Origin of the sequence: Terribacillus jepli, from assembly GCF_047228925.1 — a bacterium.
Classification (GTDB): domain Bacteria; phylum Bacillota; class Bacilli; order Bacillales; family Amphibacillaceae; genus Terribacillus.
In genome coordinates this window covers 57,672-115,342 of sequence record NZ_JBFEGH010000006.1, presented here as the reverse complement: position 1 = coordinate 115,342, position 57,671 = coordinate 57,672, and the positions used below count along the sequence as shown (strand labels likewise).

Here is a 57,671-nt window from a genome sequence, read left to right as displayed (position 1 = left end):
AAATCCCTATAAAATCTCCATGCGCTATTCACACTTGCAGAATATCCTGTAAGGTATGGTCAAGTGTTTTATAACGAAACATATAACCTTCACGCTCTAACCGATCAGGTATAACCCACCGGCTCTTCAATACCAATTCCGTTTCGGTCCGGATGAAAATGGCCCCCATCTCCAGCATCCATTTAGGTGCAGGCAATCCGAAAGGAGCCTTCATTTCGCTTCTCAGTATTTGCATCAATTCACGATTTGTCACAGGGTTCGGTGCCGAGCAATTAAAAACGCCGCGCAGCTCTTTTCTTTCTATCAAGAAGAACGTGATTTGAAACAAGTCTTCCATATGTATCCAGCTAAACATTTGCTCACCAGTGCCTTGTACACCACCAAGTCCGAACTTCACTAAATTTCGATAAGGTGTCATGACCCCTCCGTCTTTCCCCAAAACAATTGCAATTCGCAATGCGATTTGTCTTGTTTCTGGCAGTTTGAATGAGAAGAATGTATCCTCCCATTTCGTGGCAACATCCACGGAAAAGCCCGCCCCGATTTCGCCTTCTGCTTCTGTCATCGGACGATCCTCCGCATGTCGATAAATGGTTGCCGTACTGCTATTGATCCATAGTTTGGGTGGATTCTTGCAGGACTGAATTGCCTCGCCTAATATTTTCGTTGTCGCTACTCTTGAATTCATAATTTCTTGTCTATTACTCTCATTGTATCGGCAATTCACCGACTTACCAGCAAGGTTGATAAGGAGATCTGCCTCTTCCAGTGCCTCATTCACAGCCGCATTATCATGCCAGGATATATGCTGTTTCTGCCTGGAAATGATACGCACCTCATATCCTGATTCCGTGAATCGTTTCGTGAAATATTCACCAACGAAGCCTGTTCCTCCAGCTATGATCACTTTTTTCATTGTTCAGCTCCTTTGCTGATTTTGTCATTCTCCACAGTGAACTTGCCATAAACGACTATTCCGTTTCCATCGGATGATAGAACCTTGATTAGCCGATAAACACCATCAGTCAGAGATTGGTCCAAAACATCTATGTTGACAGATTCCCTGCTTTGTGAATCGGGCTCGATGATCCAAGCATCAAGCTGGTGTGCACTGCCTTCCCTAAAAGGTATCTGAAACCACTTTTCTTGTTTGTCATCATATTTTTCTATTGCAAATTCCCTGCCTTCGGTCAAAGAATGGTCACTTTGATTTTTTATCAGATAAGGTATCTCATCGGGAACTGTCCTGGTGTCAATTTCTATTTCAAGTGTTACCAAAGGATCCGTCTCTTTTATGACATCTCCGTACGCACTCGGCTCAAGCTCTCTTGTACAACCAGAGACAATGAACAATAAACATAGAATAATGAATCTTCTCACCTCAGCCCCCCTTTTCCCTAACTTTATCACAATAGCCCCATTACAAAAATAACCAAATCACCGAACACATTGTAAATTCAGAAAAAAACAAATTAAAGGTTGATTCTGCATGAACAAAGCATTATCATAAAAACTTATAAGAATACTCGGATTAAGAGAGGTGTAACAATGATTCAAATGATCCTGACGGGTTTGCTTTGCGGGGCATTACTGGGATTTGTGATGCAGCGAGGGCGTTTTTGTTTGACTGGCGGCTTTCGCGACATGTTTTTAACGAAAGATAACCGAATGTTTTATGCCTTGCTGATTGCAATTGCGATTCAAAGTATTGGCGTATATGCTTTGATCCATTTAGGAGTCTTTGAATTCCACGCAGGTACGCTGCCAATCATAGCGGTAATCATAGGTTCATTCATCTTCGGCATCGGTATTATTCTTGCTGGCGGTTGTGCGACAGGTACTTGGTATCGTGCTGGGGAAGGGTTAATCGGCAGCTGGATTGCACTGGCCGGCTATATGCTAGTGGCAGCCATCATGAAGTCAGGTGTATTGCTGCCATTGGACACAGCTGTAAAGGTGGTGCAGTTGGAGAACAACTCCATTGCAGCTACATTAGGGGTAAATAACTGGATATTGATTGGCACCTTTACCGCAGTAGTCGGGTTCATCGTTTATCGTACTTTGCGCAAACCAAAAGTCAAGATTCCAGGTTTGAAGCCAAAAAGAACAGGTCTGGCGCATATTCTTTTCGAGAAGCGCTGGCATCCGTTTGTCACTGCCATTCTCGTAGGGCTCATCGCCATCTTGGCGTGGCCGTTGAGTGTTGCTACCGGGCGTATCTCAGGTTTGGGTATCACAACGCCCTCGGCAAATATTCTTCAATATTTGGTTACAGGGGAATTGAGTTTTATCAACTGGGGTGTTTTTCTTGTCCTTGGTATCTTTTTAGGTTCTTTGTTCGCAGCAAAAATGAGTGGTGAATTCAGATTCAGGCTGCCTGATTTGAGAACAACCATTCATAGCTTCAGCGGCGGACTGATGATGGGCTTCGGTGCAGCCTTAGCAGGTGGCTGTTCAATCGGTAACGGTCTTGTGATGACTGCCATGATGACGTGGCAAGGATGGATTTCGTTAGCCTTCATGATTTTAGGAACATGGACTGCTTCTTATTTTGTTTATGTACGACCACGTAAAAAAGCAAAGCAAACTACACATGCTGTACCAGCATAAAGGAGTGTCTGGAAATGAAAAAAACATTGGAAGTTATGGGAATGGTCTGCCCCTTCCCATTAGTGGAAGCAAAGGAAGCCATTAAACACATACAATCGGGTGATGAGCTGGAGGTTCAATTCGATTGCACCCAAGGAACCGAATCCATTCCCAGATGGGCAGCCGAAGCAGGTCATGAAGTAACTGCTTATGAGCAATTGGGTGAAGCGGCTTGGACGATAACGATTAAAAAGAAATGAAATAAGATCGCAGAGCAATTTTTTCATTCTCTGCGATCCTTTTTTAGTTGCACTAATGAAGATGTTCTATGTAAAACGCTTATTTACAATCCAAATTTCTTTGTATCATAAACCAGGCGCAGTTAATATAGTTCACCAGCGGCCCAAACGACAAATTGAGCATGTTGAAATCACAACAGTAAAGCCATCTGTCTCTATAGTTGTTTCTCCTTTTAAAACAATAGTTTTGCTTCTACTGGTAAATCAAAATGATCCTGATATACAACTAGAAACAAATCACCTTATAATTTACAGCTTTAATCCACATACTTCCGCTTCTTCTTCGACTTTAGCATATCTCCTGTCCAGCCTTTTGCTTTCAAGAACCAATAAACAAGAAAGGTCGAAAGAATGACTAAAATCATGGCTCCAATATATCCGAATTTCCACTTCAATTCGGGCATGTTATCAAAATTCATGCCCCATAATGCACCAAATGCCATGACAGGGGTAAAGAGAACCGTCATGACAGTAAGTGTCTTCATGATCTCATTGCCTCTAAAAGAAGAAACAACATCCTCAAAATCAATCAAAGCCCTGATTTCTTCTTCATAGGCGCGAACGAGATTGTCACAACGTTCAAATCGATAGTTTGTCCGTTTAAAATGCACGTTCTGCGTATATCTCTCTCCAAATGCTTCGACTATGCCTGTCTTAACCTCCATGAATGGGATCAGGAAGTTTTTCCACACCAATATTTCATGCCGGTTTTCGGCTATCTTATTAAGCAGCCTAGTGTCATTATGCTCTTTGACTTGCCAAAGCAAATCGTTCAGCCTGACTTCATATTGATCTATTTTATGTAGAAAGGCCGACATGATCTCCCCGAGGAGTATCATGAATCCTTCAATTGCATTGTTTGCATCTTGCATTTTAGCAAGAATCCCTTTTTTTGTTGCTGCTGGTAATAAAGTTAAGTCAAGTTCTGTCGTTAACAGTGTTTTTTCTTTTACGAAGAATTGTAAAAGATGATTCTCTTCCTCTTTATCCACTTCTTGTACATAGATGAGTGTTCCCCAAACAGCTAAGGATTTATGATTGGTTGTCTCCATTTGCAAGCTATTGGTCTTTGTGTCGTTTATGTGTTCGAGCCAAGGTATTTCCTCCGTGTAATGTTTTAATTCTGAACTTCTTTCTACATCTATTTCCCGATTGAGTTGAAGCCACTCCCACTCAGTATCCGAAAAAGCGTGCTTCTCCATATTTTCCCCTCCATTTTTTCTTTTTTAATTTCCCTTATGTCAAGCTATCTAATCCTTTCCCTCCCCCCATGCATACAGAAATCATGACGTTCCAACAAGAAACGCTTTACAAACTCCATTTTATTTCTTACTATGAATCTATAAATTGCATAACGAGCGACGCACTAGGGGAGCTGGCAACGGCTGAGAGGAATCCTTGATTCTGACCCTTTGAACTCGATCTGGATAATACCAGCGTGGGGAAGTGCAGCCAGAATTATCCTATTCTTTTTGTGTATATTCTGCGACTGCGCCCTATGGTGCCGTCGCTTTTTATATGCAAAAAAATAGGAGGAATCATCTTGGAAATGCAAAATTATTGCGGGACCAGCCGAATTGCCGGCTGCAGTTTTTCGGTTTATCCGATGGCAGACAGATTCAAGGAAATCATTTTGGAGGCATTGGAGATCGTCGATACCTCAAAAGTATGGATGGAGACAGATGATGTAACAACTCTTGTACGTGGGAGAATTCCACATGTATTTGATGTCACATCCGCTATTTTTCTGGCAGCAGCTAAAGATGGAGAACATGTCGTGTTCAATGGCACCTACTCAATCGGCTGTCCAGGTGATTCGACAGGGGATGTCTATATGGCCGAAGACGAGGTCAAGCTGAACTTTCCCACTACAGCAGGAGTAAAGCAGCTTGAAACGGCATCCAAATTCTCGCTCTATCCATTAGGTGGCGGTAATTATATGGATACCATCTACAGCCAGATCGAAAATATGCGTAAGCGTGGAATCACTGTTTCCAAGTCTCATTATTCCACCCGGCTTGATGGCAATGCCATTGATGTGTTTGAAGGCTTGGAGCATGTTTTCACCGAAACGGAAAGCTCCGGCTCTTCGCATACAGTCATGACGGTCACCATGTCAGCTAACAGTCCTTCTGCCAAGGGTGTGATCAAATGAAAAGCTGGCGGATGAAGGATATTGTCGTCATGGCGGCGCTTGCCGTCGTATTCGGTATTGTTTATCTATTATTCCTGCCTGTCAATGTCGTGATGATGGGGCTTGTCGGTCCGATTGGAACCGATATCATCTTCGGGGTATGGTTCCTTGTCTCCATCGTGGCCGCTTATATTATCCAAAAACCTGGTGTCGCCCTAGTCTCGGAAACGATTGCCGGAATTGTAGAGGTGCTGATTGGCAGCAGCGTCGGACCGATTGTCATTCTTTCTGCTGTCGTACAGGGGCTCGGTGCTGAAGCAGCATTTGCCATGACGCGCTACCGTTCTTATCATGTGCTCGTATTGATGGGTGCAGGAGTTGGCGCAGCCATCACAAGCTTCATCTGGGGATATTTCCGCGGAGGCTTTGTAGCGCTTGACCCTTCTTACGTTGTGCTTATGCTTGTTGTCCGGATCATCAGCGGAGCTGTGATAAGCGGACTGATCGGCAAAGCAATCAGTGAGGCGCTGGCGAAAACTGGAACATTGACGAGCTTCCCGCTCGGCAAAACATACCGCCAGCGAAAAGCAGGATGAAACAGCCCCTTCTGGAAGTAAACCAGCTTACCGTCACATTTGAGGAAGAAAGCATCCCTACTTTAACCGATTTGAGTTTTACGATACAGCAAGGGGACAGCATTCTCCTGCTTGGCCCAAGCGGATCCGGAAAGAGCACACTCACCTATTGTTTGAACGGGCTGTATCCAAAAGAACTGGATGGAAAGATGAGCGGCAGTATCTCCTTCACAGGGTCCAAGATCGAGGATTTCAAAAGCGGAGAAATTAATTTAGAGGTTGCAACTGTATTTCAGGATCCCGAAACACAATTCTGCATGCTGACCGTGGAAGATGAAATAGCCTTCGGTTTGGAAAATAGAAAGTTAGCTCCAGAGAAGATGGATTCGGAAATTGACCGCGTCCTCTCCCTTGTTGGTTTACAGAATAGGAGAAAGGATCAGATTCATACCCTTTCCGGCGGACAGAAGCAGAAAGTCGCATTGGCAGCGGTTCTGGCGCTGGAGCCTCGCTTGCTTATTCTAGATGAACCGACAGCTAACCTGGATCCGGCAGCGAGCAAGGATCTTGTAGAAACGATCCATCACTTAAAAAAACAGCAGGATATCACACTTCTGATAATTGAACACAATATTGACTACTGGCTGCCAATTATTAACCGGACAATGCTTCTGGACCGAGATGGCTCGTTATTCTTTGACGGAGACTTGCGTGATGCGATCAATCTGTATGACGAGGATCTGCAGCAACGCGGCATTTGGCTGCCCGAGGCCGTTCTTCTTGCCAAGCAAGCACAGCTTCCAAAGCCCTGGCCGCTTACAATCGACCTGCTCCCTGACGGTTTGCAATTCCAGACAGTAACGCCGGAAGTTATGCAGACAGAGAAATGTATTGTCCGTGTAGAGAATGCTATCTTCCACAATAAAGAAAAAGTCTTGCTGGATATCCCTAACCTTACTATTTGGCAAGGAGAATTCCTAGCTATTACAGGCAAAAACGGCAGCGGAAAGACGCTTCTTTCCCGACTGATGACTGGATTGCTGAAACCTACAGGTGGGGGTATCGAATTTCTAGGAAACAAACTTTCTCGTTGGAAAACGGATGAACTATATCAGCAGATCGGGTATGTATTTCAAAATCCTGAGCATCAATTTCTTACCGACTCTGTTTGGGGAGAACTTGCCTACAGTCAGACGGCATACGAGGGGGAAATCCAGAAGGCTTTAGAGGAAATCCAATTAGCTGCACAAGCCGACAAGCATCCTTTCACCTTGAGCCAAGGCCAAAAAAGACGGCTTAGCGTATCGACGATGCTCGTTCAGGAGCCTCAGCTGCTCGTGCTGGATGAGCCGACATTCGGCCAAGATAGCCATACGACCGACGTGCTGATGAATCTGATCCGTAAACATCACCAGCGCGGCTGCACCATTGTCATGATTACGCACGATATGGAACTGGTCGATCGTTTTGCAACACGTGTTCTGATTGTGGATAAAGGCAGTATTGTTCACGATGACAAACCTGCTGCCATCTGGGCGAGAACGGATTTGCCTGATCATGGCCTTTCCCTTCCGGCAAGAGAAGTTTACCTGAAGCGCAAACAGGAGGCGAGCCTTTATGCATAACATCAACCCCAGCATCAAGGCAGGGACTGTGACAATTGCAGCAATCATCATCGCTTTCCTTTTTGATCCGATGGCACTACTTTTGTACATTGGCTGGACGATGGTTGTCACATTGCTGTTCGGGAAGGTACAGCTAAAGAAATATCTGCTTTATCTGCTTCCCTTCACACTATTCGCTCTTGGTATGCTGGTTTCTACATTGTTGTTTGCAAAGGCACCGGAAAATCCGGCTGTCACCCAGCAATTCCTTTTCTGGGAATTGCCGAGAGAATCAGTACAGGACGCACTTGCATTAGCTATCCGCGTGTTCAGCTACGCCACGCTGTCTCTGTTATTCGTCCTGACAACAGATAAAGTGGCGTTTATTTTGAGTTTGATTCAGCAATGCCGTGTATCACCCAAGCTTGCTTACGGTATTCTGGCAGGCTATCGCTTCTTGCCGTTATTAAAAGAAGAACTATCAACAATCCGTTCCGCCCATCTCATCCGAGGTGCCAGAACGAAAACCAGCCGTTTTACCAGGTACAAACAATACACCATTCCGCTGCTGGCCAGTGCAATCCGCAAAGCCGAGCGTACTGCCGTTGCCATGGAGTCCAAAGGTTTTACAGGCGAGAGGGACCGTACATTTTACCGCTCCTATCACGTACGCTGGACCGATTGGGCATTTGCCATCGTCATGTTGGGAGCCATCCTCCTCTGTATCGTTGTTTCTGGATCGTTTCGGTAATCAGCAAAAGGGTTATACTGGATGGAAAAAGGAGAGATGACCATGTGCGGCAGATTCACCTTACTCACTCCCTGGGAAGAAATCCTGCGTACATATGACGCAGTCTCTGAAATGGAAGCGCTAGAGCCCAGCTATAATATCGCACCTACCCAGCAGATTGCCGCCATCATCCACGACGGAAAAAATCGGCGGCTGGGAAGCCTGCGCTGGGGACTGATTCCCCCATGGGCACCCGACAAAAAAATCGGCAGCAAAATGATCAATGCCAGAGCCGAAACACTATTGGAAAAACGCAGCTTCAAAAAAGCCTTCCAGAAACAGCGTTGTTTAATCCCTGCCGACAGCTTCTATGAATGGAAAACCGAAGACGGCAACAAGCAGCCCATGCGCATCCAGCGTAAAGATAAGAGACCCTTCGCCTTCGCTGGCCTTTGGGAAAAGTGGCAAGAGGAGGATGGCAGCAACGTTTTCACCTGCACCATTATCACAACCAAAGCCAATAGCTTCATGCAGCAGATCCATCACCGCATGCCAGTGATCCTGCCAGCCAACGCTCAGGACATTTGGCTTGATCGGGAACAACAAGACCCAGATAATTTGCAGGAATTATTGAATCCTTATTCCGAGGAATTGACGGCTTATCCTGTTTCTACATTGGTGAACTCGCCGAGGAATAATAGTGAGGAATTGATTAATCCATTGTGAAAGGAGCATGCCCAGGGGCATGCTCCTTTTAAAAGAAACCTCTTACCTTTAATAAAGTTTCCTTGGTTTGATGCTGAACTGCTTCTTTTTCTTCTTTTTCTTAGCCCTAATGCCAAAAGGTTTTAAATTCCCTTTACGATTATGATTGAAGCTTTCAAAACGGAATTTACAATATAAAATAACTAGCTGTTCGAGATAGATTTATCGTACTTGTTTAACAACTAATCAATGTTTATTTTCTCATTTACACTTAATTAAGATCTTAACATTAAATAATACTTTTTATTCCATTGATAATAGCATCATCTTTATATATCCACTTCTGATAGATTCTTTTATCTATCAGATTCATGCTTAATCTTTCCCAAATCTTATAATCGCCAGTCATAGTAACAATGGATATCATATCACCTTTTGTTTCAACCACTTCAATTTATAACCCTTATAAATTGCTTCTATCCATTTCTTATAAATTTGTTCTATGTCATTTTGATGGACATTCTTACATATATAGTATTATCAGCAATCGCTTTCTTATCAAATCCAAATAATTCAACTCTGAATCTTTCTGATCGTAAAATAATCCGTCCATCTGCTTTAATACCTGCAGCATATTCTGTTCCCTTATATATTGCAAAGATATTATTCCTATATTCACCCCATACTCAATACTAAAGCCCCTAAAAAGCTCTTCAACCTTGAAGATATAATGTCTTTACAGTTTCTATAAAATCAGAATCCGTTTTTACCTCCATTAATAAGATCATAAAATAGCTTTAACTTTAAGGAAAAATCATATAGAATGCAAGCGGCCCTAATTAAATTTCTGGATTTATCTATATAAACTTTTGCATCATCCTTTCCAAGAAACAAAACATTATATCTATCGATTGTTCCTTTTTCTAAAATTATTCTATTTGGCTTAAGTACAAAGAAAGAATAATATTGCTCATCTAAATTGGTTATGAATATCTTTTGAATTTTGATAAAGTATAAATGAATCATCTATTTTCATTTTATCTTTTGTACAATCTCATGGGTTCCATCTGATTTTTGGTTTAAACGAAATTCATACCCATTGTATACGCAATACACCCCTCTTCTAGTCATGATAATTTCTCCTAATTCTGCATCTTTGTGAATTTTTCTAATCTGTCATCGTAACCCCTACGAGAGTTGCCTTTCCATCTATAACAGAGTATAATTCTGCGGTTTCATAAAGCCGCTTGCCTCGTATTCAGCTAATTAATTTCCATCTCTTGCGGATGTAATTCCGTTACCCGTTTGTGGATAGCTAATATTTTCTCTTGCATAGGATGAATCACTTAATGAAGTTAAGTAAGGTATTTCCATTCTTTCGACTTCCTCTGTCTTAAATAGAAGGAAAACCGCAGCAGTGTTCATCCTATTAAAGCAAAAAGAGCATACCTTCTTAGGCATACTCTACTATTCTTAAATTGTTAAGTTGTGATATCCTTTCTTTCCTCGATAATGGTTACATCATCCTTAGAAATCCACTTTTCATAATAGTATTTGTCAGTTCTTTCAAAATTGAGCTGTTCAGCCAAAATACTGTCTGTTGTACCAATAAGTACTTTTCCATTTAACTCTGACGAACTTACTCCAAATTTGTGTCCTTTATAATTTACATAAGGCTCTATCTTATAGTATTCACTCAATTCATTCTGGTTTATTTCTTTTGTGTAGACACCACTATTATAAAGATCGACAAAATCACTTGTAGTTTTGGATAAATCATCTGTCATTATCAGAAATCTATTTTGCATATCTCTAGTTACCTCATACTCTATGCCTTTGTATTTACCAAAGTACCCTTTTTTCACCATAATAATACCTCCATCATTTGGTGGATACAAAAGATTTACCATTAAAAATACCCACTAATCGTTCGACACCATCTTCAACTACGTATAACTCTGCGCCAACTTTGGGTAAGCGCCGTTGATTAAATACCCACTCAGGAATTACTTCGTTATTTCTCGAACCTGTGAAACCATTAAGTGTACAAGGAGGGCCGTCATTATTAGTACCTCCTAATCTCTCTCCATATGGTATTCCTATATCATCCACATCATCTGATTTGAATTTAATTTTACCATAAGCGTTTCCGCCTTCAGGATATGGCCTTGATCCATCCCATGTAGTGTAATCTAACCTGAATGATTCAACCACATCCTCATAGTCTTTGATATGATCTACATCATCTAATTTGGCAACATAGCCCCCGATTTCTTTGTAACTACCATCCAAATATTTATCAATGTCAGAGATTGGGATTGTCTTTTGCAAATAAGTATCAGATGTTGGATGAGGAACCGCATCACGTATAGCCTTAATAGTTTTCAGCTCTTCGTCTGTTAATTCTGCTACAGGTTTGAGCTTAAGCTGTTGGAAATCATTATATGTTAAACTATAATCACCTATATTTTCTTCTAAATGTCTTTTATAACTAACTGGCATATTACTAATATCATTTTTAACTTTAGAATTGATTTTCCCTTGATATGATATAAAATCACTTGTGCTCGATATAATTTCACCTGATCCAGTAATTGAATTATTATGCCCTGGATTTGAAGTGCCTTTCCCCATCAAGATAGGTTCTGTATTCCCTGCAGTTAATTGCTCAGCACCCGATGCCTTCTGCAACTTCTGTACTTTTTCCTGTTCCTTCACAGCCCATTGACTATTACGAAGTCTATTAGCCGTCTGCTTATTTGCGTGATCCGCCAAGCTGACTACATTATCTGTATGTACGGCTGCACTATCTGCCATTGGTGTTCTTACTTCCGGCTTATCTTTCGGTATTTTCAAATCGATGACGTTATCCGCTTGGCGTACAGGACTGGTTGTCTTATTCACTTTGTTCGCGTATTGCCCTACGTCAATTACCTTGCTTGTCGTACGAGCAGTCCCAGTAAAGGTTGTGATAGCTTTTCCGATCGGCAGTATATCAATAGGGGCGAGTATACCCCGCGTCCAGCGTTCTGTCGTATCTAACTCTCGGCCGGAAGCCCAGTCTTTTCCTGAGATCGCACTACCCATTTCCACCGTCGCATAAGCTGCACCTAATACAGCACCAGCAGGCGGACATACGACTGTAACGCCAACGATGACGACGAGCGCAGCTATATTTACCCAGAACTCTTTTGTAAACTGGCCATCTTCAATGGATTCATATTCAAACGCCCGTGTGTTAACTGCAGCAGTGCGGTAATCCTCATAGCTGATATCTTCATCCGGATTCTGTACCTTCCATTCCTCAAAGGATGCTTTGATCTGGTCGGCGTAATAGTTATCCCCACTTAGTATATCATCCATGGTGATTTCTGTTTTCTCTGTTGTGTATTCCTGATAGGATCCGTAATAAGAGATTGGGATTGTTTCGGTTGCACCGATATGGTTCTTGGTCGTGTAGTTGGATATGGAAGAATCACGAACTTTCTGGACAAATTCATCTATGTCTTCATAAAATGGCTGATCGATATTGTCCTCCACGATATCCCCAACACTTCCACTATAATCTTCTAATACCTTAAAGTCCTCAAACAATCGCTGATACTTATCTTTATCGCTTGTGTAAGAAAACGAGACAACACCGTCAGAATCATACTTCGCTACCTTCTCGCTTGCTTCATCCAAATTGTCCGTAATATCTTTCATTGTATCAATCATGCCCTTGCCCCAAACACCAAGTCCAATCAGGTCGCGCAGGCTGTCCCTTGTTTTTTCCCATTGACTGCTCCGATATTTAACGTCCAATCATTACACCTCCAATGCATCAATGATTTTCAAAGCAATCGCTTCGTCTGTTTCAATCATCGTGTTCAGAGTGTCAATTACCAAAGAGGAAATACGCGCATAATGATCCTGCAGCTCCATGAACTTATCATTCGCTTCAGGGTAAGCCTCGATAGCTTCCATCGCTTTTCCTTCTTGATAGAACTTCGTATTTTTAATATTTTCAATCGCCGGAACAGCGTTTGACTGTAAATCTTCCATGATAGCTATAAGCTGCTTATAAATGTCTGTAATCTCAATCGGGTCGACTGTAATTGCTCCACTGCCTGCCATCTACCTTAACCCCACTTTCTGCCGATACGGGAAGTCCAGCGCATCGAACAAAACTTTCAAGAACCAGTACTGGCTCGCTTGGTAGTACTGCTTTTGCGTCGTATCAATCATGATCAGTCTGTCCTCTTTCGAAAGCACAAGCCATTGCTGATAATGATTCGAATTCGTGTTGATTTGCGGTTTCACACGAGGATGGAATAGTTCTAAATTGACGATATCGTTCGTCACATCCAGTTCTTTAATTGCTTCCTTATCTTCAACTGACAGCTCACGTTGCAGGAAATTCTTCTCCGCTTCAACTGGTTCACGATTCAGCAGTGGTACTTTTTCTCCAAGCAGTTTCAGGACAAGCGGTTTGTCCATAACGTAAAGTTTATAGCTCTTATCAGCTGTTTCAACAAGGATGATGACTTCTTCCGCTTCTTTTTCCTTGAAAGCAAACATCAGGTTGTTGATCCGAACATATTTCTGGCTAAAAAAGTATGTATACAAGGTCTTAATGATGACAGCGCCAGATTTTGTAAGAGAACCTTCCTTATCGAATATTCCTTTATTTGTAAGATTCGCATATGCCTGGATCCATGGTTCTTCTCCCTGAAGCTGATAGAGTTTCTTATCTGGCAAACCAAATAGTGCTTCTGCATCAAACGCCGCAGCTAGCAAATACAGCTCGGTTACATCGAAGGTATCAATATCCGCCTGGGTCATAGACTTTTCACTTCCTTCACCAATTTGTCGTTTTGGAAGTCTGCCTGATAATCAGCGATATTATCTAGTGCCTTCTTTTGCAGGGAAGCTGCATCTTTAAGGTCGGCATGATACTGAAGAAGCAGCTCCAAGTAGGCAAGGAAGCTGTCACGCGACTTCCCTTCCCACTTCGAACCCTGTACAAGAGAAAGCAAAGCTTCCCCTTGAGAATAGGTGTTATCCAGCGATTCTTTCAGCTTTGCTGCTGATGATTTGGCTGCGTCCAATTCAGCTTGGTCAATAATCACATCCTTCGCCATGCCCTAGTCCTCCTTCGCCTCGTCCATTGCTTTTCGTTTGTAGTGAAGATACCGTTCGTATGCCCTGTCACTAGCCGTAACAAGCTTACTGCGGTATTCTTTTTCGTCATCCAAGTAATCTGTCAGCTTTTTGTTAAGTCGTTCCTGTGCTGGAATGAAGTCACTACTTGGAATAGCATCCTCTGCCATACATGGAATGCTTCCTTTATAGGATGAAAAATAGGACTCCGCTTCATTGACCAACTTATCATGTTCAGCCTTTGCATCCTCGAGTTTATGGTATAGCTTCAAGTACTCATCCCTTTTCGCTTCCGTATCTGTTTTAAACCATAGAAATGACATATCTCTACTCCTTTCTTAGCATAAGAAAGCTAATTTGAATCTTATTCCGGGATTTTGACTTTCACATGCTGATGATCCATGGCTACATAGCATTCGTACGGTTCAGGATATTTTTCCTGGCGGATAAAAGGCTGCTTGAAGATATCCTGATCGCCTAAGCGCATGCCCACAAGTCCGAAAATAGCTTGGTTGCGAAGGTATTTTGGTACTTGCTCATAGCTCAAGCCTAGATAGTTGTAGTCGCTGCAGATAATGAAATGAATGCCCGCTTTGCCACCACGTTCCATCATGAGGGTTGCTTCCTCCAGCGTGAGTCCAGCGCGTTCAGTGAAGTCCTGCAGATCTGTAATAAGGACGATCCATTTAGATTCTGCTGTCCCATCTGCAATTCGCTGCTTGATCTCATTGATAATTTCATTTTTGATTGCGGCTATGCCAATGCTTTCCGATACGTATGCCTGCATGCCTTCTCCAATGTTTTCCAGGTCTTTATCTTCTGTATCAATAAGCATCGTTTGATAGACATCTTTCAATAAGGTAATGTTCTTGGCGACAGATTTGATCATGCGATCCAATCCGTCTTTCCGATCGCTGATTACTGTCAAATGATCATATTGTGCCGGATCATAGGCAACAGGCAATACTTCTTCAAAATCAAGTCCCAGCGGCACTTTCTTCTCTTCCACAATCCGTTTGGTACGGCGCTGTTCCTTGAATTCCAGGAAGTCCACGACACCTTCTGGCATCATCGGGATAGAATCAGGATAATCCCCTTTCCAGAATTCGTTCATATCTTTGGCTATATCTTGAATCCGATCAAGGATTTCCAGTGCTTCTTCCCCATTTTCAGGCAGCATTGTCTGGAATAATGCTGGTTCCTCTATTTTCACGAGACCACGTCCTGCGATTTCCTCGATTTCAATGTCGGTACGTCCGACAATCGACCTTGCTTCGTTGGTTTCGATCAAGTACAAAGCGATTTGCGTTTTAATATTCGACAGCAAAGGCATGCGCATGGCGCTTTGGCGGCCGGCACTGATAATCAGATGAATACCGATGCTGGCACCTTCGCGGGCAATCTGTGTGATGACTTTCTCGAAATCGTCACCGAAATCACTGTCCCTGACAGATTCATAGTTATCGATCACCAGACAGATATTCGGTACAGTCTCCCCGCTCGCCTTCTCAAACAAGCCAATGTTCGCTACGCTGTACTGGCTCAGTTTTTGTTTACGCTGCTTCATGACGCCAGTTAGCATCCGGGTTAATTTACTTACTTTCTCGACTTGATCGACGAGGAATGTATCCGCTACATGGGGCAGATTTTTCAATGGCAGCAATCCGTTCGTACCAAAGTCCAGCAAGTACACATGCAGATGTTCCGGGTTATGTTGTCTTGCCAAATCCATGACAACCGTCTGCAGGAATGTCGATTTCCCGTAACCTGGACTCGCAAATACTGCGATGTGTCCGTCTTTTGATAGATTTAGCGTCAATGGAATCTGCTGCTGCATTTCCGGCTGATCGAGTAAACCAATCATTGGCTCCAGAGGCTTTTTCGGCTCGTTCCATGCGTCGCGGAACGCCACTGGGTGAAGTTGAGGCCCGAAAATTTTCTCTGGCAGAGGTGGCAGCCATGGGCGTGCTAATGGCTCTATCCGCTGCTGCTCCGTGTAGTCAGCAATATGATCAATGATGGCATCGAGCTCTGATGGAATCTTTTCGATGGACTCCTTCTGCTCCAGTCCGCTTAAATCTTCCGTCAGAATATCGTATTGACCCAGGTCATTGATGCTATAGATGGTAAGATCTACGTGGTCTTCATCGTTTTTATCCGGAATATAGTCTGCTCCGCTCCACGCACTTTGGAACAGTTCATAGATTTCATTGTTACCAACTTGCAAATAAGCACGACCTGGCAGTGTGATTTCGGCTGCATCAGGTGTTTTGAGAATTTCATTCGAATCGCTGGCATTCTGTACTTTCAATGCCAGCTTGAACTTGGAGTTGGACCAGATTTGATCATCCACTACACCGCTCGGTTTCTGTGTCGCAAGAATCAAGTGGATACCCAAAGACCGTCCGATACGGGCTGTAGAAACGAGTTCCTTCATGAAATCCGGCTGTTCGGATTTCAATTCGGCAAACTCATCCGAAATCAGGAATAAATGCGGCATCGGTTCAGCTGCTTCCCCTTGTTTAAACAGCTTTTGATATTGGTTGATATGATTCACATTATATTCTCCGAACAGACGCTGTCTTTTCTGCAGCTCTGCTTTAATGGAAGCTAAAGCACGCATTGATTGTGCACGATCCAGGTTGGTGATTGTTCCCATTAAATGCGGCAGGTTGCGGAATAGATTTGCCATCCCTCCCCCTTTATAGTCAATCAAGAGGAATGCAACTTCATATGGATGGAAGTTTACAGCAAGCGAAAGAATATACGACTGAATAATTTCCGATTTACCAGATCCTGTCGTACCTGCTACCAATCCGTGCGGACCGTGTGCTTTCTCATGAAGATTCAGCTGGACAATATCTTCTTTTCCTCGCAGCCCAAGCGGTACAGCGAGTGTCTTGTATGTCTCATTTGTGGCCCAGCGGGATTGAATCGCTAATTCTTCTACCTTTTCTACGCCATACATCTCCAGGAAGGTTACTTGTTCTGGTATGGAATTTTTCAAGTTTTGCAGATGGTTTAATGGTGCCAATGCCCGTGAGACAACTTCTTTATTGAAATCCTTCGGAAAATGATCTGGTTTAAAAGCTTTGTTGACAAGCTCAGCTTCTTCCAGGATGATTTTTCCGTCATTGCTATCGCGGATATCGATGACTGTCTTCACATGCTCCGGCAATGCCCGCATCACATCTTGAACGAAGATGAGAGATACACCATATTGACTTGGATCTTCATTGAAAAACTCCATGATCGTGTGATCCAGAATCAGTTTCTCATCGGTGATTAGCACAACATAATGAGGCGAGAAATAGAGCTTCTCATTGGAATTGCTTTTTTCATCAACTTGCAGCTTCCGCTCTTTCAGCACTTGATACAAGCTGTGAAGGACCTGGTCACGGGAGCGCTCATGGTAAATGAATCCGCGAACGTTGATGTCTCGCACACTTGCATGCGGCAGCCACCGCATCCAATCCCATTCTTTCTTTTCTTCTTCTGGGAAAATGGTTACGAACTGCAGATCATGATAGCTGTGGAATAGGGACAGCTGCATCACTAACAGCTGGAGCTGCTCCAGTACAAGCTTTCTCTGTCCGATATAACCAACCGGTCCCTTCGTTAGGGAAGTAATGACTGGAACATTCTGCAATTCCTTGAACTGGTCGAGTAAATGTCTTGCTTCATCTACCAAATCATCTTGTTCTTGTGTGAATTCTTCTTCGTTGTAAGAAATTTCGAAGCTTGTATCCACTCGTCCCAGTCCTGTACGGAAGTTTAAAAAATCATGATGATATGCTGTTTTCTCATAAATGCGCGCCTCGGTAGCAGCTGCCATTTCAGATATTTTCCCTACATCAGGATAGTGGTAATGCAGTGCATGCCGCTGCTCTTCACTTGCGTGATAAAGTTCCTTCGTTTTTCGCTTCAGATAGCTCTTATACGTTGCTTCCCTGTGTTTCATATCCGCTTTGTATTTTCGCACATTCTTCACATAAGACGTGATAGAGAAGATGACCGTAACCAAAGTAGCGATTACCATTACGATAATGAAAATCCCGCGTGGCTGAATCAGTGAAATAGCAATCAAAGCAGCTATCATGACAAGCGGCGGTACAATATTCCTCGCCAATTGCTCACTAGGCTTACTAGGCTTATTGGCTGGTTTGGCAATAGTGCGTTTCTCTTCTGGTTCCCGGTAAATGATACGCGGGGAACGATGATAATCCGGGTACTCCCCGCCATAGGGTTTTTCTTGACCGATCAGTTCCACGAAAGAAGCATCCAAACTTCCATTGGAGTTGATTTCAATTGTATCTGCATATATTGTCATCATGACGCCATCGGCAAATAGGATATCTCCAGCTTCCACCCGCACATCATCTTGGAGCAGGCGGTAGTTATGGTAGACGTTTCCGCTTCGTAAATCTATGCGGAAACAAGGCGCACCTGTTTCCCGCATTAGAACAAAATCGGCTTTCCAATGCTGTTTATTAATATCATTGTAATCCGCTGCACCGAATGTGACAGATTGCTCACCAGCAATATCAAATACGTTGCACTTCTTCGTATCAATCAAATAAAGCTGTAGTTCCCCTATTTGTTTAGCAGCACGAATCTCATCCTGCTTAAAGAATAGTTTCTGTCCGTCCCATCCCAGCTCTATTTCAGTTGTCAGTCCGGCTATCGTCACCTGATCCCTGCGCTGATTCCCAATGATTACGGTCTGGCCAGATTGTTCCGGCAAATGGCATTTATGCAGTTTATCTTTATATGCTACGAGCAGTGTTTTATGTGCCATCTATTCTTCTTCCTCTCTATACACTCCATCCATCGCTGATAGACATCATTTCTCTTCTTCTTGCTTATTCTCATCTGGATTTTGATCTTTAGCGTTTTGCTGTTCCTCTGTAGCAGCTTCCTGATCAGGTGCCGCTTCACTGTCAGAGTCCTCACCAAGAGGATCCAAATTATATTCTTCCAGCAATTTATCCAGCTGGTTTTGTAGATCTTCAACTTGTCTGTCTCGATCCGTTCCAGATAGATCCGGATTGTTTTTCACTTGTTCCATCTTCTTGATCAAGCCATAGATAATCAGCTGGGGATCGTCAATATATTTAGCCTTCTCTAAAGATGTATCCAATTCTCCACGCCCATTATATATCCAATAAAGCAGATAATCCTGATCACTCTTCAGTGTCACATTTTTTAAAATTGATTCTTTTTCTTCGTCAGATAATGCTTCGACCTGAATATAAGAATACGCTAATGTATATTTTGTCTGGCTCGGCAGCTTTTTGGGATCTTCTTCTGCCAAAGTGGAAATAACGTCATTGTAATTATCCGCAAGGAACTCACCGTGCGCTTCCAATTGCTTATCTTGGAAAGGGTCCTTAATCAGCGCAAAGTAAACAAGCGGCGCAGCCAGCAAAACACTAAGGATAATCATGATGATGGATAGACGTTTATATAATCTAAACCGTTTTGTCGGCAAAAAGCTCATCGTCTTATCCGTTTTTTTCTGTGCCTTCGTATAGCTTTCTTGCAAGAAATGTCTTAAGTCTTCGATTGATTCTAGCTTTTGAATCTTCTTCTCAAAATCCGATTCATTTGCATTCTCAAGGGAACCATGATAAAGCTGATCGAATGAATACTTCTTAGAAAACATGGCGATGCTCATGCATTTATATTGTTTAAGGAATGTCTCTGACTGCATATCGAATGGGGGTACGATATCACGAACACCGCGATGAATCACTTGCGGCATCAAGTTCTCATCGAAGACGAGATTGTCAGGATGAAGGAAAAACGTGATCCGACTGGGCAAGAAGCGTTCAAGTTTGCCAATATTACTCAGAATGCGCAGTTTATCATCCTGACGCAGCTTTTGGACGTCAGACCACTTTTTATGATTGGGATTGGTGTTGTAGATGAAAGCTAATGTATCTTCCTCTTCTTGTACCTCCATCGGCACAAACTGATCGGAAGGCTGGTGCATCAAATGAAGCTGCCGGATATCTTTTACCGAGGTTTGGGATTTGGGCATTGTTATCCGGGTTGCTTGTTTATCCTGCTGCAAGGTATAGGTAGCGTTATCCAATTCTATTTTTCTCTCATTCATGTTTTGCTGGCTCCTTCACAATTAGCACACACGGCTCTTTAATTTTACAAGACTACTAGTACATCGCCGTCTGTGACTGGATAGTCTCTTAGATAGTCATCATCCGCCAGGACAAGATGCTTGGTAACGATCTTGATCGTGGAATGAATGTGGTTTGATTCAATATGCAATATATCCATCACGTGATGAAGCAGCTGCTTCACCGTCAATTGAGTGGGAATACGCAAGTCATGGACAGATCCCTCTCCGATGACAGATTGGAAGTCCATCGTGACGTTAATATGTTTCGTATTGGCCATCGTGTCTTTCTCCTAGTCTAATAATTTTCGCATCATCATATATAAGCCGATACATAACGCGAGTGCTATCCCAATCAGGAAATAAAGTACTCCGTTTCCGGAATCCGACTCCGTTTGATCTGCCGCCTTCTGACCACTTGCAGCTTCTGAAGTATAGTCTGCGGTAAACAATGTATCCTGTACTTTCTCGAGGGTAGCTTGCTGATTGATGTCGAGTGTGAAAACTTTATCTTGCAATGCTTCAACATCATCCCTCTTTTGTTCAGCTTTTTGCTGAATATCATCTGTAGTTTCGTTATTGAATAATCCTGGGAAAACTTTTTCTTTTTCCGTTTCCCGGTTATCCGTCCCAACATCTTTTTCTTTTTGTATACGGTCGACTTGCATCTGGAGACTTCCGCGTTCATTTTCATCAGAATGAGTTTCTGCTGATACTTCTATAGGTAGAAGTATCAGCAGAATAATGGTGAATATGAACGCCAAATCAACCAGCTTCCGTTTGGTTGTCATCGGCATTATCTACTCCTTTATCCGATTGGCTAATGACCAATAGGTTGGCTAGGGCGCCTATAGCTGCTGCGATGATGAGTGCAAAAATCGCAACAACGTAGTTGACCGAGCCTTCTACAATACGAAGCATGAATGTTTCCATGTACTGCAGCGGAGAAAACTTTTCAATTGTCGGGAATGCTGTACTTGCTGTACCGATCGCATCTGTAAAGAATAGATACAGACTGAATACCGCCAGCAAGATAAACATTCCGATCATTTTCATCTGTCTTAACAAGTATGTCGCTATCAACAGCAGCGCCATAATAAGCAGCGCCATGACAGCTGTCAATTGAAGCTTGTTTAAATCGTCAATTGGCAAATAGTAGCTTGATACGATACCAATGACGATACCTTCCAGCAATCCAATACCAGCGGTAATGATGGTGATTGGAGCATGCTGTACCATCAGTGACGTATCAGATGCGAATTGATCATCCTGTTTTCGTCTCATATGCAAAGTTGAGATGACATAAGCCGTGAAGAGAACGACAATGAAACTGATCAGCACTAGATAATAAGGCGTGAAAACTGTCTGGCTCTGCGCTGCAATTGTACCTTCATTGCTTGTTTGGACAGGATTGGAAAGGAAATCGTATAGATTCTCGTTCTGCCTGTCACCGACTCGGCTGTTGGCCAGCACTTCCGTGAAGTTTTCCGTGAAGTTCTGGTCGTCTGACAGCTTGTCTGTCAGGTTGGAAGCAAGTGTCTCCGCATCGCTTACTAGATTTGTACCGCTCTGTTCGATTTCCCTAGCTTGCGTATCAATATTATCGAAGGTTTCATATACTTGGTCAGCTGTATTCGTATTGCTTTGTGCTTGCTCAGCTAATGTCTGACTTGACATCAAAAGTGGCTGGAATTCACTGCCCAATGTCAGGACAGCTTCCTGTTCACCCTGTGCATTCGCCTGAATCTCCGTCTGATTTTCCAGAAGTGCCAGCATTTGATCTCGCCACGCAGTGACATCTTGCAATGTTTGACCAACGTTGTCATTCAAGACAGCTGCTTGCTCTGTCGTTGCAGCAACTTGGCCGGTCAATGTGTCAGCATCAGCGATCGCTTGCTGTACTCGAGATTGATAGTCGCCGACTTGCTGGCGGAATGCTTCTGCTGGTGTACGCAGTTGTTCTGTGACGCTGCCAGTAATTTGGCCTGTCATGTAATCTGTGAGTAGATCCTTGATGTCTTTTTTCTTGAATAAGTAATACAGAGAGTCATTGCTAGCTAAATCAATTAAGTTTGCAGAACCAAAATTTTCTGGTAATCCATGCAGACCGAAGCCAAAATAGCTCTCATACTGGGATCCAAGTTCTTGATAAGCAGAGATTGTATTTGTCACTGTACGGATCAATGTCTCAGTCGTATCATCCAATTCCTCTACAGGCGTACTGATGCGATGCTGGATGAAGTTGTCCTTGATATACAGCTTTTCTGGTTCATCTTTATCTTCGTCATCTTCATCTGGTTTGTCAGTGCCAGGCTGTTCCTCTGAATCTCCAGGTCCTTCGTCCTCACCAGGATCAGTTGGCTGATCTGACCCTTCATCTCCTGGTTTTTCATCATGACCGTTTTCAGGAGGTGTGACTGGAGTTTCGGTATCATCCTCATCAGGCAAGTTTCCTTCATCCGGAGTAGTTTGACCATTCCCTCCATTATCAGATGGAGTAACATCAGCTTGTGTATCTTCTTCGGTAACATCTTCTTCAGCTGTCTGATTCTCATCATTTTTGACTTGAGTCGTTGCAAGCAGATTTCCTGTTGAAGGCGCATATGCCAAATCATCAGGTTTATCTACATCCCCCAGATCCTTCTGCTCCAGCGTCCAGCTCCAATTAATCGGCTTGTAAACATCGAAGCTTTCTTCATCTTTCCGCAGGGTGAGGTTGACTTTGAACTCACCTTCTCGGTTAGCTGGTAATCTTACTTCTCCATTCTCTATCGCTCCTGTGTATCCTTGTTCTTCTTCACCTGGAAGCTGGATGCCAAGATGTTCGATAGAAAAACCTTTTGGAACTTGCAAACGGAAAATCTGGCCTTCTTTTTTATTTTCAGGAAGTTGAACAGTATCTGTTACCTGGACACCTTCTCCTGTCAGCTTTTCATTCAATCTATCAAACTCGTCTTTTAAAGTTGGGGAAGGATCCTGATCAATACTCACGCCCTTGATTTCTTCCTGATATTTTTCTGTCATTCGAATAACATTCGTAATTTCATCTACTGTACTATCAGGTAAACCTACATTCTGAAAATCTTCACTGTTTAAAGAAGGCAGCTTGCCGATAGCTCGGTTGATTCTATTTACAGCGACTTGATTAGGGTCTTCGAACAGCATATTGATATTCAAATACTGATCTTCATCCAGTTCTTCCTCAATCGTACTCCTGATTCTATCCCTGATCTTAGCCCGGAATTGCTCATTACTTTCCGTCAGATATGCGTTAATATCCTGCTGGAGGGCAGCAACTCTTTCCGAGGAATCCTGCAGCTGCTGTTTTAGCGATACAAAACCAGAATGGATATTCATCGTATTCAAAGATGTTGCCGGGCGAGCCATTACTGTATCAACAACACCTTGCTGGTTTGCTGCAAACTGACGGTTGATTGCTTCATTCGTTGCAACAAGCTGATCCAGTCGCTGGTCCACTTCCCCAGCCGTCAATCCCTGACTGAATTGATTCATTTGTTCCTGGAAGTTTACTAGATCCGTATTATTCGTTTCCTTTAAATTCATCACTTCGTCCAAGTTGCTGACGAAGTCTTCTCCAAGCTGCGTTTCGTCAACCAGCTGATCCTCATAAGAAGCCAGCAGTTCTCCGAAACTTGTAAAGCTATCCTTTGACACTTCTGTATTTTCTCTTACCATAGCGAATTGATCGGTGTAGCCGGATAATGGCTGGAATACATTTGAATTATAAGAATTTGTATATGCCGCTTGGCGGTTGACCATTTGACCGATGTTATCCTGCGCGTTTTGCAGATTTCCGATGATGCTGGCAAAGTACACATCAATAACTCTTCTGTTAAAATCATTCAGGACATCACTTGCTGTTTTTTCCGCTTCTTCTTTCAAACGCGGATTTTCAGATGCATTGATCTTATACTGCAGCACCACTTGTTCAGGTGCCTCAGCTGTTATGTTCAGTGATTTCTCCGAAAAGTCGTTGGGAATTACGATCATCATATCGTATGTATTATTCTTCAAGCCGCTTTCTGCAACTCCCCGACTAACGACGAACCACTCATGATTTTCATTCTCACTAACCGAATTAACAAAGGCATCACCAAATGCTAAATCGGTACCATTAAACGTAGAACCTTGGTCTTCATTGACAAGTGCAACCGACATATTCTGCGTTTGCGGCTGTTCCGCTGTCTTCGTCGTTTCCTGGTGCAAGGTTAAGTAAGATAAACCAGACGCTAGCAGTACGATAAGTACTAAAAATAAAATCCATCTTTTATCAAACTTTTTCAATGTATTATCAACTCCTGGTGTCTCCAGTTTGCATAGATTGTGTTCAGTAAGGCTGCATCACAAAAATACTTCTTTTTACAGTAATTGGGCTACATAACGCATGCGTCATGCAGCCCACCCTGTCGTGTCATGCAACGGTCAAACAGCATCCTGCTGGATGCTTATCTGAATCCGAAGTTTTGTGAAAGTGCTTCGTCCTGATCTTGTACTGCTTGAGCTGTTTTCTCGAGCTGTAGTTGGATATCAAGCATAAGCTGGGAGAACTCTTGAACTTTAGGTTTCAGCTGTATGAATTGATCATCAAAGCGATCGAAAGCTCTACCTTCCCACTCAGATCTTAGTTGAGTTTGCAACCCAGATAGGTCTCTAAGAATTGCGTCGATCTGTTCAGAACTATTATGATATCTCTTTGCATGGTTTTTTAACTGCTCTGGGGTCATGCGAATTTGTCCTGACATTTGCTCAGCTCCTCATTTGTTTTTTACAGAAGGTTGTAGCGATTCCAATAAATGTATACCCATTACCTTCTAAAGTAAATCCTAAAGAAAGGAAAAATTAAAGTCAACGGAGTATGAAACGATTTCCAGAAATTAAGCGGTAAGTCCCGAAATCTTATAGGCTCACATCCCGATTTCTCAAAATAAATAATTTAGTAACGTTATAAAAGTCTTATAAACTGGTAATTTGAGGTTTTTTGTAAAATCAGGACGAATCTTAGCTTAGAAAAGATTTTACAATTTATTAACGGAAATGACGCATGTGCATATTAGTTACAATTTAATAGAAAAAGGAGCATGTTTCTCACATGCCCCTAGTTCTTTAAGCAATTAATTTCAATCCCACAGCAGAAGCCAATATCATCGCAATACAGACAAGTCTCTTCCAATCTTTTGATTCCTGGAAGAAAAGCATCCCGACGATTGCCCCACCGGCAGTTCCTATACCAGTCCAAATAGCATAAGCAGTTCCCATCGGAAGGTAAGACATACTGTAAGATAAACAGCCGAAGCTTCCGATAAAACCAAGTATGAATAAGCTTATATTCGCAAAATTTGCTTTCTCATTGAGTTTATTGATCATCGTAACTCCGAGTACTTCAAACAAACCTGCTACAATCAGCACAATCCAAGCCATCAGGCACCCTCCTCCGTCTGTTTATCCCCAGTTACAAGCTTAAGGCCGACCACGCCTGCCAGAAGAACTGCGATCAATATGACCTTAGCCAGCTTGAACGGTTCCCCGAAGAATAGCATATCCACGATTACAGTACCTGTCGATCCGATACCGACGAATACCGCGTATACTGTACCGACAGGCATATGCTTGCTTGCCTGCAGCATCAAGTAAAAGCTCAGCAGGATACAAATGATCGTCCCTGCCCATTCTATAGCATTATTTGCGTGCTTTAGCCCGATGACCCATAATACTTCAATCAGACCGGCCAGCACGACGCTAAGCCACTGTTTTGTCATATTACATTCCTCCAATCAAAAAAGCCCGGGAGATAGAAATCTCCCAGGCTTTTGTCCCTCCGTGTCACAGCGATGCTGTGCGTTTTCTCTCGGACCAGACCAGCTCGCAGCTGCGGAACCCTAGAAAACTATCTGCCGTATCCATAACCTGGACATTATATATGATATAAAGACACGATGCAAGCAATTTCTAATTGAAGTATTTATAATGGAGAAGTCAGGAGGAATCACAGTGCAAGCATTCAAAATCTTATTTCATCAACGTATCAAGATAAATGAAAATCCTTCCTTCAGAACACTGCCAGCCCTGCTGCAAAAGTTCGCCGAGGCCATCCCGTTTGAGAACTTGCGGATCATCGAGCATCGCAAAAGCCTTCTATCAAAGGATGGACTTCTGGAGAAGATACTTATCCAAAACGAAGGCGGTGTTTGTTATGAACTAAACACGCTTTTATACCATTATTTAAAAGCATGTGGATGGGATGTTACGCTGCTGTCTGCTTGTATATATGATCAGAAATCAAATGACTGGAGCATCACAGGCAATACCCATGTAACGATACTATTGAATCATGATGGCGAAAAATATATAGTGGATGCCGGATTTGGTGCGAATATAGCTTTAGCGCCAGTACCTCTGTCAGGAAATATCGTGGAAACTGCCAATGGACAATTTCGTATTAAACGTGCAGCCGAAGATTATAAACTGGAACTGAAATTAGCCGATCGCGATAAGGATTGGCGGATAGGCTATCGGTTTTCATCTGGTGATGCAATTACTGATTTGACACAACTGCAGCAAATGCAGAAGATCATCGAGACTCACCCTAGCTCGCCCTTCAATAAGTCCGAGCTTCTTACAAAACGGACGGGCAATGGACTTTATGTCCTGACACCGTCTTCCTTTACCGAATGGCAAGATGGTGCAGCTGCTAAGCAAACTATAAATAAAGAAAAATATAATGAACTGCTGCAAACTAAATTTAACATATAGAGCCCGCAAAGATGCGAGCTCTATTACTTTTCTCCGGTCAATTTCCATAAGCTATCACAGAATATTACTTCGGTACAAACTATCAGTGACGGACAACAAACGTAATAGAAGTCCATTTGGACCATTGAATATACTGCTGTATAAATACTCGATTAGGTAATACAAGCAGCTGTTACAGTATCTAAATCTAAATTAGCGAACACTTTCTACTCCTTTTGATGGTTAATTACTTTTATCATTTCTTACTTTTTAATAGCACATTTAACTTTTTTGCATCTCTTTTTGTTTTTGAAATCAAGATGGCCCAAGAGAAAGCATAAATAATTAAGATACTTCCTAAAAAGGATGCACTAGGGAAATTATCTATCCACTGATTATATAAAGCTATCAAATAAACGATCAATATCATTAGTAAAAAGTGGATGACCAAAGAAAAGAGATAACTAATACCTTCAATGTCAAAAACAAATGTAAAAATACCAGCACAAGCTGAGATTATAAAAACACTGACAATCTCCGTTCTTGTAATGGATATATTGTGATTTTCGAATAGTAAAAGGATCATATAGACAAATGAACCTGTTCCCACCCCTGAATACACTCGATCTTTTAATTTCAATAAAGTCTCATCCTTTTCATTTTATGATTCTAATATGGAACGATTTAACTTTGATTGTATCTGAAAAGTATAAAGGATTCCTCCAAGAAACAGGCCAACAGATAATCCGTTTACTGAAGAATATAAGATGTTGAAAATTATATCGTTTATGGAAGTTGGCGAAATTTCCAGGAACACATTTAATAAATATTTAACAGCAAAATTAATTAATATAACAATTAATGGAAGATAACACTTCATTCTAAACATAATGCCATCTTTCATGAAAAAAATTTGGTATCTTTTATATAACGAATATCCAATTAATCCTCCAATAAGAATGAATATGACATAACTTATCATACAATCTATTATGTGAGGAAAGTAAGTTATTATCTTGTCTAAACCCCATACCATAAAAATACCGGGAACAAGAAACATCTTAGTGAAATGAACCGGTCTTTCTTGGGAAATAGCAATTCCTCTTTTTATTAAAATGAATAATAAAATCCATACCCATATGGGCGTTCTTAAAAACACTTCTTTAGTCAACGTATACATTGTATGTCCTCCTTTAATTTTCATTAATTTTTACATGAAAGGACATACAAAGAAATACTATTAAACACAAATGGTATAAATTAATACATAAGTGGAGGTTTAGTATAATCAGATAGTGCCTTTTTTAAAGATGGAACATACTTTCTTGAAACTACTACCTTCTCTTCGTTAGAAAGTAATGCTTCTAAATTTCCATTTGCTTTAACGGAAAATTTCTTTAAGAAATGAATATTGATGATGACAGCCTTTGAAATTCTAATAAAATAATCTGGAAGATTCTGTTCTATTTTATATAAAGGTCCTTTGGTTTCAAAGACATTTTTCTTTGTATAAATAAATATGTTTCTTTCAAGATACTCTAAATAAATAATAACTGAATAAGATATTCTCTCTTGTTCATTTTTTGGAGTAGACCGAGCTATGAGGTAGTTATCAGGCTTATTCTCAAGCGTTGAGATTACATCCGCAACAAAGGATGTTACTTTGTGAATGCAGAAAGTACAGGATTCTTCTCTGAGTTTGTCAATGACTTTAATGTTCACTTTCATCTTATATCTAAATTCCCTTTCCTACTTAAAAATCCAGATCATGTTCTTTATTTATCAAATTTTAATAAGGTTACCAAACCTATTTTAAGATATCAATAATAGTCTAATTATCTTTCCTTGTTATGTATCCTACTCTCGTGTAGTTTCTCTATAAGACAATCGAAAAAGATAGGACGTATCTATTTTAATCGATAGCCACTTTTTGAGTTGGTAACATTTAATCTTGCACGCAAAGAGAATCCTTGATCGAAAAGGAGATTAACATACCCTCTTGGCTTAAGCCCTCTATCCAAAATCACGCTCCCTTTGATTTGAAATACTACACCTTTCATTTTCTATTATATCTATAGAATTGATAATAGTACTCACAATCATCCAATATCGCCTACATTGTCAATTTCTGCTGAATTAACATGACGATTCCTCATTTATTACATGTTCCTCAAACTCTAATGTTTCCCTTTCGTTCAATAAATTGCTAGATCTATTCTTTAAAAGGCAGAAGAAAGCAGCCCTTTTCCAATAGATATTTTTCCATTTCAACTAGTGCATACTGTTCATCTGAACCTGAAATAATCAACGTAACTTCATCATCTACGTCAATTTTTTCCAGTATTAAGTTAACAAAATAAAATGACTTGCCATACGATTATTCGTCCTTTTGAAGAAGTGTTATCTCAAAATGTTATTGACATCTTTATAATGCCATATTACCATTGACTAAACTCAAGTACACAATAATATACACAAGTTCATTTGTGAGAAAGGAAGGTAAAATCGTGGAAAAAACACAAACGCAACCAGTCGATATAAATGGAAATCATTTCAAACGAGCTGGATTTGTACTCGTTTTAATGGTCGGGACTTTTTTAACCATTATCAATCAAACGTTATTGGTCACAGCATTACCAAAAATAATGCGCGATTTAGACATCAGTGCAATTAATGCACAATGGCTCATCACTGCATTTATGTTAATCAGTGGCATAATGATTCCTACTTCAGCGTTTTTGTTAAATACCATAAGTAATCGAAAGTTATTTTTTGCGGCTATGGTCAGCTTTGCAATAGGTACTGTAATTTGTGCACTAAGTACGACCTATAACACACTACTCGTAGGTCGTATCATTCAAGCTATTGGTTCAGGGTTGATAATTCCATTAATGCAGACACTGATGTTTTTAGTATACCCAGTTGAACGGAGAGGGGAAGCAATGGGGTTAGTAGGAGTTGTTATTGCCTTTTCTCCTGCAATTGCTCCTACCGTATCTGGTTGGATTGTTGATTATTTTAATTGGCGGTATTTATTTTATATCATTCTTCCAATCGTTGTGGTTAATATGTTGCTAGCATTCTTTTACATGAGAAACATCATTAATTTGACTAAACCGAAGATTGATTTCTTTTCTATTTTGCTCAGTAGCTTCGGTTTAGGTTCACTTCTCTATGGGATAAGTGTGGCGGGGAATATAGGGTGGCAAAACAAGATTACATGGTTTGCTTGCGTAATAGGCATTGTAATCATAATATTATTTTCCCGTCGGCAATTTACATTAGCTCAACCATTTTTGGAGTTACGAGTATTTAAAAGTAGGACTTTTACATTGTCTACAATTATTGTCGCTATTATTTTTATGACAATGATTGGATCAGAAATTCTCTTACCTATCTATACACAATCTATAAAGAATTTTTCAGCACTTCAATCAGGTCTAATATTACTTCCTGGTGCGATTGTTTTAGGTATCATTTCACCCATATCCGGAAAGTTATTTGATAGGTATGGCGTTAAAAAAATATCAATGATTGGCATGTTTATTTTAGCTGCAGCAACTTTTCCTTTCTTATTCCTCACGAAGGATACAGCTACTTGGTGGATTGTTTGCCTTTATTCAATTAGGATGTTAGGAATGGGATTTGTAATGATGCCGTTGGCCACAGCGGGGATAAATGCATTGTCCAATGATTTAATAAGTCACGGTTCAGCAATTAATAATACTGTTCGGCAAGTGTTTGCTTCGCTTGGATCTGCAGTAATGGTAGGTGTTATGTCGGCTACTATGACTATATATTCAAATAACTATGAAGGCTCTCCATTATTTCCATTGTTGAAGGGACTTAATAATGCCTTTATGTCAGCTTTCATTCTAATATCCATTGCGTTTATATTGTGCCTTTTTATAAAATCCCCAACAAATATAAAAAGGTAGATTCTTGATAGACGGACTTACTGTCTTATGAGAAGTATTTTCTTTAAAAAGAAAGATTCCTCATCATTTACTATCTTTTTAAAGAATATAGAAGAAATATTGAAATACAAATGAAAGCGTTTTTGTACTAAAAAATATTATTATAGTGCTAATACTTATATGGAGGTATTCAAATTGAATCATTCAAAGTTAGTTGATCAAAAAAATATCTATTTCCAATCTTATGATAGAGTCTTACAGTCGCTGTGGCCGACAGAATTTTCCTCTTACTTTCTTGAAACCTCTTTTGGAAAGACATATATCATTGAGAGTGGAGATAAGTTATCTCCACCTCTAATCCTTTTGCATGGAGCAAAAATGAGTTCGACAATGTGGTATCCGAATGTAGCAGAATGGAGTAAACATTATAGAGTCATTTGTATTGACATTTTAGGAGACAAGAATAGAAGCATTTCCGAAAAAAACTTCACAAATCGATTAAGTTATGCGAATTGGTTAAACGAAGTTCTAGATCATTTACAAATTAATAATACAGCAATTGTAGGATTATCCTACGGAGCTTTACATACGGTTAATTTCCTTTCCTTTTACCCTGAAAAAGTGAATAAAGCTGTCATCATGAGCCCAGCTGCTACTTACATTTCTTTCAGCCCTGTGTTCTACTCGTATGCTATGGGGCTGGTTAGTAACAAAGAAGGGGTTAAAAGCTTTCTCGAATGGATTTTTGATAACCGTTATTCAGTCGCCCCTCTTATAGAACAACAATTAATAGATGGAATGTTGTGGAAGACACCTTCTTCTCCTCCAGAGGAAACTCAAAAGGAACAAGGTTTTCCTTATGTATTTAAGGATGAAGAGTTAAGCCAAATTCAAACTCAACTTCTTCTGTTATTGGGGGATAAGGAAGTAATGTATGATCCTGAGGAAGCTTTTTGTCGTGCAAAGAACTCCTCTCCTCATATTACGGTAGAAATAATAGAAGGAGTGGGTCATCTTATGTCTATGGAGAAACCTGAACAGATAAATAAGCGAGTCTTATCCTTTTTAAATAAATAAGATGAAAGATAAAAGCCCTCATTGATAGGAATGAGGGCTTTCAGTAAAATTAACGCAAATCTTGTGACATCCTCACCATATCTCTTAGCTCAATTTTATTTTCGATTATTTTTTCATCATAATGTCGTGTGAAAAAGTCTCTATCTATATGAGTCATTCTAAAACCACATTTCTGATATAAGTAAAGTGCTCCAACGCTTGTACTGCCAGTCCCGATTTCAACCGTCTTCATCTTATTTTCCCTAGCATATTCAAGAGCATATTCAATTAATATTCTCCCAATCCCTTCTCCTCGAAAATCTTCTTTAACTGCAATGTTAACTATCTCTAATGTTTCAGGTCTTGTCGGCATAAGAATGATAACTCCGATAACTTTTGGCCCTACTTTAGCTTCGATACAATGACTTTTAGGTAAATAGGAATCGACTAACTCCCTGGATGGGTCAGCATCTAATAGCAATTCATAATGATATTTGGTAGCTTTTGTAAATGATTCAATAATAACACTCATTTTCATCACCTCATTGTTAAAATTACATACAGGAATTTTTTGTGAAAATGTAAGAGCTCTTCTGTTGTATTTTTTATATTATTCAATTTCCTCTCACATAAATAAACTACAGTATATTTTTCTGTACTCATGTTTATTTTTATGATAATTTGGTATTATAAAGAAGTCAATATTAATTTGAGGAGTTAACAACGTATGAGTAAAAAAGAAAAAATCATTGAAGTAGCAAAACAATTATTTCGAACAAAAGGCTATCACGACACTTCAATCCAGGATATCTTGGAACAGGCCAAAGTTTCCAAAGGCACATTTTATAATTACTTTTCTACAAAATCACAATTGATTCTCTATATTATTCAAAAAGTTGATGAAAAAGTTGAAGAACAGCAAAATATGTTGCTACTTGAAGGAAATCTATATGACAAGCAACTTTTTTATTCTCAGCTTCGAGTAAAACACTCCATTTATGGGACCGAGAAGATATCAGAGTTATATAATATTTCGTTAGGGGAGAATGATGAAGGGTTACAAAAATATATGACAGAGAGCCATTATAAAGAGCTTAATTGGCTGGCACGCCGTTTAATAGATGTTTATGGGAATGAAATAGAAGAAAGTGCAATGGATTTATCCACCCATTTTATTGGAGGATTAGGTTATCAATTTAGATATTCCGATCAAATAAAGCTGAATATAAATAGTTCTGATATTTTAAATTACAATATTCTACGTTTAGAAAATAACATTGAAATAACAAAGCGAACCAATCAAGTTCTTTTTCCATATAAATCCCCTCAATCAGTCGACAATCAAGAAGTGGCTATTAGTAAAATCCGGGAATTACTTGACAAGGTTATAAATTGTGGTGAACTTTCACAAGAAGAAAAAGAAATAATTTCTTTTATCTTAGATGAGACCCAAAGCTCGTATATAAGATGGGGTGTTTGTGAAGGAGCTATTCGCCAATTACAAATACTACCCTCCTCTTCTCAGTTACGTTATAAACAAATAATCGATGAATTATTTAACATTATCAATACACAAAAAAATATGTAATGAAATATAAACTGCCATTCTCTCATGCCAGAAACAACCGTAAAAATGCTTATTTTTATAAATTTCTCATTCTCTATGTGATAACTCTATAATACTTTTCCTAGAAGGAGCGATTATGATGGACACTCTATATCAATCAGCAATTCAGTTAATCAAAAAACGTTACCCAACCGGCTGGGGTGGTGCAGCTGCCATGCGTACAAGTGATGGTAATATTACTACTAGTGTAGCTCCAGATGTGTTGAACGCAGCAACTGAGCTATGTATAGAAGTAGGATCTATACTGGAAGCCCATAAGCTGCAAACGAAAGTTACACATTCAATTTGTGTAATAAGAGATGATGAAAATAGCCCTTTCAAAATTCTTACCCCTTGCGGTATTTGTCAGGAACGATTGCTGTATTGGGGCCGTGATGTACAAGTAGCCGTGACCCATAAAACAGATGAAGTTAAATATGTTCCATTACGGGAACTTCAGCCTTTTCATTGGACACATGCTTATACTGAAGAGCAGCTATTTGGAAAATAAGCATACGTTTTAATATGTACTCTTATCCCTTTTTATTCTCTTCTGCTACTACATCGCTTTGTAGCAAACTTTAACTTATTAAAAATCCTGGTAATAGTATCTTATGTTATCGGTGCATTCCCAAAATGAAATCCCCAACTCCTAGTTACAATCGCTTATAACAGGTAGTTGGGGATTTCCACATTATCAACTTTACTATTCCTCTGCGGTCTGCTAACTTATAGGGAATTTCCTTTGATCATCAAGAAGATACTTTGTATATAGATTAAGGTCATTAGATTGACCTTCTTTATCTTTTAGTTTACCTTCTAAAATGAAGTCGAGTTTTAGCAACAATTTAATTGACGGTATGTTATTGGGATCGACTTTTGCCTCTATTTTTTTGAATTGCAATTGATGAAATGCATAATCAATCAAGCCTTTGACCGCTTCTGTTCCATAACCCTTGTTCCAAAATCCACTATCCAGATCATAACCAACTTCAGCTGTCTCATTCTTGAAATCAAGTGTATTGAATCCACAGGATCCTATGATAATGTTAGTTTTCGCTTCAAAGATAGTGTATCTTATGGCTTCATTTTTTTCAGCTAGGTCACTTAAGATTGATATCATTTCTTCTGCCTGTTCGATTTGTGAGAATCCTTCAATGTTCATATATTTTGTGACATTGGGGTCTGACCAGATTGTAAATAAAGCATTTACATCATTTTTATTCATCTTTCTGAGAATTAATCTGTTTGTTTGAATAGTATTGTGTATCAAACGCTTACCCTCCATTTTCTATTTAAAATCTTATGTGGTGTGGTATAAGCATTGATATCTGCGCATAATTCAGTCCCTTCAAGGTTTTTTTCTTTCAGTCAGCTTCCGACTTAGTTAAATTATAACGCAATTATTGGTATTTTTTCACTTTTAATTAAATTCAATATCATCGAATTTCCACTCGCCGTTTTCCATCAGCTTATCAAGCCTAAGATAGTTGACTCTTCTACGCCAGGATCAATGATGTTAGTGAATGTCGCAAACAGCTGCTCTTCCATATTGATTCGGACCAGTTGCATCACCTTGGCTTTATTCCGTATTCACCATGATAAGTTACAGACTTAATTCAGCATCCTGAAAGCAATTTGAAATAGACCAGGGAAGTATTCTAGAAAGGAAAGCGCATTTGAAAAATTCAAAACGACTGTTACGGATACTTGAAAGTACCACCCAAACAACTCCACTCATCACATTCGCCAATTTCTTTGCAAGCTATTTGAAAGAAGATAGAATTATTCAAAAAGAAGTAAGGCACCACCTCTTACAAACCAATGCCGAGGCAATGCTAATGGATATCCTGAGAAGTATAGACGATGGATCAAAAGTTTCAATTTATAAAAGTGGTGTTTATATTGCGCAAGAGCAAGGTCGATTATGTGGCTTTTCCTGCTATCGCAAACTAGACGGATATCGTGCCATAGTTGGACCTATGGGTGTAAGGAAAGATTATAGGGATTCAGGTTACGGTCGCTCACTTGTACTAACTGTTCTCCAACACTTAAATAAATTAGGTTTCCGCAAAGTTATCAACTCCCAGGCTGGACCAATCGAATTCTATGAACGTTTCCTGCCGTTAAAGCTATATGTAAAAGAAAAAGGATGACCTTGATGGCCATCCCAATTGTTTAGTTCAATTTCTCGCTTTGATAAACATCTGCTGTCAATGGAGCACTGAGCATTTCTTTAGCAGCTGCGCTGAATTTTTGGAAGTGGCTGCTCGCATTGTGCGCTTGTACAGCGTCCATATCTTTCCAGTTTTCCACCATGATGAAGCTATTAGCATCTTTTGGATCTTGGAACAGGTCGTAGCTGTTATTACCAGCTTCGGCGTTGCTTCCTTCCATGACTGCTTCGATTTCTTGAAGGAATTCTTCTTTTTTCTCTGGTTTCACTGACATTCTAGCGTGGATGATGATCATGGTTTCTCTCTCCTTATTTCCATTCTGTAATTTGTTCAACTGGCATGCGATAAGATTTGTAGCCTGCATCTGCTGCTTTTCCGATAGAAAGCAGCATGACTGGAACATAACGTTCCTTATCCAAATCGAATGCTTCAGCGATTTGGTCTTTCTCAAATCCGCCAATTGGATTCGTATCGTAACCATATGCCTTTGCAGTCAGCATCAGCTGCATGGATATTAAACCGCTATCGATAAGGATTGTTTCCCTATTTTGCTGTTCTGTAATACCAGAAAGCAAATTACGGATTGAGACAACTTGCTGATCTTTGACTTCCTGTGGCATTAGGCCATTTTCTACCGCTTTTCCATAGATTTCTTCCAGGTAGTCAAGATTATTCATATCAGCAAAAACAGCAATTACTGCAGAAGATGTTTTTACTTGCTGCTGATTGAATCTGGCAAGCGGTGCAAGTTTGGCTTTTGCTTCCGGACTCTCAATGACTACAAAACGCCAAGGCTGCAAGTTTACAGAAGATGGCGCCTTGGTTGCTACAGTGAGCATTTCAGACATTTCTTCTTTACTGATTTTCACGTTTTCGTCATACGTACGGATGGAACGGCGATCCTGCACGATTTGCAGGAAAGCTTCTTTATTATATATAGGTGTTTGGTTCATGTGTTTTCTCCTCCTAAATGATTCTTTGTGACACGTGAGACATTTTCGCTTACTTTGCTCAGCATTTGCAGGAATTCTTTTAACTCTGCTTCTGAAAAGCCAGCAAAAGTCTCTTTCACAAACTGGCTTTTTTCCTGATAGGATTGCTCGATATGACGCTTGGCTTCCTCCTCCAGCTTCACCCATGTAGCTCGCTGATCATCGGCCTTTTTATAGCGCATAATCGTACCGGCAGCCTCAAGCTGCTTTAAATGTCTGGTAACAGCGGCGGCATCGATATTGACTTCCTTTTGCAATGCTGATTGGGTCACTTCCTCATGCTGCAGCAAATAATGAAGAATCTCCACACGCGAAGTGCTGGCTCCTAAGCATGACTCGAACTTCGAGCAGAGCTCCTTGTTAACAGCCTGCAGCTGCAGGAAAATTTGAAGACGGACGGAACAAGCAGTCATCGGCATAACTCCCTTGATTAATAGTTGATACATCAATGATTGATATATCAATCATATACATAAACAGTCTCGATGTCAACAAGACTGCTTAAATCGAATCCTACAGTTTCGTCCATTTGCCTAACTATCACGACTTGATCTAGGAGTCATCCGATATTCTGGCACGACATGCTTTTCTCCATAGTAGGACTTTGAAGTTCTTTTTTGTTCAGATAGCACTTCCTACTCTGTCCTGTGTTGGATTAAATAATTCTGAATCAACGCAACAAAAGGATTACTTTAGAATCTTTATAGCTTGTAACCCATTTATGGATGCGAAAAAGCTGGAGATTCAGTTCTCCAGCTTTTTCTATTATGATAATTCAACCATTATTTTAATATTGCCTGTTCCGGGTGCTGTCAATTCTTCGAAACGTTCTGGAAGGGAATCGAGGGGTACATTGCTGGTAATGAATGGTTGGACGTCAATTTTACCTTCTTCCACAGATTTTATCACGGTTTCGAAATCTTCTTTGGTGGCATTTCTACTTGCAAACATGGTCAGTTCCCGCTTATGGAACTCCTGGTCCGGAAATTGAAGGTCAGCCTGCACAAGACCCACATAAATTAAACTTCCTCCATGTGCGGTATATTTAAAAGCATTATTCATTGAGTTTATATTACCTGTCGCATCGAACACTACTGTTGGATAATCTCCATTAGTGATTTCCTCAATAGCTGATTCGGGGTTTTCCTTTGCATTTACAGTATAATCCGGAGAAGCCCATTTTTGGCAGAATTCCAATCTTTCTTCACTCATATCCATAGCAATGACTTTTGCTCCGGCAAGCCTTACATATTGCATGATCCCTAATCCAATCGGACCTGCCCCTATCACCAGCACAAATTCGTCCTTTTGTATACCAGCACGACGAACCGCATGAGCGCCTATGCTTAAACATTCCACTAATGCGGCCTGGTCATAAGTCAATGGATTGATTTTAATTAGATGACTGATGGGTACACTAATGTATTCCTGCATACCCCCATCAGTATGAACACCAAGCACCTGAATGTTCCGGCAGCAATTCGGTTTCCCCTTTCGACAAGCTATGCATTCACCGCATTCCAGATAGGGAATAATAGCCACCTTTTCTCCGATTGAAAAATCATGATTCTCTCCGTTCAATTCGGCAATTTCCCCTGAAAGCTCGTGTCCCAAAACTCTAGGATAGGAAAAAAATGGCTGACGGCCATGATATGCATGGATATCTGTTCCACATATCCCGATCCTATGAATTTTCACCAAGGCCTCTCCTTCTTTTACAGCAGGCATTTCCCTTTCTGTAACTAAAAAGTGGTTGGGACTATTACATACGATCGTTTTCATATTATTTCCCCCTCGCGTTTCTATTTAAATACCCCGATTTTACAGAATAACACCATCTTTAAAAATACTGATTTCCCTGAATCCAAACTTTTCGTTATTCGTTTGTCTGTTTCCAGAGGCTAGATCAATAAGATCTTCAACCAGCTCTTCTGTCAAATCATCCATTTTTAATCCATCAACCAGACGACCTGCGTCGAAGTCAATCCAGTTTTTCTTTCGCTGAGCCAATTCTGTATTAGTGGAGATTTTCACCGTAGGGACCGGTCCGCCAAAAGGAGTTCCTCTACCAGTAGTGAACAGGATGATATGAGCACCGGCGGCAGCAAGAGCTGTTACCGAAATAAGATCATTACCTGGTGATTGGATAAGATTCAAACCATTCACCTTGACTCTTTCCCCGTAAGGGACTACATCCTGTACGGTAGAATGACCGCCTTTTTGCGTACAGCCAAGTGACTTTTCCTCAAGGGTCGTAATTCCTCCCTTTTTATTTCCAGGCGATGGATTTTCATAAATCTCCTGTCCATGTCTTATGAAATACTCTTTAAAATCATTTACAAGATGAACAATGCGATGGAAGACTTCTTCGTTTGCAGCTCGATTCATAAGGATCGTTTCCGCGCCGAACATTTCTGGTACTTCGGTCAGGATGGAGGTTCCTCCTTCTGAAATGATCCAGTCAGATATCATTCCTGCCAATGGATTGGCTGTGATTCCAGATAATCCATCTGAACCTCCGCATTTTAATCCGATTTTTAATTTGGAAACCGGTACAGGCTGTCTTTTGAACTGTTCTGCATACTCCACAAGCTCTCCGATCAGCTCCATGCCCACCTCGATCTCATCGTCCACTTCCTGGGAAGTTAAAAACTTGATTCTTCCAGCGGTCTGATCACCTATTACCTTTTTAAACGCTTCGATTTGATTGTTTTCACAGCCTAAACCTACGACCAAAATGCCGGCCGCATTAGGATGATTGGCCAGGGAAGCCAATAACTTCTGGGTATAAGTCAAATCATCTCCGAGTTGAGAACATCCATATGGATGGGAAAAATGGTAAATACCATCAACGCGATTTCCATATAATGATCCGGCCATTTTTGCAAGATGTTCACACGTTTTATTAATGCAGCCTACCGTGTTGATGATCCATATTTCATTTCGGATACCTGCTTCCCCATTTTCACGAACATACCCGTTGAAGTAACGGCTCTCTTTCATTGGCTGATTGGATATACCATCCGGTTCATAGGAGTACTCCAGCAATCCATTCAAACCGGTTTTTAAATTGTGCGTGTGTATCCAGGAACCTTCCGTAATATCTTCAGTCGCTACACCAATCGAATAACCGAATTTTAGAACTTCATCTCCTTGCGCAATTGTTTTAACAGCAAACTTATGGCCTTTTGGAATGTCTTCGATAGCCGTTATCGATTTCGACAGCTCATCGATTGGGATAGCTTCCCCATTATGGATGTCACGCAATGCTACAGCTACCCCGTCATTTTTATGCAATAGAATAGAAGAATCCAAGGTCATCTTTTTTCCTCCATCTCTGTTAGTAATTCAACAGTTTTTTCAGTCATCCCTGTCATGGCATGTAAATCGACACCCCATAATACCTTGTTTTGCAAAATTTCCTTCGTCATATCATGGAGTGACAACCCTTCACTTTCATAACGGCTCCACTGTGCCTGGAAAAATTCAAGCACTTGTTCGCTATCCCTGACAACATAGGTTTTACCATTAAAATCTCTCCCAACATACTTGCCTTCTATTGATTCCACTTTATAGAAACAGATTAAAGCTGCTAAAGCCTTCATGATGTTCTCTGGCAGTCTATTGTTCCTGATACGATACGCTTTTAGCGTCGGCAAAAGCCTCGATCGAAACTTGCTACTTGCATTAAGGGCTATATCCGAGAGTCTATGGTGTAAAAATGGGTTAAGGAAACGCTCCAAAACACTTTCTCCATACGCTAAAGATTCCGTAAGATCTAGCTCAAGAGAAGGGACTATCTCCTCTTCTATCGTGTTCTTGATAAAGGGCGCCATCTTTTCATGAGTTACTGCCTCCCTCACCAGTTCGATGCCCATCAAAATACCGAGTTGAGCCATGAGCGTATGGGATCCGTTCAGGATACGAATTTTTCTAAGCTGAAAAGGCTTCAAATCATCCACCCAGTGAACGTTCAATCCTGATTTTTTTAAAGGCAGTTGATCGTCAAGCCTGTCATCTCCTTGAATTACCCATAAATGATACGGTTCGACTACATTTAAAAAGGAATCTTCATAACCCGATTCCTTGAATATCGTCTCTGCTTCCTCGTTTGGAAAACCGGGAACAATCCGGTCAACAAGAGAATTTAGGAATGCATTATGATCATGCAACCATGAAATAAATGCATGCGGTAAGTTCCAGTCCCTGCAATGTGATAGGACAATTTCTTTAAGGGCTTGCCCATTTTGTTCGACCAATTCACAAGGGAGTAACATGAGTCCTTTGTCGGGGGCTCCGCTGTAATGCTCAAACCGTTTATAAAGGAAATAAGTCAGTTTGGCAGGAAATGTTTCCAAAGGGATGTCTTCCATCACATCGCAAGGAATGTAAACAAGACCTGCTTCTGTCGTATTGGAAATGACAAATTTCAGCTCCGGTTCATTTGCCAAATGCAAAAATTCGTTCCATTCCCGATAAGGGTCTATAATCTTCGAGAAGACATCAATGATCTGACTTGACTCAATCGTTTTTCCTTTCTGGATCCCTTTGGTCAGAAGGGTAAACAGCCCTTTTTGCTTTTTCAGCTTTTCAATTTTTTCACTACCTGATTTGCGTGGGTTTGTTACAGCAATGCCACCATTGAAATTCCCCTGACTGTTTGCTTCTTGTATCATCCAATCAATAAAGCCTCTCAAAAAGTTGCCTTCCCCAATCTGAAGGATTTTCACAGGCAATGTTTTACGTTTATTTGGGTCATGTACTATATCTGCAATACTACGCTGTTTTAACATGATCTTTCTCCCTTTACAAGCTATGATTCTGGCAATGACCAGGTAGCTTAAATTTTTCTAACAAAAAGAAACCCATTCTAATAACGGATTTTAGTTCCCGGTAATCGTATTATTTGAGTTATCTGTAACAATGCCACCTTTAATCGGACGAACAAATCGAAGTACAGCCAAGGAAGCGAGAACTGCCAATCCACCAGCCAGGAGGAATGCTGCCGTATAAGTGCCCGATCTATCGACAAGGAAACCGGTCAGTGTCGGCCCGATAATACCAGCTGTGTTAGCAAGGAAATGCATGAAACCACCAACAGAACCAACATTATTTTGGTCCACAACGTCTTGAACGATTGCCCAGTAAATGGAACCGGTCAGGTATAGGAAGAATACGGAAAATGCCACTAATGCAACTGCACTAAACGTAGTAGTAACTAAACCGGCAAGCCCTATGCATATTGCAGAGGCAAGTAAGCATGTAACCAAAACCACCTTACGAGAGAACAGGACGCCTTTTTTAGCAAACTTTCGTAATACAAAGTCAGAAACAAAGCCACCGACTGCAAGGCCGATAAAGCCGAGAACCCAGGGAATGACTGTGACTATACTCATTTCCTGAACACTGATTCCCCTTGCATCTATCAGATAACTTGGGAACCAAGTTAAAAAGAAGAACAAAATATAGTTATAGGCAAAGAAAGAAAATGCAGTGATCAGGACCGTTTTCTGTTTCAGATAGAAGGTTAATGGTTTCTTTACATGCGGGGCAGCATCAGTTGTAATAACTTTCTCTGATCCTGTCTCAGACGGCTTTTCTTTAACAACTTTCCACCATACTATCGACCATATAAAACCAATGATCATGATTAGGATGAAGGATAACTTCCAACTGTATGAAATGGCAATGAAGCCCACAATCGGTCCGGCAATAGCGCCACCTAGTGGAGTTCCGCTGTTGGCCAGACCGATTGCAGAGGCCCTCTGGTCAGCTGGAAACCAGTTATTGACCATTTTATTAATAGTTGCTGACAGAGGACCTTCTCCCATTCCGAACAAGATACGGATGATGATTAAGCTGGTAAATCCAATGGCAAGCGCGATGGCACCACTAAATATGGACCAGATAATCATAGCTACAAACAAAGTGAGTTTAGCTCCGTATCTATCGGCAGCTACTCCCCCCAAAAAGTTAAAAATCGCATAGCCAACGGAGAAACTGCTGAAAATAATTCCCATTTGCGTGGCGGTAAGATTTAAATCCTCTGTAATGAATGGAGCTGCAATGGACAAGGCGGAACGGTCAAGGTAATTAATGACACCGGCAAGAAACAATAAAATCATGATGGCTAGTTTGCCTTTAGTAAACATGAAATTCCCTCCTTAGGGTCATTACATAATAGGTTCCCCACTATATAAAGCGCTTACATTTTAAAGAGCCAATTTACCTTTACTATCATGATTCCACCTTATGGTAACATGATAGTAAACCGATTTACTTTCAAAGTTAAAAGAGCCGCAGCCCTTTTATTTAATGGTAATACAAGAATTTCTTTCTATAAGACTTGGTTTAAGACGGATAACGCTTTTGTCCTTTTCTTCCAAGTCTTTATTCATTTGCTGCAATAATAAATCGACTGCTTTGCGGGCCATCTCGACTGCCGGTTGAGATACAGTAGTGATGGGCGGAGTGAAGAAATTGGCAAACGGAACTTCATCGATTCCGATTACTGCTACATCTTCAGGAATCCTTAATCCCTGTTCTTTTATATATTTCAGAATTTCGATAAGTACGATGTCATTGCCGGCCAATAAAGCTTGCGGTGGTTTTTCCAGTTGGAATAGTTCGTTCAATGCAAGCGCAATCCGATCGACATCGGCTGTTTTTATATACGCAGCATTGACTTCCAGTCCACGGGCTGCCATAGCATTTCTATAGCCTTCGATTCTTTCCACCCTCGGACTAATGTTTCTAATAACAGAAGTAGTGAGTATGGCTATTTGTTCATAGCCTTTATCGGCAAAATGGTCTACTGCCAGCTTAGATGCCAGATGGTTATCAAGCATCACTGTTGCAATATCCATGCTCTTGATGGTCCTGTCCATGAATACAACCGGAAATTTATCCCTGAGCATACGCTCATAAAGATCCAGATTGCCTCCGGTTGGAAAGATAATGATTCCGTCTACCTGTTTTGCCCGTAGCATTTCGATATATTTCTTTTCTTTTTCTGGTTCGTCGTCCGCATTACATACAATGATTTGAAACCCTTTATCATGAAAGAAATTCTCAACCGCCCGGATCACATGTGTAGAGAATGTATGTAAAATATTCGCTACGATGACGCCAACTGTGAAAGTGGATTTTTGTTTAAGGCTTCGGGCCACAATATTAGGCTGATAATTCAATTCTTCGATCGCGGATTCGATGTTTTTTCGTGTTTTTTCACTCATATACTCGTACCGCTTGTTCAGATATTGAGATACTGTGCTTTTTGATACATTGGCTTGCTTTGCCACGTCTGTGATTGTAATGGGTCTCATTCTGTCAACCTCGTCTGGATTTGGTTCTACTCTTGATAAAACGTTTTAGTAGTTTTGGTTATTATAGCGCAAAAGCAAGCACGTTAAAATATGATTGATTAACTTTTCAAAATTATCAAATCCTATTATACACCCGAGTAAGCCATGAATCCGCCATCCACAGGTACAGTAATCCCGGTTACAAAACCTGAATAACTGTCATCGAGCAGCCAGAGCATGGTTCCGAGCAGATCTTCCGGATTCCCAAAACGTTTCATAGGAGTTCCGTTAAGGATTTTGTTGGAACGGGCCGTATAGCTCCCATCTTCATTTAATAGCAGGTTCTGGTTTTGTGTCGTTAGGAAGAAGCCAGGTGCAATGGCATTTACCCTTAAACCTGATTCTGCGAAATGGACGGCCATCCACATCGTGAAATTATTGATGGATGATTTAGCCGCACTATATGCAGGAACCTTTGTCATTGGTGCATAGGCACTCATGGAGGATAAATTCAAAATAGACGGTGCCTTTGCTTGCAACAGATCCTTTCCAAATACCTGGCTGGAGATGAAAGAGCCAGTAAAATTAGTCGCAAACACTCTGGAAAACCCTTCTTCATCCAGATGAAAGAACGATTTCCCTATATCCTCTTCTTGATAGACTTCCATATCTGTAATGGCATCAGAATGATTTCCGCCAGCTCCATTGATTAGATAATCCACTTGCCCAAAAGTTCCTAAAATCTCCTTACGTGCCTGCTCCATAGAACTTTTGTCCAGTACATCGGCTTCCACAGATATACCTGTTCCTCCAGATGCCTGAATCTTTTCAACCACATCACGACCATTTTTAGCATCCCTGTTCAAAATAGATGTCTTTACGCCTTGTCTGGCCAGCTCAATGGCCATTTGGGAGCAAAGGACCCCACTCCCGCCCGTTATGACCGCCACTTTATCCTTCAAATTTTCATGTATAGGTATCAAGAGACTTCACCTGACTTCTTTGCTTCATGTGCATCCCATAATCCCAGCAAATACATAATTCCAAGCGCTCGGTCATAGAGGCCATAACCCGGTCGGCATTCCTCATCCCATATATGGCGTCCATGGTCTGGCCGTACATATCCATCGTAGTTTTGCTTGTTTAACTCGGCTACGACGCCATTGATATTGATGGAACCATCCTGCGTATAATGTGAAGTCTCTACAAAATCTCCATTATCATGGATTTTCACATTCCTGATGTGGAAAAATGGTGCATGTGACGCATATTTTCTTGCAACCTGAACCATATCGTTCTCTGGATTGGCTCCCATGGACCCCGTACATATAGTAAAACCGTTTGCAGGAGAATCGGAAATAGATATCAATTTTTCATAACTTTGTTCCCCAGTAATGATTCGGGGAAGACCAAAAATGGACCATGGTGGATCATCGGGATGGATAGCCATTTGGATGCCGGAAGCTTCCGCAACAGGTAAAATTTCTTTTAGGAAAAACGCTAGATTATCCCATAGCTTGGATTCATCGATGCTTTTATAGGCTTCGAAAAGTTCTGTAATCCTTTCCATTTTTTCCGGCTCCCAGCCTGGAAGGGTTAGGTCTGAAGCTGCCATTACAGTACTGATCAATTTCTGCGGATCCTGATCTGCCACTTTGGCCTTTTCATAAAACAGGGCAGTGGATCCGTCCTCCAAAGGATGAAACATGTCCGTCCGCGTCCAGTCAAATATCGGCATGAAGTTATAACAGATCACTTTAACCCCGAATTCGGAAAGGTTACGGATCGTCTCCTTGTAGTTCTCTATATAGTGCATTCTTTCTTCATTGCCTAGTTTGATAGATTCATGGACATTTACACTCTCGACAACGTCTGTGTGAAAACCAAATGATTGGATGTATTCGACTTCTTCCTTAATCTCTTCTTTTTCCCATACTTCTCCTACTGGTTTTTGGTGAAGAGCCCAAACAATCCCTTTAGTACCCGGAATTTGTTTTACCTGTTCCAGTTGAACAGTGTCATTGCCTCTTCCATACCAACGAAATGTGATGTTCATACTACACCTCCAGCCTTTATTTAAGTACTAAATGGCATGCTCGACTGTCTTGGGGTCCGGAACGAACCACTAGATAATGCCTTGAACACTTGGTCCGTATCAGGGAATTCGATGACTTCTATTCTCTTTCCTTCAAAGGCCGCTTTGTCGTTCATATGCCGTACCGCTTGCGAATAACCGCTACTTTCAATTCAGAAATAGGGGCTAAGATTGAATGTTCAACAATTTTGTTTTCTCTCCTTAATCGAATATGATAACCGCTTTTCTCACTTGATTTGGATTCTCTTCGATAAAGTCAAACGCTTCCTGTACTTGTTCGAGTGGAAATTGATGTGTAATTAAACCATTCTCCCTGAGCTTCCCACTATTCAATAAAGCAACCACTTTTGAAAATTGATTCGTTTGCAACCTCGAACCAGTTATGGTTATTTCTTTTTTCGTAATCGGCAGCTGGGGAATAGAGGAGGTTCTCTCATCAAACCCAAGAACTACCACATATCCCGCTTCCGATACCACTTCTAATGAAAGTTCAAAGGTGGATGGCAGGCAGACTGCATCTATCACCACATTCGCACCCTCCCCTTTGCTCCATTCGAAAACTCGCTGTTTAACGTCTTCATTTACGGCATTCACTGTAACATCAGCCCCATTTTCACTCGCGAATGCAAGGCGGGCATCACTTAAATCCGTCATCATGACAGCTGCTCCTTGAAGCTTTGCCAACTTCAGGATACATATCCCTATTGGACCAGCTCCCTGTATCAGAACGGTATCCCCTTTCTCAACATTCCCTCTCCATACCGCCTGTGCACCAATCGTGTAAGGCTCTGCCATAACAGCTTCTTCCCATGGAAGTTCGGAGTCCACCACGTGCACCTGCTTTTCCGGAAGGACGATCCATTCTCTCATCCCACCATCTTCATGTACACCTAGAACCGACAGGGAAGCGCATACATTCGGTCGTCCTTTTCGGCAAGCATAACACTCTCCGCAATAACGGATAGGTTCCACCACTACATGGTCCCCCACTTTGACATTCTTTACATCGCTGCCGATTTGCACAACTTCACCGGCAACTTCATGCCCAACTATGCGCGGAAGAGTCGCAAGCGGATTAGTCCCATGATAAATGTGCATATCAGATCCACAAATCCCCACCCTTTTGACTTTTACCAACACATCTTGAGCATTTTTCATTACAGGCTGATCAGCCTCAATGACCGCTAGTTCACGAGGGCCTTTAACTTGTAAAGCTTTCATTTTCAACCTCCCCTGTCAGGTATTCATAAACACTTGAGGCGATTCTAATTCCATTCCTTTTATTGTTTTCCTCATGTATTTGTTCAATTTCTCCTGGAACAAATACACGCTTAACCCCTGGTGCAGGTGGGACTTGTTTAAGTTCATCGATCATCCTGTCCATTTGCTTGAGGAATGTATCTGCATCTGTGAAGAACGAAGGATTGATGACACAGAAATAATGACCCAGTTTACGTTTTTGATCCAAGTCATCATACATTTTGGATATATGTGGTCCGAAAGCCGCTCCAGCTAATAAACCAGAAAAGATATCAACAATGAGAGCAAGCCCATAACCTTTCGGACCTCCAAACGGTAAAAGGGACACGACCTTGTTCGGATCTGTCACTGGTGCACCATTTTCATCCACGCCCCAGCCTGCCGGTATGTCTTTTCCTTCCTCACGGGCTTGGAGGACTTTCCCTAACGCTACATTGCTGGTGGCCATATCCAAGATAAATGGCTTATTGTTTTTAGCTGGAACACCATAAGCGATCGGGTTGGTTCCGAAGAAAGGGGAGCTTCCCCCAAACGGAACGACCACTTTGTCGGTGTGGGTCATGGCAATACCAATCAAGTTAGCTTCGGCCGCTTTTTGAACAAAATAACTTAATGCTCCGCAATGGCTGCTATTGATAACTGTCACCATGCCTACCCCGTTCTGCCTTGCCATGTCTATGGCATGCCCGATTGCAACATCTCCAACCACATGTCCAAATCCATCATCTCCATTGACAATTCCGGTAACAGGTCCTGTCACTTTGAATGAGATTTGGGCGTCAGGATTAATCCCTCCCGCCTTAAGACGTCCAACATAATGCTCTGTGCGCAGTACACCATGGGAATTCACATTTCGCAGATCGGCATGAATAAGTACTTCAGCTACTTTCTCAGCATGATCACCGTTCAGACCCGCATCTTTCAATTTCCTACTTGCAAGCTCCTTCACTTTTTCTGCATCAATCACTATTGTTGGCATCTTACCGGCCCCCCCACTTTAGATTTGCATGTTCTATACGAAGCAATTCGTATGTTTGCATAACCACAACACTTTCTATGATGACTGTGTCGATTGTTAAGTGGTAAAAAGGTCGCCTAACGGCTGATCTGTGACACCTTTCATTCCTTGCATTTGTCGGTTTGAATTTTGAAGCACTTCTTACTAAATCGGTTTTGTAAACTGGTTTAGTCACATTATAAATGAAAGCCCTTTCAAATATCAATGAGAAAATAATCTCGGTAATTATTTCTCTCTTTTATTCAAAGTTATAAATCACAAGGCAAAAATCTTACATGGATATACCTAAATACACTGCAAAAGCAAAAGGAATCATCATGAGCGCCCGAAAATTGATAATTGCCACAAGCCTGGTACAAATCCTCACTGAAGTCTGAACTCGCATAAAAAAACAGCCAATCACCGATATACAATCTGTAATTGGCTGTATATGATGTTTGGTCACATTTCACCTATACGCTGTGCTTACTGCGTCGTTTCCTTCCAGCTGTCGTCCATCGCCATTTTACCCGCCCACGTATAAGCTGTCAGTCCTCCATCTACTATCAAATCCTGTCCGGTAATATAGGAACTGTCATCTGAAGCAAGGAACAAAACAGCCTTGGCTATTTCTTCAGGTGCGCCCAATCTGCCCATCGGAGCAAGCCATTTGTTTGATTCACGGAACGCCTTCCCCTGCTCCTCTTCTTTCGTCCCCGTCAATTCATCAATCAGTGGCGTCTCGATTGTACCGGGAGAAACAGAATTTGCCCGGATGCCTTGTCTGCCGTAATCAATGGCTGCAGCTTTCGTGAAGTTGATGATGCCGCCTTTGGCTGCATTATAGCCTGATCTATCCAGATCCGCGAAGCTTCCACTCATCGAGGCATTATTGACGATGGCACCTTTTTTGTTTTCGAGCATCAGCGGGATGAGGAACTTGCTCATCAGGAAGGTCCCCCGCAAATCTGTCTTTTGGATACTGTCGAACAAGTCTATTGGGTATTCATGTACTTTGCCGCCTTCTTGATCGATACCGGCATTATTAAATAGCACGTCCAATTTTCCATAAGTGTCCTTCACCTGATCAACAAATTGCTTCACACTATCTTCGTCAGAGACATCTACTTCATAGGCTTCTGCTTGTCCTCCTGCCGATTGGATGGATTCAAGCAAATCTGTCATTTCATCTTTTTTGATATCCGCTACTAGTACAGTAGCTCCTTCTTTTGCAAATAAAGAAGCAGTCGCTCTTCCAATGCCGGTGGCTCCACCTGTCACGACTGCAATACGATCATTCAATTTCCCCATGCCAACAACTCCTTGTAGTATGCTTCCCTATTGTTTTACCGAACAGGAAAGATGTAAAACATACTTTTCAGATACGGCCGCCAAATTAGCAGCCAAGACAAGGCGTGTTACTGATTGTAGTCGATGGGTTTGTCCGATTTTACCGATAGAAAACATGGTTGCCAATCTGCTTCACTTGCACCTGTGTTTCAGCTATCCAATTTGTCGTAGCCGTTTCTGGATTCATGAACCAGACAATTTCCTGCATGTCATCCTTTCGCACTAATGCGTCTGCCACTGCTTGTACCGTTTCATCGGTCGGCTTGCTTTTCCAAATAACACCGGAACTTACTGGCTGAAACTGGCCTTCCTGCATGATCACATCATGAATGCTATCCGGGAATTCATCACTATCGATACGATTGAGTACGACGGTCGCCACTGCTACCTTACCAATGTAGTCTTCTCCGCTCGTTTCAGCTTGGACTAATTTTTGGAGCAGCTCTATTTCTTCCGCAGTATATTGTTTTTGTTCGATTTTTACTTCGGTCAAGTCTTTGGATTGTTGTGCATCTCTATCCGATAAAACGATAGAGTGAGGACCTTTCACGGAATGAAAATCCTTTTCAGACTGGACGGTCCGAGTTCGTGCATCCGCATAGACTTTTGCAGGATAGATTTCCTGGTTCAGGTTCTGGAGTGGCAAGTATAAAACGAGGCAAAGGTTACTGACAAAAAAGAAAGTCAATAATAAAACCGTAAGAAGTTTCTGCATAATCAAGTCCTTTTCTTCGTCATGTAAGTGCATGATCAATCCATAACGCTTAATACCCAGTCATCTTGTCTTACAAACATGGACATATCATTACTAGTGTATGAACATCCGTGCAAACTAGTCCTGTCAATGTCTTTCTCATTTGGGAATCTTTTCACTTGTACCTTGGATACTTGCCCACCCTCACTTGGACTGTCGCGCATACAGTAAAGGGATAGGAGGAATGTTGATGAGCTACACATATTATCCGCATCCATATGGACAATCAACTTATACAACGGACTACAGAACGAACCAAGAGGATCAGCGTTTCGGATTTGCATTTATTCCGTTCATCGGCGGGCTGGCCGGCGGACTTCTTGGCAGTGCTTTGATCAGCGGTCCTGGATATGGTTATAAATATGGATATAATACTCCTTATCCGGTACCATACCCTGTTCCTTATCCGTATCCGACACCTTATCCGTACAATTATTACTACTCTGCCCAACAGCGTTAAAATAAAGGGACAGCATGTCTGTCCTTACATAATTACCGAAAGAAGTGCCACACTATCGGCAGGAGGTGGGATATATGCAGCAAAAACAGAACAAATCGAATCAGCGTGATGAAACAGCAAAAGCTATCGGCTTGGATCAAGATGAGCAAATGATGAATGGTGATTACGGTCACCCGGAAACCGAATTTGAAAACAATACCCACAAGCAGAACAAAACACAGCTCTAAAGAGCTGTGTTTTCCTGTATCAAATGAATTTGGAAGCTATATAAGTCACGACAAGCCATACTGCCAGGGCAACGACAATCCCAAGCATAAACCCTTTGATGAATGTAGACCGACTACTCACAAATCTGCACCTCTTTTGCTTTTACCCATAGTCTTTACTTAATTGCCGCTTTTTATGAGTACACAGTCCATCCCTTATTTCTTGACCGCTGCAGCAGTTTTGGTACCTTGCTTTTGCACTGCCTGCTGCTGTTTTAGATAATCTTCCCGGAATTTATCTTTTGCTGCGGAAAAGATGCAGAGCATGCCTAACCCTCCCATATTTTTATACTTCTGTTTTGCCAGGTTGAATTCGGATAAAACTTGTTTTTTGAAAGTTCCTTATCTTTTTGCTGTCCTTGGAACGTGGACCATCTTATGCATATGCTATTGATAGTTTGTATAAGTACTTTACCTGCCTGTAATTTTATTCGGAAGCATAATACGCTTCGGCAGCTTTCGCCGCTTGCTTGCGCAAAACCGAAAATGGCATACTGCCTCTTTCCCGTTTCAGCTTGACGAGCAGCTGCTGCCATATCTCATCTTCCCGGATACTGTCCAGCAGCTCATGCCCCTCCCAGGTCAATCCGTAGATAAGCAGTTCTTCTTCCTCTTCTTCCTCATCGAATACAGTTTCCAGCTTGATCAGCTTTGCTTCTTTCATCAGCTGTAAGTGATAATTCATTTCTTCCTCGGAATACTCATCTTCTTCCGCCACTTCCAGTGCAAAACCTCCTTCTGTGAATTCAGCCTCGATATCCAGCAGGAGACTCCTGATAATAGACATATCCCGTTTCAACGGCATCACCTCTATCTCATTATTTCTGTCTCCTTTTTTATTTTCCTTCAAAGAAAATAGACTCCCTACGTCGGGGGAGTCCTGTTTGTTAACGAAAAAGTATTTTTTCACGGGAAACTGCTGTCTCCATTCCTTTGACTTGCAAGGTCAGCAAGTCCCCTTCACTCCATGATGGAACAGAGATAGGAAGAGATGCTTGGTACTCCTGGCCGTCTACCTGGATCACGTAATGCCTTTCCGTTCCTTGGAACTGACTGATGATGACTTCTCCTTTCAAGCCCTCTTCCTCTGCCGGCAGCAGCTGCCACTCTTCCGGCCTCACTGGATAAAGCTGCTGTTGTTTCAATTGCTCCGATACACCATTATCCTGCCAGCGATAGTGACTGCCAGCAGGAGTGAAGTGATTTCCTTCCCATTTTCCCGCTACTAAGTTTGCCTTGCCGACGAATGTAGCCACAAAAGGCGTTTTTGGGTGCTGATAGATTTCTTCCGGTGCAGCTGCCTGTTCGATCCGACCTTGCTGCATGACAAGTACCCGATCGGCCATTGCCAGTGCTTCTCCTTGATCATGCGTAACATAAATGATAGTCGCACCAAGCTTTTTATGTATCTGTTTTATTTCCTTTCGCATACTTATACGCAATTCTGCATCCAACGCACTGAGCGGTTCATCCATGAGCAGAATATCTGGTTTTGGGGCGATAGCCCGCGCCAGGGCAACACGCTGCTGCTGCCCGCCAGATAACGCTGCCGGATATCTTTTCCTAAACGATTCCATCCCGACAAGCTGCAGTACTTCTGTCACCCTGGCCGCTTGTTCCGCTGCTGTGCGTTTTTTTGAAAATCGATGATTCTTCAATGAAAAACGGACATGCTCTTCCACTGTCATATGAGGCCAAAGAGCAAAAGATTGGAAAACCATTCCTATATTTCGATCTTCAGGCTTGCTGCAGTATTTCGAATTGGCTACTTCCTTTTCACCGAATCGAATTGAACCTGCCGTAGGTTTCATAAAACCAGCCAGCAGCCGCAGCAAGGTCGTCTTGCCACATCCGGAAGGACCAAGTATGGCAAGGAATTCGCCGTCTCTAATCGTTAAATCTATCTGGCTCAAAGCAGAAGTTTTCCCATAGTGTTTTTCTAGTCCTTGCAAAGTGATCACACTTTCCTCCTCCTTTGTCTGGTTTTATGCTGCACAAATAGATAAGCAATGCCGCCAAGCAGGATCGCCAGTACGATCAATGACGAAAATGCTGTCGAATATGTACTGTAACCCGCTTGCTCGAAACTGAAGATGATAACCCCTACTGTTTCGGCACCGCTGGACCAAAGCAAGCTGGATACGGTGAGCTCAGTCAGTGATGTAAGGAACACGAGCAATGCACCGCTAAGGACACCTGGCAGGATCAAGGGCAGAACAATTTGTTTCCATCTCGCATATAGACTGGCTCCATTAGTCCTGGCCGCTTCTTCCATCCGTACATCCAGCTGACTGAAAGCTGTATGACTGCCCCGGAATTGCAAAACAAAGAAGCGGGTGATATAAGCGATCAACAGGATAGCCGGTGTACCATATACACCTGGGTACCATCCTGGCAAGGGCTGCATCCACATTAAAATGATGCAGAGCGCCAATACAGTACCCGGAAGTGCGTAAGGCATCGTAATCATAGCTTCCATCATTTTCGGCATCCTGCCTTGCTTATGGGATCGGTAATAAGCAAATAATGTTCCAAAAACCAAACAGATGATAGCTGTTATGAATCCAAGTGACACGCTGTTACGCAAGGAACGGAGCACTTTCTCATCCTCGAATAAGATGTAGCGGTAATTGTCCAAAGAAAGATTTTTCCATGTCAAGTCGACTCCGTATGCTTGAACGAGACTTACCGCTGCCATTGCCAAAAAAGGTACCAGGCTTGTACCTAAAAGAAAGACCCAAAGCAATGTCTGGAGCAGCCTTCGACGAATCGGCTGCAGCTGGATGCGAGGCTCATGGTCCGGTACAGTCGTTTCCGTGACTTTACTTCTTCGCAGGAACCACACTTGAATCAATGTGGCGGCTATGGCAACAATACCAAGCAGTACGGAAAGCACAGCTGCCCGACTGAAGGCACTCGGTCCATATCCGATGACCTGTTCATAAATATACGTACTCAGCACACGGATATTAGCCGGAATTCCAAGTATGGCAGGCACCCCGAAATTATCCAGATTGGAAAGGAACGCAAGCAGCCCGCCGCTGCAGATTCCCGGCAGCGCCATCGGCAAAATCACTTTTCGCCAGCAGGTAAAGCGTGAAGCTCCCGAAACAAAAGCAGCAAGTTCTGCATCACGGGGGATTCTGCGAAACACTTGCACAGTCATCAAATAAACAAGCGGATAATGCGAAATTCCGAGTACGGAAATAATGCCTCCTGAACTATACAGATTAGGTATCAGCCAATCCGGCAGACTTCCAAGCGGGCCTGAATTGCTGAAAAACTGCACCCATGCAAGCGTCGTGATATAAGACGGGATGATGAAGGGCAGATAGATGAATAGCTGCATCATCGACTTGCCGCGCACGTCTGTGTATGCCATGACCGCAGCCATCATTATCCCCAGAAACATGGATATAACCGTGCTGCCTGCAACGATATAAATTGTATTCCCAAGCGTTTTCCACGTAACGGACTCTTGCAGCACTTCGGAATATGCACCTACAGAAAAACTCTCTGCAGAGGTGAAACTCATGAAGACAAGCCGGACTATCGGCAGCAGGAAAAAGAAGATAAGTATCAGCAGCCCGATAAGGACGGGGAACTTACAAAAGACAGTAGGTGTACCTTTTTCCAACTGCCTTGATTTCATCGTTAGTTGCATGAGTCGCCCTCCTTCTGCTTACTTGCCGAATAGATCCTCAAATTGCTGTTTATCTTTATTGCGGGATGTGTACAATGCTTCTGTATCTGCCTGCAGTACTGTCATTTCCTCATAAGTTTTCAAGCCCTCAGGTGCTTCGATTCCTTCCCGGATCGGTGTATATCCCAAATCCGCTGCCAGTTTCTGGCCTTCATCAGATAAGACATAGTCGACAAACGCTTCTGCTGCTGCAGCATTATCTGTATCTTTCGTAATACCAATCGGTTCGGTGATGACCGGAACACCTTCCTCCGGGTAAACGAGCTCGACCGGAGACCCGTCAGCTTTTGCTCTGGCCGCGAGATAGTCGACGATGACACCATAGCGTTTCTCACCAGAGGCAACGGATTTCAACACATCTCCATTTCCTTTTACGACGGCAGTTTCTTGGTCCTTCAGTTGTTCGTAGAACTCCCATCCAAAGTCTTCCTGTCTGGTCAATACACCAAGATTGTAGGCTGCAGCCCCCGAATACAGCGGACTAGGCATGACGATTTCTCCATTTGCATCGGCTTCTGTCAAAGCACTCCAGCCAGTCGGGATATCCCCGGATTCGGTATTGGCGACAATACCAGTTGCCATGATTTTCGTACCTGTATAATAGTGATCTTTATCCTCGAATTCATCCGGTACTCCATCCAATTCTCCTGATTCGTACGCCTGCAGCATATCCTGTTCCTTTAAATCTTCAAAAGTCACGCTATCTGCTACAAGCAGGACATCCGCCTGTACGCCGCCAGCCATCTTCTCGGCATTCAGCTTGGAAATGACCTCCTCCGTACCGGAACGATACGTTTCCACTTCCACTTCCGGGTAGCGTTTTTCAAAACCCTCTATCAACTTTTGTGCATCGGCATCCGGCTGGGATGTATAGAAGCTGAGCGTACCGGCGATTTCTCCATCAGCAGCACCAGCACTGCTTCCTGCATCCTCTTGTCCGCATGCTGTCAGTGCAAGCAATGCAGTTCCCATAAAACCAGCCATCCATTTTCTTTTCATCCCAATCTCTCCTTTATTCCGATGTATTCGTCTCCATGGACTTGAACCAACGTTCAACTTGTTCCTGCTTTCGCTTGTAATGCGTGCGCAATTCAATCGGTGAAACCGTTATGTACCCTTCTTTGAGCAAAAGATAATCGCTGGTTGGATGGAAAGCCGCAAGCTCCTGCAGCTGATCCTTCAGCCAATAATAAACTTCCCCATGAGGATCATGCAGACCAACAAAACGATACCGCGAAACACTCATGTCCATCGGAATCACTTGAATTCCTTTGAATTGGCGTTTGTCGATATTCGGCAGATTGACATTCAAAAAGCCGACCGATTTCGTTTTATGCTGGAGCAGGACCTCAGCAACCTGATAAAAAAGCGTCTTTACTTTCGAATAGTTCACATGTTTCAAAGAACTGCTGTTGAGACTGACGGAAGCTGCCGGAATATTATAAAGGGAAGCTTCAACCGCAGCAGCCATTGTACCGGAATAGTAGACATCCCGCCCCAGATTCGGTCCAGGGTTTACTCCTGAGAAAAGGAAATCCGGTTTCTCCGGAAGCAGCACTTCCACTCCAAGCTTGACACAATCAGCTGGAGTTCCATTCAGGCTCCAAGCGCCTGCCACCCCTGGGAAGTGGTACATTTCCTTGACTCGGACAGGCTGTCGCACTGTGATGCTAGGATTGTATGTGCCGAACTCCTGATCCGGGCATACAACATACACTTCACCGAAATGCTGCAGTGTCTCGATCATCGCCTCCACACCTGGAGAGAAAATGCCATCTTCATTGGTGACCATAATCTTCATGTGATACCCCCTTTGCTTGAGCAGCTTCAAAGCCTCCCAGTGCGTTCTGTACTGACTGATCCCGAGGCTCACATCTTGCGAACATTGACGAAAATTGATTTACCTTCACAGCATTGCTCCTTTCATTTGTTCCTATATTGTTAACTTTACAAGCTGTTTATGAAGCTGGTGTTTAAAGTAATGTGAAGTTATGTTTAATTGTTGTAAAAAGTAAGATTGTTTGGAAGAAAACACAAAAGCTGTCAGATTAACATTCCTTCATAAAAGAAGATTTCATAACGTAAATAATTTACAATTCTTATATAAATTATTGAAATAAAAAGGACATTCCTACAACTTAGAAATGTCTCATGAATAAGGTGACTTTTTACCCAATCCTCTCCATACATCTTCGATTAAAATGCAGATTATACTAAATTTCCACAAAATCTCAATGGTATATTCGATATATTCTGTATACAATCACTTTAACCTATGAGAAGATGGAATCAGAAACATAATCCAATAGGTAAGGAAGTGTGTTCGATGCTCTATAAAATTGTCCGAGAAGCGAACGGAACGAAAACCTACCTAAAACATTCCAATTCAACTTCAGATATGCTGTTCCGCAACGAGACAGAAGCGACAGATTTGATGCAAAAGCTTAATGCACAGACGAAAAGTGAAATCCGATGGTCGGTTCAAGCTTGTATAGATTAGAAGCCATATCCCAGATGGGATATGGCTTCTTTTACGTATTAATTAGCAATTCATCTGTTATCAACTTTTGATACAGCCGGTAAATGATCCTTCTTTCTTTTCCTCGTAAATGTTCTTCCAAAAAGATTCGTTCTTTTTCAAGTAATCGGAGGATAGCAGCCACTGCCTTAGAATGCCCTTCTGGCGTCACGTTTTCCAAAACATCGGTTAACTCGTCAAATATAAGCGACGGGAGAAGCTGTTCTGCCCGTTTCAAACCGAGCTGGGCACGCTCAGGATTATGATGATGCAGCAGCATTCTTGCCAGCGGCTCTGTCACCTGTTGCAGCATGGCGGCTGCCCACACTCCATTGCTACGAAGTGCTGCCTTGCGATACTGGAATAAAAACCAGATAAGATCGATTACCTGATCGCCATATTCCTCATCAGTCATTGTAAGTTTTTGTGTCGCTCTGTATTTTTCCAGCAACTGCCAAGGATCATAAAGAACTAGGAAATAGTCACTTTGCTTGAATGACTTTTCAGTGACAGTGAACAAATCAACATGCAGCAGGTTATCATACACAATAA

General features: G+C 41.7%; 57 protein-coding genes and 2 riboswitches (1 of these 59 only partly in view). Of the genes, 16 read left to right on the top strand and 41 right to left on the bottom strand.

From position 1 onward, the window contains the following. Positions 1 to 28: 28 nt before the first annotated feature. Together AB1K91_RS08815 and AB1K91_RS08810 are read right to left on the bottom strand one after the other, a co-directional pair. Positions 29 to 916: a TIGR01777 family oxidoreductase gene (locus tag AB1K91_RS08815; RefSeq protein ID WP_413089426.1), complete on the bottom strand. Its 888-nt coding sequence runs from the start codon at positions 914 to 916 to the stop codon at positions 29 to 31. Continuing rightward, a complete protein-coding gene (locus tag AB1K91_RS08810) occupies positions 913 to 1,380 on the bottom strand; it encodes an immunoglobulin-like domain-containing protein (protein ID WP_413089425.1) in 468 nt (155 codons plus the stop codon). The genes AB1K91_RS08815 and AB1K91_RS08810 overlap by 4 nt, the downstream gene beginning before the upstream one ends. Positions 1,381 to 1,548: 168 nt before the next feature. On the opposite strand from AB1K91_RS08810, the gene AB1K91_RS08805 reads away from it, so the two are divergent. Next, a complete protein-coding gene (locus AB1K91_RS08805) occupies positions 1,549 to 2,610 on the top strand; it encodes a YeeE/YedE thiosulfate transporter family protein (protein ID WP_413089424.1) in 1,062 nt (353 codons plus the stop codon). Positions 2,611 to 2,624: 14 nt separating this feature from the next. After that, entirely contained in the window at positions 2,625 to 2,849 is a 225-nt protein-coding gene (locus tag AB1K91_RS08800) for a sulfurtransferase TusA family protein (RefSeq protein WP_413089423.1), read from the top strand. A gap of 296 nt (positions 2,850 to 3,145) precedes the next feature. On the opposite strand, the gene AB1K91_RS08795 is transcribed toward AB1K91_RS08800, so the two are convergent. Continuing rightward, the gene (locus tag AB1K91_RS08795; RefSeq protein ID WP_413089421.1) at positions 3,146 to 4,090 is read right to left on the bottom strand and encodes a magnesium transporter CorA family protein; all 945 of its coding nucleotides are present in this window, start codon (positions 4,088 to 4,090) and stop codon (positions 3,146 to 3,148) included. Positions 4,091 to 4,246: 156 nt separating this feature from the next. Next, a riboswitch (TPP riboswitch) is annotated at positions 4,247 to 4,350 on the top strand. An 87-nt stretch (positions 4,351 to 4,437) separates the two neighbouring features. Here AB1K91_RS08795 and AB1K91_RS08790 point away from each other — a divergent pair. Genes AB1K91_RS08790 through AB1K91_RS08770 form a run of 5 tightly spaced genes read left to right on the top strand, consistent with a single transcriptional unit; the run spans position 4,438 to position 8,657 of the window. Continuing rightward, entirely contained in the window at positions 4,438 to 5,043 is a 606-nt protein-coding gene (locus AB1K91_RS08790; RefSeq protein ID WP_413089517.1) for a YkoF family thiamine/hydroxymethylpyrimidine-binding protein, read from the top strand. Then, positions 5,040 to 5,618 carry an ECF transporter S component gene (locus AB1K91_RS08785; RefSeq protein WP_413089420.1) on the top strand — a complete coding sequence of 193 codons (579 nt, stop codon included), beginning with the start codon at positions 5,040 to 5,042 and terminating at the stop codon, positions 5,616 to 5,618. The genes AB1K91_RS08790 and AB1K91_RS08785 overlap by 4 nt, the downstream gene beginning before the upstream one ends. Further along, positions 5,615 to 7,222, top strand: a complete 1,608-nt coding sequence (locus tag AB1K91_RS08780) for an ABC transporter ATP-binding protein (protein ID WP_413089418.1) — start codon at positions 5,615 to 5,617, stop codon at positions 7,220 to 7,222. Before AB1K91_RS08785 ends, AB1K91_RS08780 begins: the two co-directional genes overlap by 4 nt. After that, entirely contained in the window at positions 7,215 to 7,952 is a 738-nt protein-coding gene (locus tag AB1K91_RS08775; RefSeq protein WP_413089417.1) for an energy-coupling factor transporter transmembrane component T family protein, read from the top strand. The genes AB1K91_RS08780 and AB1K91_RS08775 overlap by 8 nt, the downstream gene beginning before the upstream one ends. A gap of 42 nt (positions 7,953 to 7,994) precedes the next feature. Next, positions 7,995 to 8,657: an SOS response-associated peptidase gene (locus AB1K91_RS08770; protein ID WP_413089416.1), complete on the top strand. Its 663-nt coding sequence runs from the start codon at positions 7,995 to 7,997 to the stop codon at positions 8,655 to 8,657. 1,460 nt (positions 8,658 to 10,117) lie between these two features. On the opposite strand, the gene AB1K91_RS08765 is transcribed toward AB1K91_RS08770, so the two are convergent. The 14 genes from AB1K91_RS08765 to AB1K91_RS08700 form a co-directional block, all read right to left on the bottom strand. Beyond that, complete coding sequence (locus AB1K91_RS08765) at positions 10,118 to 10,504, bottom strand: hypothetical protein (RefSeq protein ID WP_413089415.1); 387 nt, start codon at positions 10,502 to 10,504, stop codon at positions 10,118 to 10,120. A gap of 13 nt (positions 10,505 to 10,517) precedes the next feature. Beyond that, the gene (locus AB1K91_RS08760) at positions 10,518 to 12,440 is read right to left on the bottom strand and encodes a hypothetical protein (protein WP_413089413.1); all 1,923 of its coding nucleotides are present in this window, start codon (positions 12,438 to 12,440) and stop codon (positions 10,518 to 10,520) included. A gap of 3 nt (positions 12,441 to 12,443) precedes the next feature. Next, positions 12,444 to 12,752 (bottom strand): hypothetical protein, encoded by a 309-nt coding sequence (locus AB1K91_RS08755; protein WP_413089412.1) that lies wholly within the window; start codon positions 12,750 to 12,752, stop codon positions 12,444 to 12,446. After that, positions 12,753 to 13,460 (bottom strand): DUF5081 family protein, encoded by a 708-nt coding sequence (locus AB1K91_RS08750; RefSeq protein WP_413089411.1) that lies wholly within the window; start codon positions 13,458 to 13,460, stop codon positions 12,753 to 12,755. Beyond that, entirely contained in the window at positions 13,457 to 13,759 is a 303-nt protein-coding gene (locus AB1K91_RS08745) for a WXG100 family type VII secretion target (RefSeq protein WP_413089410.1), read from the bottom strand. Before AB1K91_RS08745 ends, AB1K91_RS08750 begins: the two co-directional genes overlap by 4 nt. Positions 13,760 to 13,762: 3 nt before the next feature. Next, positions 13,763 to 14,101, bottom strand: a complete 339-nt coding sequence (locus AB1K91_RS08740; RefSeq protein WP_413089409.1) for a chorismate synthase — start codon at positions 14,099 to 14,101, stop codon at positions 13,763 to 13,765. A gap of 41 nt (positions 14,102 to 14,142) precedes the next feature. After that, positions 14,143 to 18,576, bottom strand: coding sequence for a type VII secretion protein EssC (gene essC / locus AB1K91_RS08735; RefSeq protein WP_413089408.1), 4,434 nt, complete (start codon positions 18,574 to 18,576; stop codon positions 14,143 to 14,145). A 45-nt stretch (positions 18,577 to 18,621) separates the two neighbouring features. Next, entirely contained in the window at positions 18,622 to 19,896 is a 1,275-nt protein-coding gene (essB, locus tag AB1K91_RS08730; RefSeq protein WP_413089407.1) for a type VII secretion protein EssB, read from the bottom strand. A 44-nt stretch (positions 19,897 to 19,940) separates the two neighbouring features. Then, positions 19,941 to 20,195, bottom strand: coding sequence for an EsaB/YukD family protein (locus AB1K91_RS08725; protein ID WP_413089406.1), 255 nt, complete (start codon positions 20,193 to 20,195; stop codon positions 19,941 to 19,943). A 12-nt stretch (positions 20,196 to 20,207) separates the two neighbouring features. Next, positions 20,208 to 20,705 carry a type VII secretion protein EssA gene (essA, locus tag AB1K91_RS08720; protein ID WP_413089405.1) on the bottom strand — a complete coding sequence of 166 codons (498 nt, stop codon included), beginning with the start codon at positions 20,703 to 20,705 and terminating at the stop codon, positions 20,208 to 20,210. Beyond that, complete coding sequence (gene esaA / locus AB1K91_RS08715; RefSeq protein WP_413089404.1) at positions 20,680 to 24,219, bottom strand: type VII secretion protein EsaA; 3,540 nt, start codon at positions 24,217 to 24,219, stop codon at positions 20,680 to 20,682. Before esaA ends, essA begins: the two co-directional genes overlap by 26 nt. Positions 24,220 to 24,380: 161 nt before the next feature. After that, on the bottom strand, positions 24,381 to 24,677 hold the full coding sequence (locus AB1K91_RS08710; RefSeq protein WP_413089403.1) for a WXG100 family type VII secretion target: 297 nt from the start codon (positions 24,675 to 24,677) through the stop codon (positions 24,381 to 24,383). Between the two features lie 361 nt (positions 24,678 to 25,038). Next, entirely contained in the window at positions 25,039 to 25,353 is a 315-nt protein-coding gene (locus AB1K91_RS08705) for a DMT family transporter (protein WP_413089402.1), read from the bottom strand. After that, entirely contained in the window at positions 25,353 to 25,691 is a 339-nt protein-coding gene (locus AB1K91_RS08700) for a DMT family transporter (protein WP_413089401.1), read from the bottom strand. Before AB1K91_RS08700 ends, AB1K91_RS08705 begins: the two co-directional genes overlap by 1 nt. 38 nt (positions 25,692 to 25,729) lie before the next feature. Next, positions 25,730 to 25,826, bottom strand: a riboswitch (guanidine-I (ykkC/yxkD leader). A 97-nt stretch (positions 25,827 to 25,923) separates the two neighbouring features. Between AB1K91_RS08700 and AB1K91_RS08695 the strand changes: the two genes are divergently transcribed. Beyond that, positions 25,924 to 26,685 (top strand): arylamine N-acetyltransferase family protein, encoded by a 762-nt coding sequence (locus AB1K91_RS08695; protein ID WP_413089400.1) that lies wholly within the window; start codon positions 25,924 to 25,926, stop codon positions 26,683 to 26,685. Positions 26,686 to 26,920: 235 nt separating this feature from the next. Here AB1K91_RS08695 and AB1K91_RS08690 read toward each other — a convergent pair whose 3' ends face one another. Continuing rightward, a complete protein-coding gene (locus AB1K91_RS08690) occupies positions 26,921 to 27,304 on the bottom strand; it encodes a DUF3021 domain-containing protein (protein WP_413089399.1) in 384 nt (127 codons plus the stop codon). Positions 27,305 to 27,924: 620 nt separating this feature from the next. Continuing rightward, positions 27,925 to 28,392: a LytTR family DNA-binding domain-containing protein gene (locus tag AB1K91_RS08685; RefSeq protein ID WP_413089397.1), complete on the bottom strand. Its 468-nt coding sequence runs from the start codon at positions 28,390 to 28,392 to the stop codon at positions 27,925 to 27,927. Between the two features lie 779 nt (positions 28,393 to 29,171). Here AB1K91_RS08685 and AB1K91_RS08680 point away from each other — a divergent pair. Together AB1K91_RS08680 and AB1K91_RS08675 are read left to right on the top strand one after the other, a co-directional pair. Next, the gene (locus AB1K91_RS08680; protein ID WP_413089396.1) at positions 29,172 to 30,602 is read left to right on the top strand and encodes an MDR family MFS transporter; all 1,431 of its coding nucleotides are present in this window, start codon (positions 29,172 to 29,174) and stop codon (positions 30,600 to 30,602) included. Positions 30,603 to 30,776: 174 nt separating this feature from the next. Then, positions 30,777 to 31,658: an alpha/beta fold hydrolase gene (locus AB1K91_RS08675; protein WP_413089395.1), complete on the top strand. Its 882-nt coding sequence runs from the start codon at positions 30,777 to 30,779 to the stop codon at positions 31,656 to 31,658. 49 nt (positions 31,659 to 31,707) lie between these two features. Here the strand turns inward: AB1K91_RS08675 and AB1K91_RS08670 are convergent, their stop codons facing one another. Next, on the bottom strand, positions 31,708 to 32,169 hold the full coding sequence (locus AB1K91_RS08670; protein ID WP_413089394.1) for a GNAT family N-acetyltransferase: 462 nt from the start codon (positions 32,167 to 32,169) through the stop codon (positions 31,708 to 31,710). A gap of 195 nt (positions 32,170 to 32,364) precedes the next feature. On the opposite strand from AB1K91_RS08670, the gene AB1K91_RS08665 reads away from it, so the two are divergent. Together AB1K91_RS08665 and AB1K91_RS08660 are read left to right on the top strand one after the other, a co-directional pair. Then, on the top strand, positions 32,365 to 33,225 hold the full coding sequence (locus AB1K91_RS08665) for a TetR/AcrR family transcriptional regulator (protein WP_413089393.1): 861 nt from the start codon (positions 32,365 to 32,367) through the stop codon (positions 33,223 to 33,225). Between the two features lie 115 nt (positions 33,226 to 33,340). Beyond that, positions 33,341 to 33,754 carry a cytidine deaminase gene (locus AB1K91_RS08660; RefSeq protein ID WP_413089392.1) on the top strand — a complete coding sequence of 138 codons (414 nt, stop codon included), beginning with the start codon at positions 33,341 to 33,343 and terminating at the stop codon, positions 33,752 to 33,754. 213 nt (positions 33,755 to 33,967) lie between these two features. Here AB1K91_RS08660 and AB1K91_RS08655 read toward each other — a convergent pair whose 3' ends face one another. Further along, positions 33,968 to 34,531 (bottom strand): GNAT family N-acetyltransferase, encoded by a 564-nt coding sequence (locus AB1K91_RS08655; RefSeq protein ID WP_413089391.1) that lies wholly within the window; start codon positions 34,529 to 34,531, stop codon positions 33,968 to 33,970. A gap of 391 nt (positions 34,532 to 34,922) precedes the next feature. Between AB1K91_RS08655 and AB1K91_RS08650 the strand changes: the two genes are divergently transcribed. Further along, positions 34,923 to 35,399: a GNAT family N-acetyltransferase gene (locus AB1K91_RS08650; protein ID WP_413089390.1), complete on the top strand. Its 477-nt coding sequence runs from the start codon at positions 34,923 to 34,925 to the stop codon at positions 35,397 to 35,399. Between the two features lie 22 nt (positions 35,400 to 35,421). On the opposite strand, the gene AB1K91_RS08645 is transcribed toward AB1K91_RS08650, so the two are convergent. The 14 genes from AB1K91_RS08645 to AB1K91_RS08580 all read right to left on the bottom strand — a co-directional run bounded on the left by AB1K91_RS08645 (position 35,422) and on the right by AB1K91_RS08580 (position 50,133). Next, on the bottom strand, positions 35,422 to 35,715 hold the full coding sequence (locus tag AB1K91_RS08645; protein ID WP_413089389.1) for a putative quinol monooxygenase: 294 nt from the start codon (positions 35,713 to 35,715) through the stop codon (positions 35,422 to 35,424). 13 nt (positions 35,716 to 35,728) lie between these two features. Beyond that, on the bottom strand, positions 35,729 to 36,373 hold the full coding sequence (locus AB1K91_RS08640; RefSeq protein WP_413089388.1) for a nitroreductase family protein: 645 nt from the start codon (positions 36,371 to 36,373) through the stop codon (positions 35,729 to 35,731). After that, on the bottom strand, positions 36,370 to 36,825 hold the full coding sequence (locus tag AB1K91_RS08635) for a MarR family winged helix-turn-helix transcriptional regulator (protein ID WP_413089387.1): 456 nt from the start codon (positions 36,823 to 36,825) through the stop codon (positions 36,370 to 36,372). The genes AB1K91_RS08640 and AB1K91_RS08635 overlap by 4 nt, the downstream gene beginning before the upstream one ends. Positions 36,826 to 37,177: 352 nt before the next feature. Next, on the bottom strand, positions 37,178 to 38,194 hold the full coding sequence (locus AB1K91_RS08630) for a zinc-binding alcohol dehydrogenase family protein (protein WP_413089386.1): 1,017 nt from the start codon (positions 38,192 to 38,194) through the stop codon (positions 37,178 to 37,180). Between the two features lie 39 nt (positions 38,195 to 38,233). Continuing rightward, positions 38,234 to 39,733 (bottom strand): UxaA family hydrolase, encoded by a 1,500-nt coding sequence (locus AB1K91_RS08625; protein ID WP_413089385.1) that lies wholly within the window; start codon positions 39,731 to 39,733, stop codon positions 38,234 to 38,236. After that, on the bottom strand, positions 39,730 to 41,205 hold the full coding sequence (locus AB1K91_RS08620; protein WP_413089384.1) for a tagaturonate reductase: 1,476 nt from the start codon (positions 41,203 to 41,205) through the stop codon (positions 39,730 to 39,732). The genes AB1K91_RS08625 and AB1K91_RS08620 overlap by 4 nt, the downstream gene beginning before the upstream one ends. Before the next feature lie 90 nt (positions 41,206 to 41,295). Beyond that, on the bottom strand, positions 41,296 to 42,564 hold the full coding sequence (locus AB1K91_RS08615; RefSeq protein WP_413089383.1) for an MFS transporter: 1,269 nt from the start codon (positions 42,562 to 42,564) through the stop codon (positions 41,296 to 41,298). Between the two features lie 156 nt (positions 42,565 to 42,720). Further along, positions 42,721 to 43,737 (bottom strand): LacI family DNA-binding transcriptional regulator, encoded by a 1,017-nt coding sequence (locus AB1K91_RS08610; RefSeq protein WP_413089382.1) that lies wholly within the window; start codon positions 43,735 to 43,737, stop codon positions 42,721 to 42,723. Positions 43,738 to 43,862: 125 nt separating this feature from the next. Then, entirely contained in the window at positions 43,863 to 44,699 is an 837-nt protein-coding gene (locus AB1K91_RS08605) for an SDR family oxidoreductase (RefSeq protein ID WP_413089381.1), read from the bottom strand. Continuing rightward, the gene (gene uxuA, locus AB1K91_RS08600; protein ID WP_413089380.1) at positions 44,696 to 45,772 is read right to left on the bottom strand and encodes a mannonate dehydratase; all 1,077 of its coding nucleotides are present in this window, start codon (positions 45,770 to 45,772) and stop codon (positions 44,696 to 44,698) included. Before uxuA ends, AB1K91_RS08605 begins: the two co-directional genes overlap by 4 nt. A 240-nt stretch (positions 45,773 to 46,012) precedes the next feature. Beyond that, entirely contained in the window at positions 46,013 to 47,032 is a 1,020-nt protein-coding gene (locus tag AB1K91_RS08595) for a zinc-binding alcohol dehydrogenase family protein (RefSeq protein ID WP_413089379.1), read from the bottom strand. After that, positions 47,013 to 48,050: an ureidoglycolate dehydrogenase gene (gene allD, locus AB1K91_RS08590; protein WP_413089378.1), complete on the bottom strand. Its 1,038-nt coding sequence runs from the start codon at positions 48,048 to 48,050 to the stop codon at positions 47,013 to 47,015. The genes AB1K91_RS08595 and allD overlap by 20 nt, the downstream gene beginning before the upstream one ends. A 504-nt stretch (positions 48,051 to 48,554) precedes the next feature. Next, complete coding sequence (locus AB1K91_RS08585; protein ID WP_413089377.1) at positions 48,555 to 49,379, bottom strand: SDR family oxidoreductase; 825 nt, start codon at positions 49,377 to 49,379, stop codon at positions 48,555 to 48,557. Between the two features lie 139 nt (positions 49,380 to 49,518). Continuing rightward, the gene (locus tag AB1K91_RS08580) at positions 49,519 to 50,133 is read right to left on the bottom strand and encodes a cell wall hydrolase (protein ID WP_413089376.1); all 615 of its coding nucleotides are present in this window, start codon (positions 50,131 to 50,133) and stop codon (positions 49,519 to 49,521) included. Between the two features lie 229 nt (positions 50,134 to 50,362). Here AB1K91_RS08580 and AB1K91_RS08575 point away from each other — a divergent pair, with 229 nt between their 5' ends. After that, positions 50,363 to 50,632, top strand: a complete 270-nt coding sequence (locus AB1K91_RS08575) for a hypothetical protein (protein WP_093727037.1) — start codon at positions 50,363 to 50,365, stop codon at positions 50,630 to 50,632. Positions 50,633 to 50,706: 74 nt separating this feature from the next. After that, positions 50,707 to 50,859 (top strand): DUF4021 domain-containing protein, encoded by a 153-nt coding sequence (locus AB1K91_RS08570; protein WP_413089375.1) that lies wholly within the window; start codon positions 50,707 to 50,709, stop codon positions 50,857 to 50,859. 466 nt (positions 50,860 to 51,325) lie between these two features. On the opposite strand, the gene AB1K91_RS08565 is transcribed toward AB1K91_RS08570, so the two are convergent. Genes AB1K91_RS08565 through surE form a run of 5 tightly spaced genes read right to left on the bottom strand, consistent with a single transcriptional unit; the run spans position 51,326 to position 56,402 of the window. Beyond that, on the bottom strand, positions 51,326 to 51,748 hold the full coding sequence (locus AB1K91_RS08565) for a DUF2513 domain-containing protein (RefSeq protein ID WP_413089374.1): 423 nt from the start codon (positions 51,746 to 51,748) through the stop codon (positions 51,326 to 51,328). 37 nt (positions 51,749 to 51,785) lie between these two features. Beyond that, on the bottom strand, positions 51,786 to 52,859 hold the full coding sequence (locus AB1K91_RS08560) for an ABC transporter ATP-binding protein (RefSeq protein ID WP_413089373.1): 1,074 nt from the start codon (positions 52,857 to 52,859) through the stop codon (positions 51,786 to 51,788). Then, complete coding sequence (locus AB1K91_RS08555) at positions 52,856 to 54,562, bottom strand: ABC transporter permease (protein ID WP_413089372.1); 1,707 nt, start codon at positions 54,560 to 54,562, stop codon at positions 52,856 to 52,858. Before AB1K91_RS08555 ends, AB1K91_RS08560 begins: the two co-directional genes overlap by 4 nt. An 18-nt stretch (positions 54,563 to 54,580) precedes the next feature. Continuing rightward, positions 54,581 to 55,600, bottom strand: a complete 1,020-nt coding sequence (locus AB1K91_RS08550; protein ID WP_413089370.1) for an ABC transporter substrate-binding protein — start codon at positions 55,598 to 55,600, stop codon at positions 54,581 to 54,583. 13 nt (positions 55,601 to 55,613) lie between these two features. Beyond that, entirely contained in the window at positions 55,614 to 56,402 is a 789-nt protein-coding gene (gene surE, locus AB1K91_RS08545; protein WP_413089369.1) for a 5'/3'-nucleotidase SurE, read from the bottom strand. A 525-nt stretch (positions 56,403 to 56,927) separates the two neighbouring features. On the opposite strand from surE, the gene AB1K91_RS08540 reads away from it, so the two are divergent. Then, entirely contained in the window at positions 56,928 to 57,101 is a 174-nt protein-coding gene (locus AB1K91_RS08540; protein ID WP_413089368.1) for a hypothetical protein, read from the top strand. A gap of 31 nt (positions 57,102 to 57,132) precedes the next feature. Here AB1K91_RS08540 and AB1K91_RS08535 read toward each other — a convergent pair whose 3' ends face one another. Further along, positions 57,133 to 57,671, bottom strand: the 3' portion of a protein-coding gene (locus AB1K91_RS08535; RefSeq protein WP_413089367.1) for a nucleotidyltransferase domain-containing protein. Its footprint extends 241 nt past the window's final position; 539 of the gene's 780 nt are visible here — the last part of the coding sequence; its start codon lies beyond the right edge, outside the window; its stop codon occupies positions 57,133 to 57,135.

Excerpts from the sequence above, each read along its gene's own strand:
- AB1K91_RS08815 (WP_413089426.1), bottom strand. The coding sequence starts at position 916 with ATGAAAAAAGTGATCATAGCTGGAGGAACAGGCTTCGTTGGTGAATAT.
- AB1K91_RS08805 (WP_413089424.1), top strand. The coding sequence starts at position 1,549 with ATGATTCAAATGATCCTGACGGGTTTGCTTTGCGGGGCATTACTGGGA.
- AB1K91_RS08800 (WP_413089423.1), top strand. The coding sequence starts at position 2,625 with ATGAAAAAAACATTGGAAGTTATGGGAATGGTCTGCCCCTTCCCATTA.
- AB1K91_RS08795 (WP_413089421.1), bottom strand. The coding sequence starts at position 4,090 with ATGGAGAAGCACGCTTTTTCGGATACTGAGTGGGAGTGGCTTCAACTC.
- AB1K91_RS08790 (WP_413089517.1), top strand. The coding sequence starts at position 4,438 with ATGCAAAATTATTGCGGGACCAGCCGAATTGCCGGCTGCAGTTTTTCG.
- AB1K91_RS08785 (WP_413089420.1), top strand. The coding sequence starts at position 5,040 with ATGAAAAGCTGGCGGATGAAGGATATTGTCGTCATGGCGGCGCTTGCC.
- AB1K91_RS08780 (WP_413089418.1), top strand. The coding sequence starts at position 5,615 with ATGAAACAGCCCCTTCTGGAAGTAAACCAGCTTACCGTCACATTTGAG.
- AB1K91_RS08775 (WP_413089417.1), top strand. The coding sequence starts at position 7,215 with ATGCATAACATCAACCCCAGCATCAAGGCAGGGACTGTGACAATTGCA.
- AB1K91_RS08770 (WP_413089416.1), top strand. The coding sequence starts at position 7,995 with ATGTGCGGCAGATTCACCTTACTCACTCCCTGGGAAGAAATCCTGCGT.
- AB1K91_RS08765 (WP_413089415.1), bottom strand. The coding sequence starts at position 10,504 with ATGGTGAAAAAAGGGTACTTTGGTAAATACAAAGGCATAGAGTATGAG.
- AB1K91_RS08755 (WP_413089412.1), bottom strand. The coding sequence starts at position 12,752 with ATGGCAGGCAGTGGAGCAATTACAGTCGACCCGATTGAGATTACAGAC.
- AB1K91_RS08750 (WP_413089411.1), bottom strand. The coding sequence starts at position 13,460 with ATGACCCAGGCGGATATTGATACCTTCGATGTAACCGAGCTGTATTTG.
- AB1K91_RS08745 (WP_413089410.1), bottom strand. The coding sequence starts at position 13,759 with ATGGCGAAGGATGTGATTATTGACCAAGCTGAATTGGACGCAGCCAAA.
- AB1K91_RS08740 (WP_413089409.1), bottom strand. The coding sequence starts at position 14,101 with ATGTCATTTCTATGGTTTAAAACAGATACGGAAGCGAAAAGGGATGAG.
- essC (WP_413089408.1), bottom strand. The coding sequence starts at position 18,576 with ATGGCACATAAAACACTGCTCGTAGCATATAAAGATAAACTGCATAAA.
- essB (WP_413089407.1), bottom strand. The coding sequence starts at position 19,896 with ATGAATGAGAGAAAAATAGAATTGGATAACGCTACCTATACCTTGCAG.
- AB1K91_RS08725 (WP_413089406.1), bottom strand. The coding sequence starts at position 20,195 with ATGGCCAATACGAAACATATTAACGTCACGATGGACTTCCAATCTGTC.
- essA (WP_413089405.1), bottom strand. The coding sequence starts at position 20,705 with ATGACAACCAAACGGAAGCTGGTTGATTTGGCGTTCATATTCACCATT.
- AB1K91_RS08710 (WP_413089403.1), bottom strand. The coding sequence starts at position 24,677 with ATGTCAGGACAAATTCGCATGACCCCAGAGCAGTTAAAAAACCATGCA.
- AB1K91_RS08705 (WP_413089402.1), bottom strand. The coding sequence starts at position 25,353 with ATGGCTTGGATTGTGCTGATTGTAGCAGGTTTGTTTGAAGTACTCGGA.
- AB1K91_RS08700 (WP_413089401.1), bottom strand. The coding sequence starts at position 25,691 with ATGACAAAACAGTGGCTTAGCGTCGTGCTGGCCGGTCTGATTGAAGTA.
- AB1K91_RS08685 (WP_413089397.1), bottom strand. The coding sequence starts at position 28,392 with ATGAAAGTGAACATTAAAGTCATTGACAAACTCAGAGAAGAATCCTGT.
- AB1K91_RS08670 (WP_413089394.1), bottom strand. The coding sequence starts at position 32,169 with ATGAGTGTTATTATTGAATCATTTACAAAAGCTACCAAATATCATTAT.
- AB1K91_RS08665 (WP_413089393.1), top strand. The coding sequence starts at position 32,365 with ATGAGTAAAAAAGAAAAAATCATTGAAGTAGCAAAACAATTATTTCGA.
- AB1K91_RS08660 (WP_413089392.1), top strand. The coding sequence starts at position 33,341 with ATGATGGACACTCTATATCAATCAGCAATTCAGTTAATCAAAAAACGT.
- AB1K91_RS08655 (WP_413089391.1), bottom strand. The coding sequence starts at position 34,531 with ATGGAGGGTAAGCGTTTGATACACAATACTATTCAAACAAACAGATTA.
- AB1K91_RS08645 (WP_413089389.1), bottom strand. The coding sequence starts at position 35,715 with ATGATCATCATCCACGCTAGAATGTCAGTGAAACCAGAGAAAAAAGAA.
- AB1K91_RS08640 (WP_413089388.1), bottom strand. The coding sequence starts at position 36,373 with ATGAACCAAACACCTATATATAATAAAGAAGCTTTCCTGCAAATCGTG.
- AB1K91_RS08635 (WP_413089387.1), bottom strand. The coding sequence starts at position 36,825 with ATGACTGCTTGTTCCGTCCGTCTTCAAATTTTCCTGCAGCTGCAGGCT.
- AB1K91_RS08630 (WP_413089386.1), bottom strand. The coding sequence starts at position 38,194 with ATGAAAACGATCGTATGTAATAGTCCCAACCACTTTTTAGTTACAGAA.
- AB1K91_RS08625 (WP_413089385.1), bottom strand. The coding sequence starts at position 39,733 with ATGACCTTGGATTCTTCTATTCTATTGCATAAAAATGACGGGGTAGCT.
- AB1K91_RS08620 (WP_413089384.1), bottom strand. The coding sequence starts at position 41,205 with ATGTTAAAACAGCGTAGTATTGCAGATATAGTACATGACCCAAATAAA.
- AB1K91_RS08615 (WP_413089383.1), bottom strand. The coding sequence starts at position 42,564 with ATGTTTACTAAAGGCAAACTAGCCATCATGATTTTATTGTTTCTTGCC.
- AB1K91_RS08610 (WP_413089382.1), bottom strand. The coding sequence starts at position 43,737 with ATGAGACCCATTACAATCACAGACGTGGCAAAGCAAGCCAATGTATCA.
- uxuA (WP_413089380.1), bottom strand. The coding sequence starts at position 45,772 with ATGAACATCACATTTCGTTGGTATGGAAGAGGCAATGACACTGTTCAA.
- AB1K91_RS08595 (WP_413089379.1), bottom strand. The coding sequence starts at position 47,032 with ATGAAAGCTTTACAAGTTAAAGGCCCTCGTGAACTAGCGGTCATTGAG.
- allD (WP_413089378.1), bottom strand. The coding sequence starts at position 48,050 with ATGCCAACAATAGTGATTGATGCAGAAAAAGTGAAGGAGCTTGCAAGT.
- AB1K91_RS08585 (WP_413089377.1), bottom strand. The coding sequence starts at position 49,379 with ATGGGGAAATTGAATGATCGTATTGCAGTCGTGACAGGTGGAGCCACC.
- AB1K91_RS08580 (WP_413089376.1), bottom strand. The coding sequence starts at position 50,133 with ATGCAGAAACTTCTTACGGTTTTATTATTGACTTTCTTTTTTGTCAGT.
- AB1K91_RS08575 (WP_093727037.1), top strand. The coding sequence starts at position 50,363 with ATGAGCTACACATATTATCCGCATCCATATGGACAATCAACTTATACA.
- AB1K91_RS08570 (WP_413089375.1), top strand. The coding sequence starts at position 50,707 with ATGCAGCAAAAACAGAACAAATCGAATCAGCGTGATGAAACAGCAAAA.
- AB1K91_RS08555 (WP_413089372.1), bottom strand. The coding sequence starts at position 54,562 with ATGCAACTAACGATGAAATCAAGGCAGTTGGAAAAAGGTACACCTACT.
- AB1K91_RS08550 (WP_413089370.1), bottom strand. The coding sequence starts at position 55,600 with ATGAAAAGAAAATGGATGGCTGGTTTTATGGGAACTGCATTGCTTGCA.
- surE (WP_413089369.1), bottom strand. The coding sequence starts at position 56,402 with ATGAAGATTATGGTCACCAATGAAGATGGCATTTTCTCTCCAGGTGTG.
- AB1K91_RS08540 (WP_413089368.1), top strand. The coding sequence starts at position 56,928 with ATGCTCTATAAAATTGTCCGAGAAGCGAACGGAACGAAAACCTACCTA.